54 protein-coding genes, 3 tRNA genes and 2 pseudogenes (2 of these 59 only partly in view) are annotated in these 57331 nt (G+C 51.4%); 26 read left to right on the top strand and 33 right to left on the bottom strand.

Annotation, left to right across the window (positions count from 1 at the left end):
• The 6 genes from IPM50_01610 to bamD form a co-directional block, all read left to right on the top strand.
• Nucleotides 1–787, top strand: the 3' portion of a protein-coding gene (locus IPM50_01610; GenBank protein ID QQS33302.1) for a methionyl-tRNA formyltransferase. The gene continues 146 nt to the left of window position 1, outside the view; only the last 787 of its 933 coding nucleotides appear in the window; its start codon lies beyond the left edge, outside the window; the stop codon is at nucleotides 785–787.
• A gap of 6 nt (nucleotides 788–793) precedes the next feature.
• Complete coding sequence (locus IPM50_01605) at nucleotides 794–1570, top strand: hypothetical protein (GenBank protein QQS33301.1); 777 nt, start codon at nucleotides 794–796, stop codon at nucleotides 1568–1570.
• Nucleotides 1567–2850, top strand: coding sequence for a methyltransferase (locus IPM50_01600; GenBank protein QQS33300.1), 1284 nt, complete (start codon nucleotides 1567–1569; stop codon nucleotides 2848–2850). The genes IPM50_01605 and IPM50_01600 overlap by 4 nt, the downstream gene beginning before the upstream one ends.
• A 76-nt stretch (nucleotides 2851–2926) precedes the next feature.
• Nucleotides 2927–3571 (top strand): PASTA domain-containing protein, encoded by a 645-nt coding sequence (locus tag IPM50_01595; GenBank protein QQS33299.1) that lies wholly within the window; start codon nucleotides 2927–2929, stop codon nucleotides 3569–3571.
• 42 nt (nucleotides 3572–3613) lie between these two features.
• Nucleotides 3614–4276, top strand: coding sequence for a ribulose-phosphate 3-epimerase (rpe, locus tag IPM50_01590; GenBank protein QQS33298.1), 663 nt, complete (start codon nucleotides 3614–3616; stop codon nucleotides 4274–4276).
• Between the two features lie 11 nt (nucleotides 4277–4287).
• Nucleotides 4288–5790, top strand: a complete 1503-nt coding sequence (gene bamD / locus IPM50_01585; GenBank protein ID QQS33297.1) for an outer membrane protein assembly factor BamD — start codon at nucleotides 4288–4290, stop codon at nucleotides 5788–5790.
• 62 nt (nucleotides 5791–5852) lie between these two features.
• Here bamD and IPM50_01580 read toward each other — a convergent pair whose 3' ends face one another.
• Complete coding sequence (locus tag IPM50_01580; GenBank protein QQS33296.1) at nucleotides 5853–7019, bottom strand: M48 family metalloprotease; 1167 nt, start codon at nucleotides 7017–7019, stop codon at nucleotides 5853–5855.
• 294 nt (nucleotides 7020–7313) lie between these two features.
• On the opposite strand from IPM50_01580, the gene IPM50_01575 reads away from it, so the two are divergent.
• Genes IPM50_01575 through IPM50_01560 form a run of 4 tightly spaced genes read left to right on the top strand, consistent with a single transcriptional unit; the run spans nucleotide 7314 to nucleotide 12875 of the window.
• Nucleotides 7314–10580 carry a hypothetical protein gene (locus IPM50_01575; GenBank protein ID QQS33295.1) on the top strand — a complete coding sequence of 1089 codons (3267 nt, stop codon included), beginning with the start codon at nucleotides 7314–7316 and terminating at the stop codon, nucleotides 10578–10580.
• A gap of 46 nt (nucleotides 10581–10626) precedes the next feature.
• A complete protein-coding gene (locus tag IPM50_01570) occupies nucleotides 10627–11511 on the top strand; it encodes a DUF2520 domain-containing protein (protein QQS33294.1) in 885 nt (294 codons plus the stop codon).
• Nucleotides 11512–11534: 23 nt separating this feature from the next.
• Nucleotides 11535–12062, top strand: a complete 528-nt coding sequence (locus IPM50_01565; GenBank protein QQS33293.1) for a transcriptional repressor — start codon at nucleotides 11535–11537, stop codon at nucleotides 12060–12062.
• A gap of 33 nt (nucleotides 12063–12095) precedes the next feature.
• A complete protein-coding gene (locus IPM50_01560) occupies nucleotides 12096–12875 on the top strand; it encodes a hypothetical protein (GenBank protein QQS33292.1) in 780 nt (259 codons plus the stop codon).
• Nucleotides 12876–12890: 15 nt separating this feature from the next.
• Here IPM50_01560 and IPM50_01555 read toward each other — a convergent pair whose 3' ends face one another.
• Together IPM50_01555 and IPM50_01550 are read right to left on the bottom strand one after the other, a co-directional pair.
• Nucleotides 12891–14408 carry a mechanosensitive ion channel family protein gene (locus IPM50_01555; protein QQS33291.1) on the bottom strand — a complete coding sequence of 506 codons (1518 nt, stop codon included), beginning with the start codon at nucleotides 14406–14408 and terminating at the stop codon, nucleotides 12891–12893.
• An 8-nt stretch (nucleotides 14409–14416) separates the two neighbouring features.
• Nucleotides 14417–15718, bottom strand: coding sequence for a divalent metal cation transporter (locus tag IPM50_01550; protein ID QQS33290.1), 1302 nt, complete (start codon nucleotides 15716–15718; stop codon nucleotides 14417–14419).
• A gap of 162 nt (nucleotides 15719–15880) precedes the next feature.
• On the opposite strand from IPM50_01550, the gene ggt reads away from it, so the two are divergent.
• The gene (ggt, locus tag IPM50_01545) at nucleotides 15881–17626 is read left to right on the top strand and encodes a gamma-glutamyltransferase (protein QQS33289.1); all 1746 of its coding nucleotides are present in this window, start codon (nucleotides 15881–15883) and stop codon (nucleotides 17624–17626) included.
• On the opposite strand, the gene IPM50_01540 is transcribed toward ggt, so the two are convergent.
• The 4 genes from IPM50_01540 to IPM50_01525 form a co-directional block, all read right to left on the bottom strand.
• Nucleotides 17620–18177, bottom strand: coding sequence for a hypothetical protein (locus tag IPM50_01540; GenBank protein QQS33288.1), 558 nt, complete (start codon nucleotides 18175–18177; stop codon nucleotides 17620–17622). The genes ggt and IPM50_01540 overlap by 7 nt on opposite strands.
• A gap of 77 nt (nucleotides 18178–18254) precedes the next feature.
• Complete coding sequence (locus tag IPM50_01535; protein ID QQS33287.1) at nucleotides 18255–18659, bottom strand: hypothetical protein; 405 nt, start codon at nucleotides 18657–18659, stop codon at nucleotides 18255–18257.
• Nucleotides 18660–18706: 47 nt separating this feature from the next.
• Nucleotides 18707–19072, bottom strand: a complete 366-nt coding sequence (locus tag IPM50_01530) for a hypothetical protein (GenBank protein QQS33286.1) — start codon at nucleotides 19070–19072, stop codon at nucleotides 18707–18709.
• Nucleotides 19073–19232: 160 nt separating this feature from the next.
• Nucleotides 19233–19307, bottom strand: a tRNA-Glu gene (locus IPM50_01525).
• Between the two features lie 50 nt (nucleotides 19308–19357).
• On the opposite strand from IPM50_01525, the gene acnA reads away from it, so the two are divergent.
• Nucleotides 19358–22087, top strand: a complete 2730-nt coding sequence (gene acnA / locus IPM50_01520; protein QQS33285.1) for an aconitate hydratase AcnA — start codon at nucleotides 19358–19360, stop codon at nucleotides 22085–22087.
• 94 nt (nucleotides 22088–22181) lie between these two features.
• Entirely contained in the window at nucleotides 22182–24746 is a 2565-nt protein-coding gene (locus IPM50_01515) for a hypothetical protein (GenBank protein ID QQS33284.1), read from the top strand.
• Here IPM50_01515 and IPM50_01510 read toward each other — a convergent pair.
• A complete protein-coding gene (locus tag IPM50_01510; GenBank protein ID QQS33283.1) occupies nucleotides 24743–25033 on the bottom strand; it encodes a hypothetical protein in 291 nt (96 codons plus the stop codon). The two genes, IPM50_01515 and IPM50_01510, sit on opposite strands and share 4 nt — an antisense overlap.
• Nucleotides 25034–25495: 462 nt before the next feature.
• On the opposite strand from IPM50_01510, the pseudogene IPM50_01505 reads away from it, so the two are divergent.
• A pseudogene (locus IPM50_01505) lies at nucleotides 25496–26610 on the top strand (IS3 family transposase).
• Between the two features lie 20 nt (nucleotides 26611–26630).
• On the opposite strand, the pseudogene IPM50_01500 reads toward IPM50_01505, so the two are convergent.
• From IPM50_01500 to mltG, 10 genes and pseudogenes are all read right to left on the bottom strand, one after another.
• Nucleotides 26631–26723: pseudogene (locus tag IPM50_01500) on the bottom strand (transposase).
• Nucleotides 26724–26790: 67 nt separating this feature from the next.
• Nucleotides 26791–27210: a hypothetical protein gene (locus IPM50_01495; GenBank protein ID QQS33282.1), complete on the bottom strand. Its 420-nt coding sequence runs from the start codon at nucleotides 27208–27210 to the stop codon at nucleotides 26791–26793.
• Nucleotides 27211–27916: 706 nt separating this feature from the next.
• A complete protein-coding gene (locus IPM50_01490) occupies nucleotides 27917–30784 on the bottom strand; it encodes an RHS repeat protein (protein QQS33281.1) in 2868 nt (955 codons plus the stop codon).
• A 766-nt stretch (nucleotides 30785–31550) separates the two neighbouring features.
• Nucleotides 31551–31623 (bottom strand) — tRNA-Arg (locus tag IPM50_01485).
• Nucleotides 31624–31642: 19 nt separating this feature from the next.
• The gene (locus IPM50_01480; protein QQS33280.1) at nucleotides 31643–32287 is read right to left on the bottom strand and encodes a peptidylprolyl isomerase; all 645 of its coding nucleotides are present in this window, start codon (nucleotides 32285–32287) and stop codon (nucleotides 31643–31645) included.
• A 4-nt stretch (nucleotides 32288–32291) separates the two neighbouring features.
• Nucleotides 32292–32741, bottom strand: coding sequence for a D-tyrosyl-tRNA(Tyr) deacylase (locus tag IPM50_01475; GenBank protein ID QQS33279.1), 450 nt, complete (start codon nucleotides 32739–32741; stop codon nucleotides 32292–32294).
• Nucleotides 32741–33232: a peptidylprolyl isomerase gene (locus tag IPM50_01470; protein QQS33278.1), complete on the bottom strand. Its 492-nt coding sequence runs from the start codon at nucleotides 33230–33232 to the stop codon at nucleotides 32741–32743. Before IPM50_01470 ends, IPM50_01475 begins: the two co-directional genes overlap by 1 nt.
• Entirely contained in the window at nucleotides 33233–34108 is an 876-nt protein-coding gene (locus IPM50_01465) for an HAD family phosphatase (protein ID QQS33277.1), read from the bottom strand.
• Entirely contained in the window at nucleotides 34105–34977 is an 873-nt protein-coding gene (locus IPM50_01460; GenBank protein ID QQS33276.1) for a hypothetical protein, read from the bottom strand. Before IPM50_01460 ends, IPM50_01465 begins: the two co-directional genes overlap by 4 nt.
• Complete coding sequence (gene mltG, locus IPM50_01455; GenBank protein ID QQS33275.1) at nucleotides 34952–36022, bottom strand: endolytic transglycosylase MltG; 1071 nt, start codon at nucleotides 36020–36022, stop codon at nucleotides 34952–34954. The genes IPM50_01460 and mltG overlap by 26 nt, the downstream gene beginning before the upstream one ends.
• An 11-nt stretch (nucleotides 36023–36033) precedes the next feature.
• Here mltG and thpR point away from each other — a divergent pair, with 11 nt between their 5' ends.
• Nucleotides 36034–36624 (top strand): RNA 2',3'-cyclic phosphodiesterase, encoded by a 591-nt coding sequence (thpR, locus tag IPM50_01450; GenBank protein QQS33274.1) that lies wholly within the window; start codon nucleotides 36034–36036, stop codon nucleotides 36622–36624.
• On the opposite strand, the gene IPM50_01445 is transcribed toward thpR, so the two are convergent.
• Nucleotides 36617–37222, bottom strand: a complete 606-nt coding sequence (locus IPM50_01445) for a glutathione peroxidase (protein QQS33273.1) — start codon at nucleotides 37220–37222, stop codon at nucleotides 36617–36619. The genes thpR and IPM50_01445 overlap by 8 nt on opposite strands.
• A gap of 5 nt (nucleotides 37223–37227) precedes the next feature.
• On the bottom strand, nucleotides 37228–38241 hold the full coding sequence (locus IPM50_01440) for an SPFH/Band 7/PHB domain protein (GenBank protein ID QQS33272.1): 1014 nt from the start codon (nucleotides 38239–38241) through the stop codon (nucleotides 37228–37230).
• A 69-nt stretch (nucleotides 38242–38310) separates the two neighbouring features.
• Here IPM50_01440 and IPM50_01435 point away from each other — a divergent pair, with 69 nt between their 5' ends.
• Nucleotides 38311–39543: a threonine ammonia-lyase gene (locus IPM50_01435; protein ID QQS33271.1), complete on the top strand. Its 1233-nt coding sequence runs from the start codon at nucleotides 38311–38313 to the stop codon at nucleotides 39541–39543.
• Here the strand turns inward: IPM50_01435 and IPM50_01430 are convergent.
• Both IPM50_01430 and IPM50_01425 read right to left on the bottom strand, forming a co-directional pair.
• Nucleotides 39530–40900 (bottom strand): transglycosylase SLT domain-containing protein, encoded by a 1371-nt coding sequence (locus IPM50_01430; GenBank protein ID QQS33270.1) that lies wholly within the window; start codon nucleotides 40898–40900, stop codon nucleotides 39530–39532. The two genes, IPM50_01435 and IPM50_01430, sit on opposite strands and share 14 nt — an antisense overlap.
• A gap of 91 nt (nucleotides 40901–40991) precedes the next feature.
• Entirely contained in the window at nucleotides 40992–41936 is a 945-nt protein-coding gene (locus IPM50_01425) for a hypothetical protein (protein QQS33269.1), read from the bottom strand.
• 18 nt (nucleotides 41937–41954) lie between these two features.
• On the opposite strand from IPM50_01425, the gene IPM50_01420 reads away from it, so the two are divergent.
• Both IPM50_01420 and IPM50_01415 read left to right on the top strand, forming a co-directional pair.
• Complete coding sequence (locus IPM50_01420; protein ID QQS33268.1) at nucleotides 41955–42107, top strand: hypothetical protein; 153 nt, start codon at nucleotides 41955–41957, stop codon at nucleotides 42105–42107.
• Nucleotides 42108–42187: 80 nt separating this feature from the next.
• Nucleotides 42188–42841, top strand: a complete 654-nt coding sequence (locus IPM50_01415; protein ID QQS33267.1) for a hypothetical protein — start codon at nucleotides 42188–42190, stop codon at nucleotides 42839–42841.
• 255 nt (nucleotides 42842–43096) lie between these two features.
• On the opposite strand, the gene IPM50_01410 is transcribed toward IPM50_01415, so the two are convergent.
• From IPM50_01410 to pheS, 4 genes are all read right to left on the bottom strand, one after another.
• Entirely contained in the window at nucleotides 43097–43420 is a 324-nt protein-coding gene (locus IPM50_01410) for a cell division protein ZapA (protein ID QQS33266.1), read from the bottom strand.
• Between the two features lie 6 nt (nucleotides 43421–43426).
• Complete coding sequence (gene zapB / locus IPM50_01405; protein QQS33265.1) at nucleotides 43427–43708, bottom strand: cell division protein ZapB; 282 nt, start codon at nucleotides 43706–43708, stop codon at nucleotides 43427–43429.
• Between the two features lie 83 nt (nucleotides 43709–43791).
• Nucleotides 43792–45858, bottom strand: a complete 2067-nt coding sequence (gene pheT / locus IPM50_01400; GenBank protein QQS33264.1) for a phenylalanine--tRNA ligase subunit beta — start codon at nucleotides 45856–45858, stop codon at nucleotides 43792–43794.
• Entirely contained in the window at nucleotides 45855–46952 is a 1098-nt protein-coding gene (gene pheS, locus IPM50_01395) for a phenylalanine--tRNA ligase subunit alpha (protein ID QQS33263.1), read from the bottom strand. The genes pheT and pheS overlap by 4 nt, the downstream gene beginning before the upstream one ends.
• Nucleotides 46953–47067: 115 nt before the next feature.
• On the opposite strand from pheS, the gene tdh reads away from it, so the two are divergent.
• From tdh to IPM50_01355, 8 genes are all read left to right on the top strand, one after another.
• Entirely contained in the window at nucleotides 47068–48102 is a 1035-nt protein-coding gene (tdh, locus tag IPM50_01390) for an L-threonine 3-dehydrogenase (protein ID QQS33262.1), read from the top strand.
• A 59-nt stretch (nucleotides 48103–48161) separates the two neighbouring features.
• A complete protein-coding gene (locus IPM50_01385; GenBank protein ID QQS33261.1) occupies nucleotides 48162–48389 on the top strand; it encodes a hypothetical protein in 228 nt (75 codons plus the stop codon).
• Nucleotides 48386–48679, top strand: a complete 294-nt coding sequence (locus IPM50_01380; protein QQS33260.1) for a type II toxin-antitoxin system RelE/ParE family toxin — start codon at nucleotides 48386–48388, stop codon at nucleotides 48677–48679. The genes IPM50_01385 and IPM50_01380 overlap by 4 nt, the downstream gene beginning before the upstream one ends.
• Nucleotides 48680–48876: 197 nt before the next feature.
• Complete coding sequence (locus IPM50_01375; GenBank protein ID QQS33259.1) at nucleotides 48877–49194, top strand: immunity protein 32; 318 nt, start codon at nucleotides 48877–48879, stop codon at nucleotides 49192–49194.
• 404 nt (nucleotides 49195–49598) lie between these two features.
• Nucleotides 49599–50147, top strand: a complete 549-nt coding sequence (locus IPM50_01370; GenBank protein ID QQS33258.1) for a hypothetical protein — start codon at nucleotides 49599–49601, stop codon at nucleotides 50145–50147.
• 642 nt (nucleotides 50148–50789) lie between these two features.
• Nucleotides 50790–51023, top strand: a complete 234-nt coding sequence (locus IPM50_01365) for a hypothetical protein (protein ID QQS33257.1) — start codon at nucleotides 50790–50792, stop codon at nucleotides 51021–51023.
• Nucleotides 51001–51333: a type II toxin-antitoxin system PemK/MazF family toxin gene (locus IPM50_01360; protein QQS33256.1), complete on the top strand. Its 333-nt coding sequence runs from the start codon at nucleotides 51001–51003 to the stop codon at nucleotides 51331–51333. Before IPM50_01365 ends, IPM50_01360 begins: the two co-directional genes overlap by 23 nt.
• Before the next feature lie 5 nt (nucleotides 51334–51338).
• Nucleotides 51339–52538, top strand: coding sequence for a glycine C-acetyltransferase (locus IPM50_01355; GenBank protein QQS33255.1), 1200 nt, complete (start codon nucleotides 51339–51341; stop codon nucleotides 52536–52538).
• A 32-nt stretch (nucleotides 52539–52570) separates the two neighbouring features.
• Here the strand turns inward: IPM50_01355 and rplT are convergent, their stop codons facing one another.
• The 7 genes from rplT to hutU all read right to left on the bottom strand — a co-directional run.
• Nucleotides 52571–52948: a 50S ribosomal protein L20 gene (gene rplT, locus IPM50_01350; protein QQS33254.1), complete on the bottom strand. Its 378-nt coding sequence runs from the start codon at nucleotides 52946–52948 to the stop codon at nucleotides 52571–52573.
• A gap of 54 nt (nucleotides 52949–53002) precedes the next feature.
• Nucleotides 53003–53206 (bottom strand): 50S ribosomal protein L35, encoded by a 204-nt coding sequence (rpmI, locus tag IPM50_01345; protein ID QQS33253.1) that lies wholly within the window; start codon nucleotides 53204–53206, stop codon nucleotides 53003–53005.
• A gap of 21 nt (nucleotides 53207–53227) precedes the next feature.
• Nucleotides 53228–53905, bottom strand: a complete 678-nt coding sequence (locus IPM50_01340) for a translation initiation factor IF-3 (GenBank protein ID QQS34434.1) — start codon at nucleotides 53903–53905, stop codon at nucleotides 53228–53230.
• Nucleotides 53906–53932: 27 nt separating this feature from the next.
• Nucleotides 53933–55903, bottom strand: coding sequence for a threonine--tRNA ligase (gene thrS, locus IPM50_01335; GenBank protein ID QQS33252.1), 1971 nt, complete (start codon nucleotides 55901–55903; stop codon nucleotides 53933–53935).
• A gap of 224 nt (nucleotides 55904–56127) precedes the next feature.
• Nucleotides 56128–56202 (bottom strand) — tRNA-Val (locus IPM50_01330).
• Between the two features lie 51 nt (nucleotides 56203–56253).
• Entirely contained in the window at nucleotides 56254–57207 is a 954-nt protein-coding gene (locus IPM50_01325; protein QQS33251.1) for a formimidoylglutamase, read from the bottom strand.
• Between the two features lie 85 nt (nucleotides 57208–57292).
• A protein-coding gene (hutU, locus tag IPM50_01320; GenBank protein QQS33250.1) for a urocanate hydratase crosses the window boundary here: on the bottom strand, nucleotides 57293–57331 show its 3' end. 1608 nt of this gene lie beyond the right edge of the window; 39 of the gene's 1647 nt are visible here — the last part of the coding sequence; the start codon falls outside the window, past its right edge; its stop codon occupies nucleotides 57293–57295.

The raw sequence follows: 57331 nt of genomic DNA, 5'->3' as shown, positions 1-57331 counted from the left end.
AGAAGCCGCGATGCGGCATGGGCTTGAAGTTCGGCAGCCGGAACGCATCAAGACTGACGAGGAGATCGAGGCGTTTCGGTCTCTGATGGCCGATTGTGCTGTGGTCGTTGCATATGGCCGTATTTTGCCGCAGGCAATGCTGGAGGCTTTTCCGCGCGGAGCGATAAACCTTCACTTTTCATTACTGCCGAAATATCGCGGTGCCGCACCGGTCAATTGGGCGATCGCAAACGGTGAGACAGTGACCGGTGTGACCACGATGAAGATGGACGCCGGACTCGACACAGGCGATATTTTGCTTCAGGAGCCTTTAGAGATCTCTGACCGCGATACAGCGCCGCAACTACTGGAACGCTCGGCAGTCATAGGTGGAGAATTGCTCTCCAGGACACTGAATGAACTCGATGACATCGTACCGAGAAGGCAGAATGACGATGTTGCTTCGTATGCGCCGATCCTGCGAAAGGCGGACGGTTTGATAAACTGGAGCAGCGACGCATCGGAAATTGAACGCAAGATCCGCGGCTTCAAGCCTTTTCCGGGCAGTTTCACGATGTTTCGAGGGAAAAGGCTTGTAATACATGATGCTGAGGCTGAGCGCGGCGAAGCCGGCATCGATGAGCCGGGGACTATCATAGAAGCCGGCAGAAATGGTATTTCGGTTCGATGCGGCAATGGATCGGTGCTGAAGATCACGGAGCTTCAGGCGGAAGGAAAAAAGCGTCAATCAGCGTCCGAGTTTGCTAACGGTGCCCGTGTGACGGCGGAAGAAGTATTTGGATCGTAGAGTAAAGTGTTCAAGATCGTCTCATTCTATAAGTTCATGCCACTTGGTGATGCGTCGGAAATTGGCGTCCTCAAAGAACGGCTGCTGGCTGCCATGAGTGCTTCCGGAGTTCATGGCACCATCATCATTGCGGAAGAAGGCTACAACGCAATGCTTTCGGGTGTGCCGGAAGCTGTCGATAGCTTTATTGCTTCAGCTGAAGATATTTTGGGTCAGACTGTCGTTCCAAAAGTATCATTTGCCGATGAAGAACCTCTCGGCAAGGTCGAGGTGAAGATCAAACCTGAGATCGTCACTCTAAAGAGATACGTGGATATCCGGCTTGGAGAAGGAACTCACGTTTCTCCTGAAAGGTGGAATGAGATCATTTCCGGTGAAGACGTGTATTTGCTCGACACTCGAAACGACTACGAATTTAAGACGGGCACCTTTGAGGGTGCTGTTAATCCTCAGACCGAGAAGTTCAGCGATCTGCCTGAATTTGTGAAAGAGAACTTGGACCCCGAACAGCACAAGAAGGTCGCGATGTTTTGTACCGGCGGCATAAGGTGCGAGAAGTTTGCGCCGTATCTCATCGCTCAGGGTTTCCACGAGGTGTACCAGCTTGAGGGCGGTATTCTGAAATATTTAGAAGCCGTGCCTGCCGAAGAATCGCTGTGGCATGGCGAATGTTACGTTTTTGATAAGCGAGTTACCGTAACCGCCGATCTTTCGGTAGGCTCGCGGCGGGACCTTTCGGGACGACATCCCGAACCGCAGCACGCAGAGAGTGTTGACGAATGAAGATCTCACCTGCAAGGGTCGCCGCATTTGAAGCTCTGCGCGACTGCGAGTTCAAACAGATGTCGACGTCTGATCTGCTTGCCTCGACAGATGAACGACTAACAGCAAAGGATGCGGGTCTTTGCCGAGAGATCGTTTTAGGCGTGCTCAGGAAACAGATGTTCCTAGACGCGATCATCCGCTCTTTTGCCGGAAACCGCAGTATTGATCCTGAAGTCAATCTGTCCCTCCGCATAGGAGCTTTCCAGCAATTGTCATTGGATAGGGTTCCCGCCTATGCTGCCATCAGCGAGAGCGTTGAGCTTGTTCGACGCTATAAAAAGGGATCGGCTGCGACCTTTGTTAATGCCGTCCTAAGAAAGCTCCAAAGGGGCGTTCCGGAACTCGAATATTCTGACGATATAGAACGCTTAGCGATCGAAACGTCGCACCCTCGCCAACTGATCGAAAAATGGGTCGGAGACCACGGCTTTGAGGCGGCTTCCGCGATCGCGTTGGCAAATAATGAACGCCCAACAGTCGCGTTCAGGACATTGTGTGACATTCCAAATGATGAGTTGTCGGCATATTCCAGGTCGTCTTACGTAGAAAACTGTTATTTATCTGAGGGCTTTAATGAGCAGCTGTTGCAGTGGATGCGTGATGGCAATGTCTATGTTCAAGACGAAGGTTCACAGATCGTTGCATCGTTAGTCGATATACCTGAAAGGTCGACATTTCTTGATCTTTGTGCCGCACCCGGCGGAAAGACCGGTCTTGTCGCAACTCGGCAGAGTCATCCGGACCGCTTGATCGTCGCGGCTGACAGCAGTTGGCGTAGGCTTAATACTCTTCAGAATAACCTTGAGTATCAGAATGTGACGAGCGTGCGAATAGTCCAACTGGACGGCACCTCGTCTATGCCGTTTGACGCCGAGAGTTTTGACCGGATACTCGTGGATGCCCCATGTACGGGCACGGGCACGATAAGGCATAACCCCGAGATCAAGTATCGTGTGACCGGGGAGCGAATAGCAGCAGCAAAAGAGAAACAACTGAAACTGCTCCGGAATTCATCCAAACTGGTAAGAAAAGGCGGCAAGCTGACCTATTCTACGTGTTCGCTTGAACCGGAAGAGAACGAACAGGTTGCGGGTGAGTTTTTGGCGGAGAATAAGGAATTTGTTCAACTTCCTGCATCGGGAAATATGAAGGAACTGTCAGTCGGTTACGCTATGCGGACCTGGCCCCATCGTGACGGCATGGACGGATTTTTCGCCGCTATTTTTGTCCGGCTTTGATGTAGATGCCTCTTATCATTTTGAAACGCAGAATGTTACACTTTCTTTTTTGCGCCGGACTGTTGGAGCCGAAGTTATGAAACGCGGAATTGGTGCGATCGGGCGGCTTGCCGCAACCGTGATATTGCTAACGCTTTTTCTGTTCTCCATGGGAACGGTCGTTTATATGTCTTTGCAGGGCAAGGAGGTAAAAGTTCCTGAAATAACAGGGAAGGATCTTTCAGAAGGTGAAAGGGAGCTTGCATCCCTCGGCCTAAAAATAAAGAAACGTGCGGATCGATTTAGCGAGGAAACTCCTAATACTGTAATTGAGCAGCTGCCGAAGCCCGGCGAGACCGTGAAGACCGGTCAGTTGATCCTCGTAGTGACAAGTAAGGGGCCGGGAGAAGGGAACACGCCAACCACGCTTAAGAAGAATACTGAGGAAGACGATTCGGAAAAGATCGAGGAGATGATCTCGGACAAGCCGAAGAAGACGAAAGCGAATTCCAACACCAACCGCAAGAAGGCTGAGGCGACACGCGATGTGGCGGGCAATACCGCCGGAACATCCGACGGCGATAATAAGAACGACGGCGCAACGCCTGCTAACAAGAAGGAGCCGTCAACAACGACACCGCCAAACGAACGTCCGACGCCGAAGCCTGCCGGAAATACACGGCCTGCCGGACGTCCGTCGTCGGGCGAATCGGGCAATCGGCCTGCTCCGAGGCCTCGGTAATACAACCGGCAGCCCGAGTTTTGCACCAAACATAAAGCTTTGATGATCGAAATAGCCCCGTCAATACTTTCTGCGAATTTCGCAAAGCTCGGCGAACAGATCGACGCCGTCAAAACAGGCGGAGCCAATATTCTGCATTTTGACGTAATGGACGGCCGCTTCGTGCCGAACATCACCATCGGCCTTCCGGTTTTGGCGTCGATCCGAAAGGCAACGGATATGATCATTGACACTCATTTGATGATCGTAGAACCGGGAAAATATGCTGCCGAATTCGCAAAAGCCGGCGCGAACATGGTTTCGATACACGTGGAGGCTGACCCAAATATTCACCGCACGTTGACATCGATCCGGGATAACGGGGCAAAGGCTGGAGTAGTTATCAACCCGGCGACCTCATTGTCGACGCTGGACGAAGTGCTGCAGCATTGTGATTTTGTGCTGTTAATGTCCGTGAATCCCGGCTTTGGCGGACAAGCATTCATTCCTGAGGTACTTGAAAAAGTTCGTCGTCTCAAAGAAATGATCGTCCTAAGCGGACGCGAGGTGAAGATCGAGATCGACGGCGGAGTTGATGAAACGAATATCGGGCGGATAGCTGAGGCAGGCGCGGACATCGCGGTAGCCGGTTCTGCCGTATTCGGCAAGGAAGACCCCGGTGGTGCGGTCAGAACCTTGATCGAAAACGGTACAAAATGGGTTTGAGTTTTTTAGTTATGAAGCAATTAAAAGGTATTGCCTTTATCTCATTTTTACTTTTGTCATTGATGGCCTTGCCGTCCTACGCTCAGGTTTCGGGCGACGGAACGGTGGCACAGCGCCTTGATGTGATGCGGGACAAACTCGAACGCATGCGGCGTTCTCTCAACAGTGCCATATCGGTGATAAAGGAAGAAAATAAAAGCGACAGGTCCAAAAAAGATGACGACAAAAAGCTCAACACGCCGTTGGGCCGCCTCGTCGCATTGGAAAAGGACGTCAGCCGCCTGCAGTCTGACATAAACGGGCTCCGCAGTAAGATCGATCGCGGCGATAAATACGAACGCTCCGATCTCGACGGTTTTGAGCAGAGTGTTGCGGAATTGCAGAACCGCGTCGATACTGCACAGATCGAGACAGCAAGTGCCCGGGCAGGTTCAGATTCACCGGTTGGAAAGCCTCGAGAAAAGAAAAAGAAGAAAAAGTTTCTAGGAATTTTTGGCGGCGGCGGCACAGATGAGTATGAGGAACTGATCGGAAGCGTTTCGCCTGGCCGCGACAGGGAGCTTTTCATCGTTGCAACTCGTGAGATCCGAAAAAAGAATTATGACGTTGGCCGGCTGCTGTTCCAGACCATCATTACCACTTATCCGGATTCGGCATATTTGCCGATGGCGAAGCTTGCTGTCGGTGATTCGTTCTATTTGGAGGGTTCTACCAGCTCTTTGATACAAGCCATTGCTTCGTATCAGGATTGGCTCACATTTTTTCCGACGCATCCTCTGGCAGATCGTGTGGTGCTGAAGATCGCCGAGTCTGAAATGCGACAGATAGGATTACCTGATCGTGACGCAACTCGCGCGCGTCGAGCGGAAACACGCCTGAAAGCTCTGCTTCAAAATTATCCTAACAGCATTTTAAAGAGCGATGCTGAGCTAAGACTGAAAGAGGTCCAGGACAATCTGGGACTGCACAATCTCATTATTGCGAATTACTACTACAATCTTTCGATCGATCAAAAGAAGGGCGGTTTGAAGGGAGCTCAGTCGAGATATCGGGAAATACTCGATAAGTATCCTGATTTCTCCTACATGGAAGAGGTCCTTTATAAATTGGCCGTGACATACCTCGTCGAAGAAGAAACGGATGAGGCTGCCCGCTATTTCCAACGTATCGTGAGCGACTATCCCAACGGCGAGCATGTTCGCAGAGCGAGCGAACAGCTTGAGCTGATAGGTGCGACCGTGCCGGCACCAAATCCGGATCGTATGAAAGTTATGCCGCCGGAGCAGGTGTCGTTCTTTCAGAACTTCAGGAACCAGTTCTTTGGTATTTATCCGATGACCATAGACAAGAGCGGCGTGCTAATGTCGCGGTCATTTGACAGGGAGAAATTCGAACTCATCGATCAGATCATCGAGAACCAGGGCGACATACTTCAGAACCAGATCCCGCAGGCTCTCACGACGGTGATATCACAGAGGCCGCAGTCATCTCAACCCGAACAGCCGCAGCCATGAGAACAGGTTATCGAAGAAAAAAAAGGCCCGCCGAAAAGCGGGCTTTTTTTTAACCTTGGACCTCAGAATTGAGGGGTTGGTGCCGGTTCGGGTTGATCCCGCTTCTTGAGTTTCGGCGGACCATCCGACGAAGAGCTTGAACTGCTCCCGTCGTTATTCGCGTCCGGTGCGTCCGGCTGCCGTTTTTTCAGAGTTGGCCTAGTGTCTTCAGGATCATCAAAATCTATAGATACTCCCGCACGGGCGTTGGTGATCTTCATCAGATGATTTTTCACTCGTTGAAATTCGGATGTGCTTATCAAATATTCTTCCTTTTCAGGGAACCGTGTGACCAACTGATCACTTGCATCGCGGCGTTCAAGCGATTGCGGATGAGTAGTGAAAAGCCTTGCCAGCGTACCGGGCTTTTTCCTGTTCTGTGATGCCAGCTTTTCAAACATTGTCGACATTCCGCGTGGATCGTATCCCGCAGCGTAGAGATACTGGACGCCAAGTTTATCTGCCTCTTCCTCGGCCCCACGGCTGAATTTGAAAAACGCCAGTGCCTGCGTGATGCCTGCGGTGTTCTGCAGAACGGAGCCGGCCACGCCTCCGGTAAAAATAATGCCGGCGAGGAGCCCGTAGTTAATAAGGGCACCCTTGCCCTGATTTTCCATCGCATGGCGGGCGGCGACGTGAGCTATTTCGTGAGCCATCACACCTGCCAGCTCTGACTCGTTGTCAGCGGCAAGGATGAGGCCGCGATTTACGTAGAAAAAGCCACCGGGCAGAGCGAAAGCATTTACCTCGTCACTATCGATGACCTTTATGGTGAATGGTATCTTTGCATCCGAATGAAGCACGAGGTTCTGCCCTACGCGATTGACATATTCAGTAACGATCGGATCATCGACCATCTTCGCCTGCTGTTCAACTTCCATAGCCAGCTGCCTTCCGATCTGCATCTCTTTCTCTTGAGATCCGCCCAGCCAGCCAAAAAACTTGTCTTTGCCCTTATTTATATTACGTTTGCCGATCTGCGAAGGATCTTCTGACGGACTCAGACCGCGCGGAGCGGGCGTCGGCTTTGGAGATTCGCCTTTCTTATTATCTTTCTTAGGCTCCGCTTTTTGAGAAGACGAAGAACTCGTCGTCTGACCGTGAGCTGGCATGGAACCAAATAGTGCTGTGGCGACGATCAAGTTGTAAATGAGTACAAAAGAGATGAAACGTGAAATTCTGTTCACCATAAATAACTCCGTTCAGGCTAAAGACTAATATATCCGAAAAGTCGGTTATAGCAACGACAATTTGATGCCGCCGGATGAAAAATAGTTCGATTGTTTGGACTGACGTAGCGTAAAGTTTGGAATTCTCTCATTTCGTAACAATAAACGTGTTAAAATTCTGTCGTTGCGGTGGTCTGCCGCCGTCGAATTCCTGTCGATCTCAGCTAGATGTCGAAAAGTCGATCCAAAGTCAAAGACCTTATTGAAGCGAGGCCGTTCAGCAGTTCTTCCTCAGCAAACGGAAGTCCCCGAACGGTGGTTGAAAGCTATAAATTCACGTCTTTGACCTCAGATCTGATGTCCACCTGGCTGGGCAGGATCGCGGGCTTTGCGCCGGGCGGAAAGGCGGCGTTCGCGATCGCCGGAAAGCGAGGTGTCGGCAAGAGCCATTTCCTTTCTCTTTTTGCCGTTTTGTGCAGCGACGCATCGTCCAGAGCATTTCTGGATGATGAGCACATCCGTCGGAACTGCGAGGCATTCGGCGGAGCCGAATTCAAGGTAGTTCGTGTGTTTCGCGGATCTGAGAGTGATCTGCTAAAGGAACTGAGAAGCGCGGCGGAAAAGGAATTTAAAACGGATCTCAGTTCTTACACCGAAATTCCTGAGCTGCTTAGTGAATTGGTAAAAGCCGGAGGCGACAGGATCGTAGCTTTGATCATCGACTCGAATCCCGGGCGGGAAAAGAGGATCACGCGGGATGACGGCGGCGATCTTGCTGCAATTGCCGATAATGCAAAAGCACTGGGTATCTTTGTTGGGATCGCTCTTGATGACGACATTTCGGGGGCCGACGGTCCGAATGTCCAGGTTGCCGAGAAATTTGTCATCGACTACCTGGATCCGCAGCACCTTTATCAGATCGTAGATTCCTACGTCTTTCCGAAACTGGAAGGTTCCCGTTCTGAGATTGGCCGGGTTTATGCGGGCTTTAAGGACAGATTTCGTGCATTTCGGTGGAGCGAAGAGAGATTCGCTTCGCTCTATCCACTTCACCCAGAGAGCCTGGACATTGCGCCTTTCGTAAGGTTCTACGTCCCCGATTTTGCTCTTCTGGGCTTTGCCTCAAATGCAGGGGTCAAGATCTTGGGCCGGCCGGCGGAATCGCTGATCGGGCTGGACGAGATGTTTGACGCCGTAGAAGCGCGGCTTCGAGCCCACGAGGACCTTGTGCCTGCATTCGCAATGCTCGACCGGATAGACAAGGAAATTGTGGAGCAATTGCCGCTTGCTCAGCGTTATCCGGCCCGGCTTGCCTTGAAATATCTGATACTGCGTTCCTTGTCAGGTTCCCCTGCTACTTCTGACGAAATTGAAGCAGGAGTATTGATCGATAGTGGCGGAACTACCCTCGATCTTGAAAAGCTTCTCTCCAATATTTCCCGTACAGAGTCTGCACCGATAAAACAATTTTCAGATCCGTCCGGAAAGAGGGCATATTTGTTGGAAGGCCTTGAGGTAGAAAGGGAAGAGTTCGAGTCTCCTGCCCCGATGCCGTCTGCTGCTGTGATCGAGGATCAGCCAAGCGAGCACAGCGACAGTCCCCTTGTTGAACTTCTGCATCTGGCAGGCTGGCATTTTTCGGATCTCGACGGTAAGGATCTGTTTTCGGATGCCGGTGCCTTGTCGGTTCTGGAATGGCAAAACACACTTCGGCGGGGAAGGATAACATGTCACGAAAACAGAATCACCGCCTCCCCCGATGCCGAACGGCTCGACTGGCAGATCATTGTCTTACCGAAAGGTACTAAAGATCCGACAACATCAACGGAAAGTGTTCACGTTACCGGCTTCTGGCGTCTGCCCTCTCTTTCCCGCGAGGAGAGTAGTGACATCGAAGACTATATCAGGATCACTGCCGCCGGAATTTCGCGATCGGACAAGGTCGACGACGTTGAGATCCGAAAACTGAGGCTTTCCATCGAACGAATTCTTACACGCGTGTTGGTTGAGGACGCAGAATTCGAAATTGGCGGCAGGAGAATGTCATTCGCGGAAGAAGACCGCGAAAAGCATACGTTAGCGTATCTATTCTCACCACTTTTCGACGACGATTTCCGTCGACTATTCGTGCAGCATCCGTCCTTTGGCGGGCGGATCGGAACAAAAGAGTTTTCTACGCTTGTTTCAAAGTTCTTTATCGGAGCAGAGGCTGAATCACCTGAAATCCAGAAACTCGCAAAGGCTATTGCATTACCGCTGGGGCTGGCAGAAGAACACGGCGATCTGGTCAAGCCTTCTTCGCTTGAGCTTCTTTCCCGGTCGCCGTTGACGTCTCAGCTGATCAGTACAATTGAAGCATCCGATGACAGAACGTCCATTTCTGCCCTCGAGGACGTATTGTACCGGCAGCCAACGGGTCTGAGCCTTGAGGCAAGGCAGTTGATAATAACGGCCTTGGTCTCGGCGTTGGACCTGGAGTTCGTGACCGTTCGAGGCAGCCGTATCAATAGCCGGTCGCTGGACCTGCAGATCGTTTGGGATGATATTGTTGCAGTTGCCAGGCCGCTCCAGTCCAAACATGAACACGTCGAACTCGAAGAATGGTGCAGGCGCCTGACATCGTTGGACTATTCAGCAGAAGCTGGCACACCTGATATCGAGGACTTTCTGCGATCCTGGTTTGGAGAATGGGAACGGCGCGATCTATTGTCTCGCCTGGAATCTGTTCCTCCGGAAAGCCTCACACTGAACTTGTGGAAAAAGACCGAGCACGTGCGTCGTTCGCTTGGAAGGGCAGGCTCGATAGTTTCTGCGTGGATGCGAAGCGGCACATCGGCTGAAGAGTGTCTATCTCAGTTCATTGATTGTTTCAAAGGGTCTCTAGACGATTATTCCGAGCGGTGGCTTGAGGCTTCAGCGGTGGAAGCAGCTTTGGCGAGTTCGGAAAGCGCTAGATCCGAAAATTCCTATTTCACATTTTCATTTTTGACGGAGAACGGCTCCGTTGAAGATCTGCGGTCATCAGCGATCTGTTCCAAGACCGTCACAATGTTTGAGGAATCCGACCATCTTTCGACTGCCGAACTTTTCTCCGTTTTTAAAAACGCATATGCGGAAAACTATGTTCGTGCACACCAAATTGCAATGAACGGCCGAAAGGAATTGCGGGACGTTGTTTCGGATGCTGTCGGCAGAGATCGTTGGAGCATTTTCTTAGAGGCATCTGATCTGCCATGGTTTTCTGCTTCGGATAGATTGGTCCTGTCCGGCATAGAAAGGGAATTACGTCGGCACTGGTGCGATCTGATAAGTGAAGCAGAGTTGGCGGCAAAGCCTGTCTGCAATTGTGTCTTTAACCCAGATCTTACTCTCCCGATCTCCTCGTCAAATATTGAGACCTTCGTAGCACGAGCATCAGAGCGTTTCGTTTCCAATACGATAGATGAGCTCGGTGCGTTTACCGAGGATGAGCTTGTTGCCGCGGTAAGGGACAGCCTGATCTCCGAACTGTCACGAGGTGAAGCCATTGATATAGACGCACAAAGTATTGAGTTGCTTAAGGATATCGCTTCGGCAGCCTAGCGCTGCTATTTCGATTATCGTCTTTGGAAAAGCTATAATTGGCGATATGCGGTCGGTCTCGATCATAGGTGCCGGACGGGTCGGGTTGGCTCTTGCTCTCAGCCTTCCTCCGGACAATTATTGCGTGACGCATCTTGTTCACCGAGGACGTGAGATGCTGGACGATGTCGCCGGCCAGTTGCCGGGTAACGTCAAGATCGAACTCGCCGAGGAATTTACCGGCGGTGAGGCTGACATCCTTATTGTCGCTGTCCAAGACCCTTATATTGCTGCCGCAGCGGATTGGGCGGCCAACTCATTTGATTCGGTCAGGTACGCCTATCATACGAGCGGAGCATTGCAGAGCGGGCTGTTGTGCGCATTAGAGAATGTTGGGGCATCGCTGGGGTCGGTACACCCTTTGGTCTCGATCAGCGAGCCCGTGTCCGGAAAAGAACGATTTAACGGTGCTTATTTCTGCGTTGAAGGTGAACCGGACGCCGTTGAGATAGGAAGGGAATTGGTGGAGGCATTGGGAGGCCGCCCGTTCGCTATCGACACGAGATTTAAGACCCTTTACCACGCGGCAGCCGTAACCGCGTGCGGGCATTTGGTTGCGTTGCTTGACGCGTCATTTGAAATGCTTGAGACATGCGGTGTTGAGCGTGATGACGCTAAGCGGATACTAATGCCGTTGGTAACAAGCACGATCGCAAATTTATCGCGTCAGGATACCGCGAGTGCCATGACAGGGACCTTCGCCCGGGCCGACGTTGAGACATTTTCAAAACATGTTGCAGCGATCAATGAACTTTGCTCCGAGGAGATCATGGAGATCTATCTTCTTCTTGGCGAAAGAGCACTTGAACTTGCAGCAGAAAAGGGAGCGAATCCCGAAAGGATAGAGACCATGAGGTCGCGTGTCGCATTCGCGAGGGCGAAATTGCGGTAGGCCGATGACGGCTTTGAGCATCAATGGGACGAAAGGCTAAAGATTTCGAAGAAGAACAGATCCTTTTTGAGAACTACTTGCGTTCGGCGGGACTTCGCCGGACCGAGCAACGGGATCTGATACTTCGCACCTTCCTTGACGTGGGAGATCATATAACGAGTGAGGACCTTTACAGATTGGTCAGCGAGATAGATCCGACCGTTGGGTTGACGACCGTTTATAGAACGCTGAAACTTCTTACGGCGGCCGGCCTGGCCCAGGAGGTGCGGTTCGGCGATAACAAAACGTATTACGAGAAACTTCATTCGGACGAACATCACGATCACATGATCTGCACATCATGCGGTTTGGTGATCGAGTTTTTTTCTCCGGATATCGAAGCTCTTCAGGACGAGATGGCAGCAAGTTTTGGTTTTGAGGCAACACACCACAGCCTTCGGCTTTGGGGATACTGTGCCAAATGTAAAGCCTCCGCCGGCAAGCTCACCAATGCACCGCCCGGAGCTGAGCCGCGGGTAAGGGTAAAGAGCGGTAGAACTGTTGTGCGTTGATTCGGTTGATGTTTCTCGTGGAGGATGCCTGCAATGGGTGAGATAGACAAACGGACCGAACAGTTATCGGTAAGATCGGAAAAGTTTACCGCGAAAGAGATCGCCACCTATTCGGTCGCAAGCATAGTTGTAACGGCTTTGCTGCTTTTTTCAGGATTTCCGCTCGCATTCCTGTTCTTCCTCGCGTCAGCATCCTATTTGGTTTGGCGATTGATCGCGCCGGCCAAGACTTCGACGGCACGCAGTATTTTCGAGTTTTACCTTCTCGCTGATGAGATCATTTCAAATCCGAGGCGGCGGTGGTACGGATTCGAGGTGGAGGAAGTGATCGTTCGAGGTGAAGAAATTGTGCGTCGCTGCGACCCGCCGCCGCCCTTGGCTTTATATGCGTTGGGGTGCCTTTATAAGATCAGCGGCGATCATGAAAGGGCAGGTGTTTTTCTGAACATGCTCAGCGATGAGAGTTATGACGAGATCGCGATCAAGGATCCCTCTTCTGAACTGAGAGAATATGTTGCATTGCGCAGGCGTATTGAGCGTGCCCCCGAAGAAAGCCCAAAGGTCTCAAGAGCGATCCGCCGCCTGGAACGATCCCGCATGTTGCGGCTTGAGGGCGTGATGTCGGAACTGACAGCACACAGCAGGCAAGCAGAAGTTGGGAGCGGCCTTCCGCCGGGGGAGAGCCGCGGCCGCGACATTCTCAAAACGGTATTCAATGAACGCTTAGACACTTCTGGTGTGGATCGATTTCGTCCACCTATCTCAGAAGTTCTTCATTCGGTATATGACGTGCCCGGTGAGAAAGATAACTGATTCCGTCTAAAACGATCAGTGTTTTAGCCCAAAGAAATTCTTAATTGATGCCAGCACGCGGCCTCGGGGTTCAGACGCTACTGGTTGTACACTTTTTTCTTTAGATCTCAAGGCTTTCTTACGTTCCTCGATGTGATGGTAAACAGATTCGACCAGTGCCGGGTTTTCAGCCAGTATCGGCCGAAGTGCTTCCTTGCCCACCTTAAGGACCTCCGTTTCCTCGATCGCAAGAACTGTTGCCGTTCGGGGTTCCCCGGTCAATAGGCTCATCTCTCCGAAAAATTCGCCATCGCCGAGTTCATTTACATTTACCGTTTTGCCCCCTACAGGTATTTGCACGGAAACTCGCCCGCGCATAATAACGAACATCGACCCGCCCTCCTGGCCCTTTGCCACTATCGCCTCGCCCGGAGCGTAAACCCGAGACGATGAAAAGTGCGCGAGTCTGTTGATCTCGTCCTCAGATAGCGGCTTTAAAATATCGACGTTTCGGAGTATCTCCTCGTTGTCCAATACTATTTCGTCGCCGGTGGAAACGTGCTGCCGCCTCGCGATGTGAAGGGTTCTGGTCGGGAAAGCAAAATCAATACCTTCGCGCTGAAATACGTACCAAATTCGCTGGCGGATCAGAGCATCAGTATCGTTGTGCGGAATATAGTCATCCAGCCAGTATTTCACTTCCCAATCTATGCCGTTGTCGCCGAGGTTGCGGATGCGGACGTTCGGCACGCGTGCGGCCGAAACGTTTTCGACCTGCTGGACCGCCTCACGCACGGCCCGAATGGTCTTTGCAGGAGAATTAACATATAGCGTGTTAAAAAAAACGCTTCTGGCGTTCAAATTGTTACGAGCAGCAACCTCAATGGTTTCTCGTCCGAGAACGGCGTTGCTTATGACCAGGGTCTTTTCCTGAAACGTGCGTATCTTGACGCCTCGCCAAGAAACTCTCTCAACGATCCCCGGCTTGTTGGTTCCGACAATGATGACGTCGCCTACCTGAAATGGCTGATCTGCCTGCAGAGCCAGTCCTGCGAAGAGATTACCCAAGGTGTCCTGAAGAGCAAGGCCGACAACTATACCAATGATCGTAGAACCTGTGAAAAGGGGGGCGAGCTGGACATTTGGAAACTGAGACTGAAAGATTATGAAAAAAGCGACAATGTAGATAATGATCGATATGACCGATCGCAATATCGATGACAGCTCCCCGGACGTTGCGCCCCGGAAAACGGTTTTGGTCATCAAAAAGCCTGCAAGCCTTACAACACCGACAATTAAGGCCATCCAAGCAATGACCCGAAGTATGTGCAGCACGGCGATCGCGATAGAAAGCGACGTTTCTGCCATTTTGGCATTAACACCGGTGGCTGCGGCACTAATAGAGCCGTCCTCCGCTATCGTCAACTCCAAATACGAACTGAGCGAAGAGACCAACAGATCTTCTACTATCGGAAAAAGAACAAGCAAGAGTGCTGAAACGGCGATAAACCCGAGAAGGCGAAACAGTTTCCGTCGAGTGTCCGTTGAGGCCATAGAACGTCCTAGAACATATCAACAATCGTCTTTCCAATCAACAGCAACGAAAGCGCCGACACCACTACTCCGGTCCCAATTGCAAGAATGTTGTGCAGCGTTCGATTGCGGTGCTCTCCCATGATCTCTTTGTTATTTGCGAGGGTTATCATTGCGATGAGCAGAATCGGCAAAAGAAGGCCGTTAACGCATTGGGTGAAGATAAGAAGCTTGAACTGCGGGATGCCGGGCAATAGTGCGACGATCCCGCCCAACAGCAAGAGCGCGGTAAAGACGCCCAGGAAAATTGGGGCATCTCTAAACGACCGAGAAATACCCTTCTCAAAACCAAGGGCTTCGCTGAGGCTATAGGCAGTTGCTAAGGGAAGAACGCCCATAGCCAGCATCGCGGCTCCCAATATCCCGACCGCAAAAATTATTGTTGCGTAATCACCGAGGACCGGTGCCAAAGCCAACGCCGCCTGAGATGCGTCGTCAGGAATAATGCCGGCCGGGAAAAGTGTGGCCGCCGCCGAGATCATTATGAAGGCAGCGATCGTATTGGCAAAAAATACGCCGAATATCGCATCGATCCTCGCAGTTCTGAGGTCGTCCTTGTCCAGCCCCTTTTCAACTACGGAACTCTGAACATAAACCTGCATAAAAGGCGTGATCGTTGTTCCGATCAAAGCCACCACGGTGAACAAATAGCCCGTTTCCAGGCTGAAGGCGGGACTGACCGCTTGTTTTCCCACGTCGGCCCAATCCGGGCCGGCCATGAAGGCCGAAATGACGTAAAGGAAAAAGACCAAGGACATCAGAAGAAAAACGGTCTCGATCCTTCTTGCTGATCCCTTGACGACAAGCCACCAGACGAATAACGCGACCAGCGGAACTGTATAATATCGCGAAAGGCCAAATATCTCAGAGGCCTGTGCGATGCCAATAAATTGAGCAATGATGATCCCCGAATTTGCGATCAAGAGGGCGATCATAACAACCGTCGTCCAGCGTACCCCGAATTGTTCACGAATAAGGTCGGATAGGCCTTGTCCGGTCACGACTCCCATCCTGACGCACATTTCCTGAGCTACACAGAAAAAGAGCGTCATTGGCAGAAAGGTCCAAAGCAGCGTGTAGCCGTATTCAGCTCCCGCAATGGAATATGTCGCGATACCGCTGACCTCATTACCGGAGCTGGCGGCAACGATGCCCGGCCCGATCAATGCAAAATATGCGTAAAAGCGGTACCCGGCAAGCCTTCGTCCTAACGCCGACGGCGCCCTGCGTATAGCCTTTGCAATTCCCGGTTTTGGCAATATTGAACGCATTTGTCGGCCTGTTGCAAACATTCCCACACGGGAACAACCTAAACTTCGATATTGAACTGTAAGGATACACTTCGCCAGCCCTAAAAAGAAACCAACGGCCCGACGGACTTACTTAGATCGACCTGACTTGAGAAGAGTCGCACTAAATCAGAAAATAGCGGAATGAGAATATCTTCTATTCGTGCATTTTATGCGAGTCTTCTCGTTATTGCGGCACTTGCGGTGCCTAAAAGCGTCGTCCGTGCCCAGATCCCGGCCGGTCCGTTCATTCACGAGGCACCTTCAGCAAAGAATGCGATGGTCGCTTCGCAGCACGAGATCGCATCACAGATCGGCGTTGATGTTCTCAGGCGGGGCGGCAACGCAGTTGATGCTGCTATCGCCGTCGGCATCGCCCTTGCGGTGGTTTATCCTGAGGCAGGAAATATTGGCGGGGGCGGCTTCATGCTTATCCGTTTTCCGGATGGGCGTACGACGGCAATAGATTACCGTGAACGTGCACCAAAGGCCGCTACTGAGCGCATGTTCCTAAATGACAAAGGCGATCCGATCCGCGGCGAGGGCTCTTCAACGGTGGGATACCGTGCGTCGGGCGTTCCCGGTACTCTCGCGGGATTTGATATGGCGTTCAAAAAATATGGTTCAGGAAAGATCAAGTGGCGTGATCTGGTAAAGCCTTCTCGCGAAGTTGCGCAACGGGGTTTCAAGCTGTCAAAACGATTTGCCGACCTTTTTGTCGAATATAAAGAACGAATGAAGCCTTACGCTGACAGCGAGCGAGTCTTTCTTAATGGCGGCAGATATTTGAAAGAAGGCGAATTGCTGAGGCAGCCTGAGTTGGCTGCCACGCTTTCGAGGATCGAAAGGGCGGGCGCTTCAGAGTTTTATAGGGGACGGACCGCAAGAATGATCGCCTCAGATATGAAGGCAAATAACGGCCTGATAACGGAAGCTGATCTGCGGGATTACAGGCCTGTTGAAAGAACTCCGCTCGTCGGCGAATACCGCGGGCACAAGATAATTACGATGCCACCGCCCAGTTCGGGAGGCGTCGTGATGCTGCAGACCTTGAACATGCTGGAAGCCTTCGACATGGCATCGATGGACCCGGCCTCTCCTGAACGCTGGCACCTTGTGATCGAATCTATGAAACGAGCATTTGCCGACAGGGCGGAATACGCAGGTGATCCGGATCACGCGGATATACCGACGTCATGGCTAATTTCGAAGGATTATGCAGCGAAACGTCGGGCAACGATCGACACTGCGAAGGCGACGCCAAGTTCAGCGATCAAATACGGGAATCAAACACCAGACGGATCGATGGATACCACACACTATACGGTTGTCGATAAGGACGGCATCGTTGTCTCCAATACTTACACGATCAATGACCTTTTCGGTTCCGGCGTCACGATCAAGGGCACTGGAATCCTGATGAATGACGAAATGGATGATTTCACCACCGCTCCCGGAAGGCCAAATCTGTTTGAACTGATACAAGGCGAGCGAAATATCATCAAACCCGGCAAACGTCCGCTGTCATCGATGACCCCGACGATCGTCCTTACCAAAGACGGTAAGCCGTGGTTTGCGGTCGGTGCACGCGGAGGCCCGCGCATCATCACCGCTGTGACTCAAACGGTCATCAACATGATCGACCACAAGATGGATCTTCGGGAGGCTATGGATTTCCCGCGCGCTCATCATCAGTGGCTGCCGGATAGTGTCCGTTGGGAGCCCGTCGGGCTGCTGGATCGAACAAGAGCCGAATTGACGGCAAAAGGACACAATCTGATAGCAAATCCCGGTTATGTCGCGTCCGCGATCGGCATCATGATCCGAAATGACGGGCAGCGTGTCGGCGTAATAGACCGGCGTAGCGACGGAAAGGCGATAGGTTATTGACGGGCTTCTTCGTCGTTCAGCAGTTTGGTCTTTCCCTCGGACGTTTCAGAGGGGGAAAGTTCTTTCGTATCCAGCCACATGCCTGCGCGCGGTACAAAAGCGGCGGCCGCCGATACGTCCTTTGGCGGAAGTGCCCCGCGTTCCGGCATCGGAGCAAATTGTGTCTGCGAAGCTGTCGTCTGTTCAAACGCAGCGAGGGTCTGTGCTGTGGACTTCGAACTGGGAAAAAATACCAACGAGATAAGAAGGGACAGGATACTCCCGAAAAAGCCGGTGATCGCTACGATCGCTACAAGTTCATCAGGGGCATTCAAGATACCGAAAAATGCGGTCAGGAACATCGTAAAGATAATGAACCAAGAGATGGAAAAGACCACCCCGTTCCGCTTATTGAAAAACCTCGCGGTCTTCGTTCTTTCTATAATCGGAACGGCTCCGCCATTCTCAAGTACCATCCGAACGCCGGTCAACGGCAGCCCGCACCGAGAACAAAACTTGGTCTCTCGCGAGACCTGCTGCTGACCGCAATTTGGACAATGTAACCCCTGCATAGCGTAGGACACTAGATGAAACGAATTGTTACACGAAAAAGTTCACGCAGCAAAACGTAAATATCAGCCAAATATCGTCATAGGCAATCAAGGATGGCACGCGAACGAGTCAAAGCGTCCAAAAGTACATCGCGGATCGACCGCATCTCTATCGGGGAAGGAATGAGCCGATCGAGGTCGTCATTATGCTTGAATGCGGCGAATGTCGATCTTCGGAGCGATCTGACCTCGGAAAGGTATTCAAACGCTTGCTTATCGGTCGGGAAGGCCTCTGGAAGCGTCCATTCGAAAGGGTCGTCCCATAAACGCCGCGAGATGCCGCCGAGCGCCTGCTCCAGAACCGCGGCTGAACGGATCACCTTTGCCGTCGGTGAAATGGCTATGCCATCCTGCGTCACGCTAACAGGATCATTTCGATGGTTGGTCAATGCGGCCTCGATGCTTTGCTCGAGGCCGGCAAAGGCCTGTTCTAACTGCGACACCGTCAAGATTCGCACCGAAGGAATTTATAAAAACAATTCAGATAACGCTAGTTCTTGGGATATCGCCGGTCCTTTTCGTAGATCGCAAGGCCGTAGTTTCGACCGCGCCAATTCACACCGCTGCTGACACGTCCCTTTACGCCGATCTGGGCACCGCGACCAGGCACATTGCCTTCGGTCGCAATGACCCAAATAGTGCCGGTGCCGTCATCGATCTTGTATGCACCGCCGCCATATCGGGTCCCGGGAACACCGATACCGTAACTGTCAACCACTCGACCCGCTACGACCACATCCTTGTTGGCGTATTTTCCGGGGTTTGCGGATACCTCCGCGATACTTTTTCGGTCGGGGCAAGCGGCCAAGAAGACCACGGAACCGAGCAGCAAAAAGGCGAACAGCCATCTTTTCATAATCAGACACCTCAGATGAGAATATAGAGCCATTCTCAGGCGACTCCGACCGTTAGAAACTGTATCACGGGCAAGCGTTTGCCGCGATGTTGAGCCCGCGTCAAAAAAATGACCCGCAAAAAGCCGGTCAACCTAGAGTCAGGAATTAGATAAAGTGGTCTGGTAGCGCATACGGGAGTCGAACCCGTCTTTCAAGATTGAGAATCTTGCGTCCTAACCGATAGACGAATGCGCCGCAAGATGGTTATTATAGAACTTGCTCAATTACAATACAAGAAAAAGGATATGAATCACGATCTATTTGGTACCCGCAAAGAATTCGAGACGGGTCATGGTGAAAAAGGCATCTACTACTCGCTTCCTGCACTTGAGGAGGCGGGTTTTGAAGGGATTTCCAGACTTCCGGTCTCGATACGAATAGTGCTTGAATCTGTTCTCCGCAATTTTGACGGCGGCCGAAAAATTAGCGAAACAAACGTATCTGACCTGGCACGCTGGGCGCCGGGCGAAGATCGGACAGCGGAGATCCCTTTCGTCGTTGCGCGCGTGATACTCCAGGATTTTACGGGAGTTCCATTGTTGGTGGACCTTGCAGCAATGCGATCTGCTGTAAAGAGAATGGGCAAGGATCCGGGCTTGATCGAGCCTCTGGTGCCGGTAGATCTGGTGATAGATCATTCTGTTCAGGTTGATTATTTCGGTAACGAATTTTCTTACCAAATGAACATCGAAAAGGAATTCGAGCGCAATGAGCAGAGATATCGCTTTCTAAAGTGGGGTACACAGGCGTTCAGCGGATTTCGGGTGATACCGCCGGGCATCGGCATCGTTCATCAGGTAAATCTTGAATATCTTGCAAGAGGCGTTTTCAGCAAGGGTGGTGTCTACTATCCTGATACGCTCGTCGGTACCGATTCGCACACGACAATGATCAACGGTATCGGTATAGTCGGATGGGGCGTAGGCGGCATTGAAGCGGAGGCGGCAATGTTGGGGCAGCCCGTGTATTTCCTCACGCCGGATGTTGTCGGCGTAAACATTTCGGGATCCCTTCCTGAGGGGTCAACGGCGACCGATGTGGTGCTTCGTGTTACCGAATTGCTGCGAAAGCACAATGTCGTCGGGAAATTTGTAGAATTTTTCGGCGAGGGTGCGGCAGCACTCAATGCGACCGACAGGGCAACCATTGCAAACATGGCACCCGAATACGGCGCCACGATGGGATTCTTCGGTGTCGATGAAAAGACGCTGGATTATTATCGGAATACCGGCCGTGATGAACGCGATATCGCGACTGTGAAAAACTATTTTAAAGCACAAGGTCTATTCGGAATACCTGCATCAGGAGACGTAGATTATTCTAGCGTAGTTGAACTCGATCTCGGTTCTATAGTTCCTTCGGTTGCAGGTCCAAAACGTCCTCAAGACCGCATCGAACTGACCGGAGTCAAGGAAAAATTCTTGGATCTGTTGGTTACGCCGATCGCCGAAGGTGGCTTCGGGAAAGAAAGCGGTGAGGCCCCCACGCGTTATTCGATAACCGGGCGCGATTCGGACGAGGCCGGTTTGAATGACCTGTCGGATGTTTCCAGCCTGGGACACGGTGACGTGGTCATAGCCGCCATTACTTCCTGTACGAACACCTCCAATCCTAGTGTAATGATGGCCGCCGGCCTCGTTGCCAAGAAGGCGGTAGAGCGGGGAATGAAGGTTCCCGGCTACGTCAAAACCTCTTTGGCTCCCGGATCACGCGTTGTGACTGAATATCTCGAAAAGGCCGGTCTTCAGCAATATTTGAACGATGTTGGCTTCGACCTTGTGGGCTATGGCTGTACAACATGTATCGGCAACTCGGGCCCTCTCGATCCGCGCATAGAAAAGACGATCACTTCGAACGATATGGTTGTCGCATCGGTTTTGTCGGGTAACCGGAATTTCGAAGCACGCGTTCATCAGAATGTAAGAGCCAATTTTCTAATGTCGCCGCCCCTTGTTGTCGCATTCGCCCTTGCCGGCAGGATCGTTGTGGACCCCGTTGGCGACCCGATCGGTATAGATGGAGACGGTAACGAGGTGTTCCTTGCGGATATTTGGCCAACCATGGACGAGGTTGCGTCGCACCTGTCAAAGGCATACGACGCAGAGACCTACCGAAAGTTGTATTCGGAGTTCGCTGAGCAAAATCCGCTTTGGAACAATATCAGCTCCAGCGTCGGCCAGATCTATGAATGGGACCCTGATTCGACGTACATTCAGGAGCCGCCGTTTTTCTCAAGCAATTTCGGCGAGACCGGCTTTAAGGATATTTCTGGTGCAAGGGCGTTGGCTATCTTTGGTGATTCCGTCACGACCGACCACATTTCTCCTGCCGGTGCGATCAAGCCTGATTCTCCTGCCGGCAGCTATTTGCAGTCACTCGGGGTCGATCCGGCAGATTTTAATTCTTACGGTTCGCGGCGGGGAAATGACCGCGTTATGCTGCGCGGCACCTTTGCGAATGTCCGAATAAAGAACCTCATGGCAGCCCCGACCGAAGGCGGTTTCACACGCCATCAACCCGACGGCACCGAAACAACTATTTACGATGCTGCGATGAAGTACAGGGAAGAGAACATCCCATTGGTCATCTTTGCCGGTAAGGAGTACGGGACCGGCAGTTCGCGTGATTGGGCGGCAAAAGGAACTGCCTTAATGGGCGTAAGAGCTGTTGTAGCTGAGAGTTTTGAACGCATTCATCGCTCTAATCTCGTTGGAATGGGCGTTCTGCCGCTCCAGTTCAAGAATGGTGAGTCTGCTTCCACGCTTGGACTTGACGGAACAGAGTTTTTTGACATCACGGGACTCGAAGAAGATGTTGCACCGCAGCAAGATATTACTCTGCGTGTCAGGCGCCTGGACGGAACGAGCTTTGAATTGCCCGTACAACTGAGAATTGACACTCCGATCGAACTCGAATATTACAACAGCGGCGGTATTTTGCCGTATGTTCTTGGGCAGATCATCGGTGAAAATTAGTTTGTGAAGCCGGGCTATTGATGTTATTTTTAAGTCAGGTCAATCAGTCACATTAGTCGCGCCGCCCCCTTCCGGCCATTCGAGGAGAGTAGTAATGAAAAAGTTGATCGCGTTCACGACATCGGTTTCGATGGTTGTCGTCTTGTATTTGCCGGTATTGGGACAAAGGTCCGCCAGGGAACTTAAAAAAGCGTCCGCGTCCGTTGCAGAATCCGATCAACGCGGCCGAACCATGTTCGGAACAGTAAATGCGTCGTTTGACGGAAGAGGGGTTGCCGTAAAGTGGACGATGACAGAAGAAGCGGCGAATGCCGGTTTCTACGTGTACAAGACCGACGTTAACGGGACCCGTTTGGCTGACGAGTTAATGGTTCCGGGATCGTGGGCGTCTTCGCGTCAAGATACCGTATACGGCAGAAGTTATGAGGTCTATGACCGTTTCGGCAGTATGTCGGCCGCTTATTACATTGAAGCCATAAATATCGATGGGCGATCGACTTTCTCCTCTACGGTGGTGCCGAGCGGCGATGCCAGATCGCTTGTGAAGCGGGCAGAAAGGAACTCGGTGGTTGAATTCAAGTCAGCAGATCTGCCGGACGAACTCAGAAGCACAGTTGCTGAGGCCACGTTGCCGCCGAATATTGCGACTCATCGTGCAGTGGTCGCACAGCCGGGCGTGAAGATCGGCATACGCCGTGAAGGCTTTTTCAGGGTCACACGCACACAGTTGCAGAATGCCGGTTTTAACGTGAACAGCAACTCGGCCAACTGGCGGCTTTTTGTCGAAGGAAATGAACAGGCCATTATCGTCGGCGCTAATGATGACTACATTGAGTTCTTTGGGCGTGGTATCGACAAACCGGAAAGCGACACCCGTGTGTATTATCTGATCGCTGATAATGCGCCGGGCAAACGGATCCAGCAGCGTTTGCTTGCGAACCATGGCGGTAACGTCGTTTCACCGAACTATCCTTTTGAAAACTTCCGTAAAGAACGTACGTCGTACGTTAACACCATATTCAACGGAGACGACGAGAACTATTGGGGACGCATCGTAACGTCGAGTCCAACAACGTACACCTTTCCTGTTTCGGGCATCGACACGAATGTCGCGTCGGCTACCATCAACGTCAAGATGATGGGCTATTCGAACGGAGCCCACTCCGTTCGGTTGGTCTTGAACGGCACTGAGATCGGATTTATCAACGGCAATCTCCAAAACGCTTTTTCGGGCACGTTTACTATCCCGACATCTTTGTTGGTTGAGGGAAATAACAGTCTTCAGATGAATTCGGTCGCGTCGGGCGATTTCAGCATGTTCGATTCGATCAAATTGAACTTCGCTCGAAGATACGCGGCAGATCAGGGACGTATTTCGTTTTTTACCCCAGGTATAAGGCGGGTCGAGGTCGGGAATTTTTCAACGTCGAATATTCGGATATTTGATGTTACATACGACGGTGAGCCAATGCTGCTGCAGGGCCTTACACCTGTACAGAATGGTTCGGTTTGGTCGGTAACCATTCCGTCGGGCCGTTCCATCGTTGCCTACGGCGTCGAGGACACAGGGCTTCTTGCTCCTGCTACGGTCACATTTAATAATCCATCGACACTCTCATCGCCCGCGAATGCGGCAAACCTTGTCATTATTTCGCATTCTTCGGCGGATTTCATGAACGCCGCCGAAACCTGGGCGAATTATCGCCGCAATCAAGGTTTCACGGTAAAGGTGATCGATGTTGCCGACATTCTGGATGAATTCAGTTACGGATCGGTCGCGGCAAAGGGGCTGCAGGATTTCTTCTTATATGCTTCCCAGAACTGGCAAACCGCACCAACATACGCACTGCTGTTGGGCGACGGCTCATATGACTCGAGAAATTATGAAGGTCTCGGGTATTGGAACATGGTCCCGACCAAACTTGTAAGTACGATCTACGAAGAAACCGGCTCCGACGAGGCTCTTGCTGATTTTAACAATGACGGATTGGCAGAACTGGCGATCGGGCGTATAGCTACGCGAAACGTGGCGGGTGTTAACACGATGTACAACAAGACCGTCGCCTTCGAGGTTCCTGCGATGCAGTCGCTTAGCCGAGGCGCCATCTTTGCCTATGATCTGCCTAGCGGATACGACTTTCAGGCTATGAGCATGATACTTCGCAATCAGCTGCCGCCTGAGACGCCGTCCGTGATGGTCGATCGTGCCGCACCGAACGCCCAGCAAACCCTAATAAATGAGATCAATCTTGGACGGTATATCATTAACTATGCCGGACATGGGTCTTCCGGACTATGGGCCGCGACCAGCTTTTTCAGTATAAATAACGTCAGTCAGTTGACCAACGCGAACAGCCAGACGATATTTACGATGCTCACTTGTTTGAACGGCTATTTCATTCAGGTTTCGAACGACTCGTTGGCTGAGAGCCTCACGAAAGCAACCAACGGAGGTTCCGTTGCGGCATGGGCGTCAAGCGGTAAAACAACGCCTGACATACAGCTTGTTATGGGACAGCGGTTCTTTCAGCAAATAGGACTTGGGACGATCCCACGAATGGGCGATCTGATACGAGATGCTAAGCAGGTCGTCCCGGGCGGCAGTGATGTGCGATTCTCCTGGGTGCTTCTTGGCGATCCGATGTTAAAGGTCCGCTAGGGTTTGAATGTTCTGACTGCAATTTGAATGAGGCTGTCCTTCTCGGACAGCCTTCCTTTTGTCATCTGCCAGCCGACGATCTGTGTATCCGTGTCGGTCAGCTCCTGACGTGCCACCACCCCGCCGCCCGCCGCGACGTAGGTGTAACGCTTTTTGCCGGTCTTAGTCGCCTCGCTCACCACACCGCCCGTCACGCTCGAACGCAGGAAATAGACATGGTCCCAATCTTCCCACTCTTCCTGCTCACCGTCCCAGACCCTTTGCGACCGCTTCGCCTCGCCTCTCATCTTTTCGATGAGAGTCGCGAAATGGCGGTTAGAAGTAGAAATGCCATAAGCCCATAGATCGGTATCCCGGAGAGCATTCCACCGAAGATCAAGAACAATGTAAGCACTGTGCCCTCCATGATTGGGGTGCCGTCATAATCGTGCAAAATGATCGGTCCTGACTGAATATATTTTGTAAGAAGGTTTGATTGCCAAAAGCAGATCCGAGCAACTTGCTCAGATTCCGTAAGATAGCCAAATGTCGTTACGCCGACCGTAACTATTATGCCTATGGCCAAAGATAGCAAAATTCGTCCGCTAAGAGATTTATTTAACACAACAACGGCTAATTCCCAGGATCAACGCCCAAAATATATTACTGATCCGATTCTTTGATCATCCTGAGTTCATCGTAAGCTTCCCTTAAAAGTGCACAGTTGAAAAGTAGAGTTTTCTGACATCATAGGAGATGGAGGAGAACAGATGAAGAGGAGCAGATTTAGTGAGACGCAAGTGGTAGCGATCTTGAAGGAAGGAGAAGCTGGTCGAGCGGTGGCGGAGATCTGCCGGGAGCACGGGATCAGTAATGCGACGTACTATCAATGGAAGTCGAAGTACGGCGGGCTGGAGGCGTCTGGATCTGAAGCGGATGAAGGAGCTTGAAGAGGAGAACAGCCGTTTGAAGAAGATGTACGCAAACCTGGCGCTGGAGAACATGGCGATAAAGGATCTGCTGGGAAAGCTCTAACGCCGGATATGCGGCGATGGGCGGTGGAGTTTTTGACAAAGATCTGGCTGCTGTCGGTAGCTCGGGCGTGTCTGGCGGCAGGACTTTCGCGACGGGCGTGGTACCGCGGAGACAGGAAAAAGAAGTGGATAAAAGGGATGCTCCGGTGATCGCGGCCCTTAATGACCTGATCGCGAAGCACAGCCGTTGGGGCTTTTGGATGTGTTTCTACCGGCTGCGGAATCTGGGCCACAAATGGAACCACAAGCGAGTTTGGCGGATATATAAGGCGATGAAGCTCAACCTGAAAAGGCGGACAAAGCGAAGGCTGCCCGAGCGGAACCCGGCATCGCTGGACGTTCCCGCCCAGATCAACAGCAGTTGGTCGTTCGATTTTGTGAGCGATACGCTGTATTCGGGCACACGATTCCGTGTCCTGAATATCATCGACGAGGGCGTTCGCGAGGCCCTAGACATTGTTGTCGATACGTCGATCACTGCAGTCCGGTTGGTGCGGGTACTGGAGCAGCTCAAATCAGATCGAGGGCTGCCATCTGCGATCAGAGTCGATAACGGACCCGAAATGACCGCTCATGTCTTTGCCGACTGGTGCAGTGAAAATGAAGTGAAGATCAATTACATCGAGCCTGGAAAGCCGAACCAGAATGCTTACATCGAGAGGTTCAACCGCAGCTATCGAGAAGAGGTGCTCGATCCGCACATCTTCTCAAATCTCTCGCAGGTGCGAGACCTGAGCTGGGCCTGGATGCTCAGCTATAACGAAGAACGTCCCCACAGATCGTTGGGGAACATCCCGCCGGCCGAATTCAAACGCCGGCTCTTAACTGAAAACTCTATTTTAGACCTGTGACATTGACGGGAAGCTTACGCGTGCTCCCGGCAGATCTCCGCCACCGCTCGACCAGCTTCTCCTTCCTTCAAGATCGCTACCACTTGCGTCTCACTAAATCTGCTCCTCTTCATCTGTTCTCCTCCATCTCCTATGATGTCAGAAAACTCTACTTTTCAACTGTGCACTTTTAAGGGAAGCTTACGGAACCAAGAGAAGGAATGCGAAAATCTCAAGATACAAAATGAAACCAAAATCACTCGGCGAAACTCTTTCGCTTCCGGTTAGTGCGGACGGAATACTGAAAAACAGGGTCCAAGCCGGGAATAATGAAGCAAAGAGCAAGATCGTGGTGACCAGGTTTACGATTCTGATCTTGAAATATTTCGCTAACAATGAGGAGGAAAGCACGCCCGCGATAAGACCAAAATATGAAATTCGCCAACTAAGCGGGTTATTTGCAGGACTCAGATGAATGCCTTTTTCAGCTCCTATGCGAAAGGCCGTTAATTCGTAAAATTCGCTGAAGCCTATGTAAAATCCAGTGATGAAAATGATCAGCATCAATAGAATGACCGTGATAAATAGCTTCGCATTGTTACCTGAACGGATACTTTTCATAGTATTTCTCATAGAGTCAATGTAGCGTTTGGCGCAAATTTTCAATATTTCATCATGTGTTTCGTCGGAAATCTGGAGATCATTTCTTGTGGTAGCGCCTTTGTTAAGGGGCACGCCGTCGTGTTCACAAATACCGACTCTTTCTCAACCCTGCCCAGATTGTCAAAAACCCGCTTCAAGATCTAGGAATCTAGCATTAAATAACTCAAATCATTTCCATATTACGTCACGAATAGTAGGTATGAAGGGTTTTTAAAGATTGAATGGCAATCAAACTACTCAATAATAGAAAGAGAACAAAGTCACCCAAAATCGGCATGTTCAAGAAGGGGGAACTTGAACTCAGAGTCTCACCAAGAAGTTGTGCAGGCCGTAACGACAACGGATATTGAAGAATCAGAATCGAGCCCGCAGCCGCCAGAAAAGAGCTAATTTCAAAAAGAAGCTTTCCACGAAAAATACTAAAAATCAGAAAAAGGACAAGACAAATGAATATACCTGCAAAGCTGATCGCCATGTCAGAATAATCTCTTTCCGCTCCGCTAAAACCAATTCCTGAAACTATTATTCTTCCGGAAAAGTATTTTTCGGTTAGAGAAAGTCCATATGCGAAGCCGCAAAAAAAGACTGTTTAGAAAATGCACAGCAATGCGATGCCTGTAGCTATTCTATCTATCCAAGCAATTGACGCCATAACATCTCCCAACTATTTTCTTGAGGTCCTTTTCTTGACGCGAGCCGTGTTCGATTGGCAGGCTTCATTGATTTTGTCATATTTCTCGCCAAGATAATGCAAGTCCGTTATACCGCCGCCCTTTACCCCTGGGAGGCCTCCGGAGTGAACAAGAGCATGTACTATGACTACAGAAAGATGTTCGATCGTCTCATTGTTTCCCCATTTGGTTAGACCGATATAGCGTTTACCGTTATAAACGCCACAGTTGTTAGAGTATGCAAGGTCGGCAGCCTCAATAATGCCCGTTACGGCCGGACCAATAGGCGTGTATTTCCGAACCCTCGAGTTTGCTTCAGTTCGCATCAATCCTGCAAAGTCTTTATCTGGGGCCCAATCCTTATCATAATAAGAATCCATGAAGACTGACTCTGTCACGAAATTTAAATTTTTCTCAACCAATTGATCTCTAATGGGAGTAGCCCCAACCGCCTTAAATGCTTCAGCACACTCATCGCTCAACGCCTTGGGGTCAAAGACTATTCGTTTAATTCGAGCAGCCAAGTCGGCTGCATTTCGGTCAACATCATCCAAAAACCAAAGTGTAAATTGACCCATTTCTTCAGTAGGGCTAATAGATGAGCTGAAGTTCAAACGAGAATCAGGGTTAAGAAGGTTAATGGGGGAAATGCCCTTTCGGGCAAGCATTGCAGCTTGGTTAAACAAATCAGCTTGCGACTGTGGTGTGCCCAGTCCGAACCATGGAGGGAAAAAATTGCCACTCCAGCCGTTCGCGAATGCCATAAAATGGGAAATTAGAAATCCCATGCTGCTACCGTCCTTCTTGGTAAACCATAATACTCGCGGCCCGCAATTATTATTTGGGCACTGCACCCCGGCTCCGCTATTAAGAGCTCGATAGACCATAGAACATGGCACCCAGATGCCGTCCATTTCGCAGTTTCCTTCATCCGGATTCGTAAATGTCGGGGATTCGCCGGTGGTCATGGCGTTTTCGTATCGGCTGGAGTTGAGGTTTGGGAGGATACCGACGTTGTTGCCGAGGCCGTCGAGTTCTTCGTTGCTGAACCCGCGTGAGCTGAGGCCCGTAGCATCCGTAAACTGCCAGCCGACGATCTGTGTATCCGTTTCGGTCAGTTCCTGCCGTGCCACCACCCCGCCGCCCGCGGCGACGTATGTGTAACGCTTCTTTCCGGTCTTTGTCGCCTCGCTCACAACCTTGCCCGTCACGGTGGAACTGATGAAATAGACGTGGTCCCAATCTTCCCACTCTTCCATCTCACCGTCCCAAACCCTCTGCGACCGTTTAGCCTCGCCGCCGTCACCGCTGCGTGCGATCAGCGTTTCGTATCTCTCAAATCGAGCCGTTTTCCACATCAGCCCCGCCGCATCGAAATAAAATTCAATATTTTCACTTTGCGAAGAATCAACCGTCTGCCGCCCGTCGGCGTCATACCCGGCATTGATGTCGCGGTTGTTCACCATCTCGTACTCAAAATCCCAACTGCCATTTGTATAGTCCCACAACGTCGATTCGCGGCCCGTCAGATTTCCAAAAGCATTGTACGAATAGTCCTGTCGAAAGGGAAGATTTATGAGTTCCGTCTCCGTCTCTCCATGTGCCTCGATGCCGGTTCTGACGCTCTTTGTCCTGCCAGCAAGATCATACGTCATCAACCTGTCAAATCTCTGATGGACTGTAATGCCGTTCTCAGACAGCTTCAAAAGCCCGTCCGCATAGTATGAATATGACTTGTCAAACGATTTGCTATGCGGATCGCTAACCGCATTGACCTCAAAAGCCGACGGCCTGAGCGCGTCATCGAATGACGTTATCGCCTGACTGTCGCTATTGCCGTATTCGATCCGCTTTGCAGCTCCCCACGCTCTGTAAGACATCGCGGAAATATAACTCGTCACGTCGCCAAAGCTGCTGCCCGTTACGGACGAGAGCCTTCCGGTTCGGTCGTTTGCATAGTCTATCTGCTGGCCGTAGTGGTCTTTGAGCGATTTGAGAGAGCCGCCGATGTGGTATGTGTATTCGAGGCGAAAGCTGTTGTTTGCTGCGGGGGCGTTTGCAAGTGTATCGGTAAACGAACGCGTCTCCGCCATCATACGCGAAAGCGGGTCGTATTCGTAAACCTGCGTCCCAAGCCCGTCGGTCATCTCTGTGCGGTTGCCAAGGTTGTCGTATTGCATCTCGACAGCGGCAGTTTCTGTAACACCGGTCGATCCCACATTCCATGTGATGCTCGTCACCAGCCCTCGGTTGTTATACGCGAAATTCGTCACAACCCCGCGAGCATCCGTCCGCGTCAGCACGCTCCCGTCCGGATTGTATGTGAACACGGTCCCGGGACTGTCCTGCTGAGGCAGGTTCTGTCCGACAGTCCGCCCGTGCCCGTCATAACTAGCCGTCGTGTCCTGATACGTCTCTGAGAGGGCCGTCCCCGCATACTGCCGCGACAACGTCACCTGATCGCGGCCATTGTATGTATTGACAACCGTCGAATAAACCGTCGTCCCGTCCCATTCATATGTCTCCGCCTTGAAAGCACGGCCCAATATGTCCTCGTAGCTCTTCTGCTTTCGACGTGCATTCGTCTGCGGATCATCATCTCTCGGCACCAACGGCCCTTGAACAGTCGTCACCAGACCGCCCGCACAGCCGCAGCCTTCGTAGGAGATCAGGCTCTCTTTGCCGTCGGTGCCGTTGGAATCCGTGGGGATGCTCTTTACCACACGCCCCATCCAATCGTATTCCTGCCGGCTCCACAACCATCCGCGTGTAAGGTCGTCTCCCGTCGGCTCAAAACTCCCGTTGACCTCCGTCGGCACGCTCTGACGGCTAACGCGGCCAAGCATGTCATACTCCGTCACCTTCGCCCTGCAACGGGGATTGATGAAGATATCAACAGGTCTATAGGGTCCTAATTTTTTCACGAACAGTCACCTCGGGTCCTTGCCGAATTCGTCCAAAACGAAGCAGCCATGACCGCAGGAAATAGTTTAAGCTCGGAAAAACGACGACCTAGTTTATTTTCGAGATTTTCGGAACCTTACAAAGAAGTGTGTGAAATGTCAAGTGCTTCCAAGGGGCGTTTTGCTAGCGGAACCGTACGATAGCAAAAGGAGGTGTCCCGCGTGATCGCTTGATCAAGACAATAATATGGTGCTTAAGATGAATATCCGAAGAAATGGATAACGTGCGCGCCGGCGGAGCAGTGTTGGGAACCAAAGTGCTTGCAAAGATCTGTTGCAAGCCGGTAAATATTGTAATAGTACAGGTTATCGGCATCGGAGTAGCGCCATTTATTGAGAAACTTCGCCGGTCAACAAGAGAAATTCACAAGAACTGAGACTAATGTCACGAGAAATCAAGCCATTGTCACGAGAAAACAAGCCATTGTCACGAGAAATCAAGCCATTGTCACGAGAAATCAAGCCAATGTCACGAGAAATCAAGCCATTGTCACGTGACTTTGGTAAATATTTGTGGATCTATAGTTTTAAGCAGGCCGTTTATTAGGTGCGAATTCTTTCCGGAGCCTTGAGGATCCGGGGACTTGTAGCGGAAAACTAACCCCTAAAAGCAGCAACGCCGCCATAGCCAATAAAGTCGTTGGCGGCATTGCCAGATATGGAATACTCGCGGCAGGAGTCGAACCTGCGACTTCTTCCTCCGGAGGGAAGCGCTCTATCCACTGAGCTACGCGAGCTTAAACTAACGAAAGTATATCACTTCGCGGCGTCGCGGGGAACGATCTTTACCGACTTGATCCTGATCGGTTCGACCGGTCTTTCACCCTCTTTCGGCTGAACTGCAGAGATCGTTCGGACGTTGTTCATTCCGTCAATTACCTTGCCGAAGATCGTATATTTGTTATCAAATCCGGCCTCTCGCTTTAGCGTGATAAAAAACTGCGAATTTGCCGAGTTAATGTCGTTCCCAAGCCTCGCAGCTCCTACGATGCCGGTGTCGTAAGGAACATCGGAAAATTCTGCCGGCACGTTCGGCTTTCCGGAATCACCCTCCTTGGCCGGATTCGGCGATCTTCCGGGTTTTGTATCTGCATTGCCGGCCTGTATGACGCTCGGGTTAACACGGTGAAACGCGATGCCGTCGTAGTAGCCCTCGGTCGCGAGTTGTTTGAACCGCTCGACCATTTTAGGTGCGATGTTTGAATAGAGCTCCATCGTGATCTTTCCGTAGGCTGCCGAATTTTCCATTTCGATGACGGCAACCTCAGGGTCGGCGACAGGTTGAATGCCTCTTTTTACATCGGCGGAATTGCTGTTACCCGGTTTGGGTACACTGCTGTCTGCGCATGCAATTGCGAAAAGGGAACTGAGGAGTACAAATGTGTAGATCAACGTCTTCATAAGTTTATTTCCAATCGTCAGTATCCAGGATGATAGTTACAGGGCCGCTGTTCACCAGTTCAACATCCATCATAGCACCGAATATGCCGGTTGCTGTCGAGACGCCCTGTTCTCGGGCTGCGGCCACAAAATATTCGTAAAGTTCGTTCGCGTGCTCTGGAGAGCCTGCCGCCAGGAACGATGGCCGTCTGCCGCGACTGGTGTCCGCAAACAGCGTAAACTGCGAAACCACGAGCAGTTCGCCGCCGACGTCGGCTAGGGCAAGGTTCATTTTGCCTTCACCGTCCGGGAATATCCGCAGACCGAGAGTCTTATCCAACAGCAGGTCAGCGTGCGATCGAGTGTCGTCATTAGAGACCCCCAGCAATAGAAGGAGCCCGTTGCCGATCCTGCCGGCGACACTGCCATCGACGGTCACGCGGGCACTTGATACACGCTGCAAACACGCGCGCATCAGGCAGCTTCCTCGATATACACGCGATTCATTACGACAGGCTCTAAAGGCTTATCGTTTTGATTTCTCGCAACGCCTGCTATCGCGTCAACAACGTCGTTGCCCTCGATAACGCGGCCGAATTTTGTATAGCTCGGCGGCAGCGGATAATCCACATGCATTATGAAGAACTGCGAGCCGTTCGTGTTCGGCCCGGCATTCGCCATCGCTACGGTGCCTTTTTCGTACATACCCACATACAGCATCGATGTACGGTCGATCTCGTCGTCAAACTTTCCGCCCCAGGCGGATTCGCCGCCGTAGCCTTCGCCGAGCGGGTCGCCGCCCTGGATCATGAAATTTGGAATTACCCGGTGGAAAATTACGCCGTCGTAATAGTTCTTTTCAGCAAGAAGGCGAAAATTCTCGGTTGTTTTGGGTGAATCTTCTTCCAAAAGCTCAAATCTAATGGTTCCTTTACTTGTTTCAATAACTGCTGTTCTATTAGCCACTTATGTTTTATCTCCGTTTAATATAAATCGTTCTATTGCGTCTGCAACGCCATGTTCGTCGTTACTTAAAGTTGTATAAAATTCGCCCTGTTCGAGCAAACTTGGGTCTGCGTTTCCCATTATGACAGGTGTCCCTGCGTATTCCAGCATTTCGAGGTCGTTGAAATTGTCGCCGATGACCATTACGTTTTCGGCAGTAAACCCATGCAATTCTGCCAAATGCCGGACGCCGTGACCTTTTGATGCATCCGGCGGAAGGATATCCAATAGCGTAAAATCGAGCTCTTCATATATCGTGGCGAGTATGGTCACGGTTCCTTGAAACTCGCTTTCGAGGGTCGCTCGTACCTCTCGCATTCGTGCGCAAGTGCCCGAAAAGGAAATGTGGACGACCTCGTTCTGCTGTACAGCCTCACTCAGCGAGCCGACATGTTCCACGCCCTCTCGCCCCGCCACACCGCCGTGAAGGTTTTCAGCCCAACGGATGTACTTTCTTAGAGGAATGTTATCCTCTGAAACGCGGTCGTAAAGGAGCTTGCCTATACCGTGCGGGTCGACGCTCACCAATGCATCGCCGCCGATCTCGCGGCCAATGGAAACGACCTCAAGAGCAGTTTCCGTATCGAGTAAAGAACAATGAACCGTTGCCAATGTTTCCGAATATTTCAGCAATCCGCCATTATGCGATATTAGGGGTGCATTTAATTCCAATTCCAGCCCGATAGGTCTCGCATCGCGAAAACGCCGTCCCGTCGCGATCGTCACAAGTACACCCGCTTCTTCCGCAGCCCGAATGGCAAGGCGATTCTCGGCTGACACCGTTCCAAAGGAATTCAGCGTCGTTCCATCGAGGTCGAGTGCGAGGAGCTTGATCATCTTGTCGTTAGAACCGACGCTCGGCTTAGTATCTCTTCTGTAAAAAGTGCTTCTATGTGCTCTGTAAATCTTTTATTCAATTCGTTGTAGTCTTCGGCAGTTTCATATGCCCGACATTCAAACTCCGCACTGATTCCTCTAAGTAAAGAAGTACCGTCCTCGTCTTCGATCAGAAACGAGACCAACGTTGATTTAGAATCACATGTTGGCTTTTTAACGACAACGTCAAAGAAGTATGTCTTGCGGTCAATAGTCGCATTTGGGACGTTGGCGAAAACTTCGTCGTCGCGACGCACCTCAACTCGCGAGATCGATCTGGATTGTCTTAGACCCCACTGGAATTCTTCATGCGTTTCCTTAATCACATAAGAGCTTTCAAGGCGAATCGATCGGTCCTTAGTAAGCGTCGTTGCAGTGAATACAAATACCGACAATAACAAAACGGCCATCGTCGCTAGTGGATCTGTTCTGTAGCGCATACGCGGTATTTTCGTCAGAGATCGAAAATAGCAATATGAGACCGGTAGAATTGTGACGGCCATCCAATCGGAATAGTCAATAATACGCCCGATTGCGAGTGGCGAAACGGAATTCAGGACGTCAACAGCAAAGTTCGAAAAAGGCGATTTCCAGAATACAAACGCAAGAGCGGCGGCGAAGCACATCGACGGAGCTCGTCGGGGAACTAAGGCGGCAAGAAACAAGGGAAATACGAACATTCCGGCAAAATCGGAAAGTTTTCCGGTCAGAGAAGTGCCGAATGCTGATTTTAGGAAGAAATCATTCAGAAATAATACGAAGAGCCCGAAAAGGAAGCCCGTGGATGTAAGTACTCGAGATAATTCAGTTTTGTCGAGTGTTTTCTTCATTAGCCTTCATCTCCATACGTTGCCTTTTCAACCAGCGTTGGTACACCGCCTTACCTTTCTCGAATTCTGCGGCGGAGGAATAGAACCAATGCGTGCCGTCGTTGGCATCGACGTTGAGGACGTAAAAAATGTACTCGTGCTTTTCCGGCTGCAATGCGGCGCGGATAGAGCTTTCGGTAACGGACGATATCGGCCCGGGAGGCAAGCCGCGCACCTTTCGGGTGTTGTACGGTGAATCCACTTCGAGATCGCTCTTGTGAATCGTGCCATCCCATCGACCCAGCATTTTTGCTATGTAAACGTTGGTTTGGTCAATGCCGAGGGCCATGCCGCGGGACAAACGATTGTGAATGACCCCCGAAACGATTGGCCTTTCCGCTTCGACCGGCGTCTCAGTTTCAATTAGCGATGCGATGGTGACGACCTCGTGAGGCGTGCGCCCGATCGCCCGGGCGGCATCTGACCATTCCGGTTTCCAAAAGCGGCGGAACTGGCCAACCAGTTGTCTGATCACCTGCTCCGGTTTCGCATTGGCAGGGATATTGTAGGTGCTAGGGTATAGGTAGCCTTCGAGATTATCTGCTTCCGGCGCGATGTCGCGAATAAGCGATGTATCGTCCATCAGAGCAAGTATCGCCTTTTCATCCAGATCGCTTGTTACGCGTTCTGCAACTCGTTTAGCGATATCAAATCGTGTCCAACCTTCCGGGATCGTGAGCCGAATGGTTCGATCGTCACCTTTTTCTAACTGTTTAAATACGTCGATAGTAGAGATCGGAGAAGGGAACTGATATTCGCCGGCCTGCAGTTTCGAAGCGTCCGCGAAAAGCCTGAGATATAATTGAGCAGCAGATTCGTTCTTGATGATCCCTTCGGCAGAAAGTTGAGAAACGATAGAGCGAGGAGCCGTTCCTTTTTCGATCCTTATATATTCAGCTGCTCTTGTGTGGCCATTCGGGGTCGAGACACTGTTTCGCAGCCAGAGATAGAAGCCCCCGACCGAAATAAGGAGCAGAATGCCGCAGATTGCAAAAATGGTGATCAATAAACGCACTAATGCCGAGTTTAGCAATGCAGAAAGATGACTTCAAAGGCAGTTCGCGACGCGTTTTTGCGGCCGTAGTTCCGCCGCCGCCGGTTCTAAGCGAAATATTTTCCTTATCGGGAAGGATCGCAGCGGCCTTGGGGAACACGAAGCTGCGGCGTGTCCCTGAGAAGAACCTGCATATTACATTGCGGTTCATTAGAGAGGCATCCGAACTCGACCTCGAGGATCTGCAGAAGAATGCGAAGATCGTTGCGGATCGGGAGACTCCTTTTATTCTAAATGTTGGCGAATTGGGCGTGTTTCACAACCGCGGCGGATGTGCCGTTTGGGTTGGTGTATCGGAAATTCAACAGAACGAAACTTCTTCAAAACTTGTCGAGATGGCGGGTATATTAAGCGGAGGTGGACTGAAACATTTCGTACCGCATCTTACGATCGGAAGGACACGGTCGAAGATTCGCCGAATTCCTAACGAAATCCGAGTTCCTGCGATGGAGTTCACCGTAAACGAGTTGGTGATAATTAAGAGTATTCTAAAGCCGACGGGTGCCGAGTACAGCGTCATTTCCCGGCACCCATTTAGCAAAAGAGCTACTTAGCGTCACCCAAGGCAGATTCTATAGCCGAGATGACATTTTCGGCGTCAGGCTTGTCTTTGGATGCAAAACGAGCAGTGACCCTGCCGTTCCTGTCGATAATGAACTTGTTGAAGTTCCAGGAAATATCACCCGCAAACTCAGGATTTGTGGCCTTATTGGTCAGATAACCGTAAAGCGGATGCTGATCGGCGCCGGTGACAGAGATCTTGGAGAACATTGGAAACGTCACGCCGTATTTGGTGGAGCAGAATTCTTTAATTTCCGCTTCCGTGCCCGGCTCTTGACCCATGAAGTTATTGGCAGGGAAGCCGAGAATAACGAAGCCTCGATCTTTGAATCGCTTATAAACAGCCTCAAGCTGCTCATACTGGGACGTGTAACCGCATTTGCTTGCAACGTTGACCACCATCAACGCCATTCTTTTGAATGCACTTAGCTTTACTTCTTTTCCGTCGATATCTTTCATTGTGAAATCATATATCGAGGATTCCTTAACTGGCTCCGTAGGCGTGGGATTCATGATGAAACCAAATCTATATGCTGCGCCTGCTGCGGCAACCGCCGCTAAAGCGAGAATCACAATTACCACCTTGAACATAATATTTACCTCTTCAGCTCCCTCGGGTTTCCGGGCGACGGCGGCAATTCACCGCTCTTTTCACCGGATTCAGCAAAGACCTCTTTGAATGCACCGACGCTCGACAATACAGCGCTCGTCTCGGTCGGCATGAAGATGACCTTTGAATTTTGGGTACGAGCCATATCCCGCATTGAATCAACGTATCGGGATGTGATCAAATACTGGGCCGTTTGACCGCGGTCACCGATCGCTCCCGCGATCTGTGCGATTGCCTGAGCTTCCGCATTCGCAGCAACCAAGCGGGCCTGTGCGGCACCCTCAGCGGTCAAGATCGCTGAAGCCTTTTCACCCTCGGATCTCGTAACGGCAGCCTGCTTTTCGCCCTCTGCCCTCGTGATCGCAGCCTGCTTTTCGCCCTCCGCCTGAAGGATCAACGCTCGGCGGTTTCGTTCCGCCGTCATCTGTTTCTCCATCGTGATCCTGACGTCTTCCGGAGGATTGATGTTCTTTACGTCCACGCGTGTGACCTTGACGCCCCATTTGTCAGTAGCCTCGTCAAGGATCAATCGCAGCTTTGAATTGATCTCCTCACGTGATGAGAGCGTGTGGTCAAGGTCCATCTCACCCATGACCGAACGCATGCCGGTTATGGTCAGCTGAACAAGGCCCCCGACGAGGTCAGCTACTTCGTAAACTGCTTTTGCGGGATCGGTGATCTGCCAATAGACAACGGAGTCGACATTGATCGTTACGTTGTCACGCGTGATGACCGGCTGAGGCGGAAGGTCGATGTACTGTTCACGCAGGTCGATCGACGTGATACCTGGGCGTATGTTGGTCCAATACACGGCTCTCGGAGCTTCAAAGAATGGCACGATTATATTGAGGCCGCTTGCAGCAATTCGGTTGAAACGGCCAAGCCTCTCGATCAGCAAGACACTGGATTGCGGGACTATCTTTATTGTTTTCCATGCTATGGTGAGCAGTGCGATAGCAAGAATGAAAAGAAAGATGATGCCGGCTCCAAAGATCTCCATATTTCCTCCAACAGCTTTACTCCTCAAATATATCTCATTTGAAAGAGGTTTGCTATAATTCCCGTCAATATGCCCGTAAGCATAAGCGACATAGAAGAAGCCAGAAAGAGAATCGAAGCTGTTGTTCACAGGACACCCATTGTAAAAGATGAGCGCCTGACGGCGGTCTTGGGAAGCAAGGTATATCTCAAGGCAGAGAATCTTCAGCGCGGCGGCTCCTTTAAGATCCGCGGTGCTTTCAACAAGATCTCCCGGCTTTCGGACGAGGAAAGACATCGGGGTGTGATCACCGCGTCGGCCGGTAATCACGCACAAGGTGTAGCGTTAGCGGCGAAACTGAATGGAATTGCCGCCACGATCGTTCTGCCTCAATTTGCCCCGCTCACTAAGGTCGTTGCAACCAAGGCACTTGGAGCTCGGGTAATTATGCAGGGAAACACCTTCGATGAAGCTGTTGAATTTTCCCGTTCGCTGGAAAGGGAAAAGGGCCTGACATATGTGCACGCCTTCGACGATGACGACATTATCGCGGGGCAGGGATCGATAGGCTTGGAGATCGCGGAGGACCTTCCGAAAGTCGACACTATTGTTGTACCAATTGGCGGCGGCGGCATCATCAGCGGCATCGCGACCGCTGCAAGGGAGAAACTGCAAAATGTAAGGATCATCGGAGTACAAGCAGAGAACGTCGCTCCGGTTCGCCGGTCTCTCGAAGCAGGCAAACCCGTTGACATTGAACACAAACCGACCATCGCCGACGGGATCGCCATCAAGCGCCCTGCTGAACGTACTTTGGCCATTATTCGAGACCTGGTTGACGAGGTGGTCGAGGTGAGTGAGGATGAGATCGCCGAAGCGATATTTCACCTTGCCCAAAATGCACATCTTGTTGTGGAAGGTGCCGGTGCGTCAGGCCTGGCGGCGATAATTGCCAAGAAATTCGATATTTCGGCTGACGAAAGAATGTGCGCGGTCCTGTGCGGCGGAAATATTGACGGGAACGTTCTGGCGCGAGTGATCGAACAGTGTCTCGTGCGAGCCGGTCGGTACGTTATCTTTGACGTTACTGTGCCCGACAGGCCGGGATCACTTGCAGGGATGCTTACAGCGGTAGCAGAGTCGAAAGCCAACGTCATTGAGGTATTTCACCGACGTGCAATGTGGATGACGCCGCTTGGTCAGGTGGGGATCGAATTGCTCTTGGAAGTGCGTGACACACATCACGCGGATGAGACCCGAAATGCACTTGAAAAGGCCGGCTACAGCGTAAATCTATCTGCGGCTTCGCCTATCGCGGCCTAAGATTCTCATCGTACAACTCACGGTAATTTCGGTAATTAGCCATTACCTTTTGAACGTATCCTTTCGTTTCAGCAAAGCCAACCTCGGCGGTAAAAATGCCGGGTTCGCCCCTCATTGACCGTTTGAGCCAGCGGGCGGCATTATCTTCGCCTGCGTTATAACTCGCAGCGATCGCTTCGTAAAGCCCGCTGAATTGATTTTTGAGATCGGCAATGTACTCGACACCGATGGCGATGTTGACCGAGGGTATATACAGATCGTCAGGGGCCAGTTCGGTAATTCCTGTCTTCTTGTTGTATTTGACCGCCGTATCATAAACCAACTGAAGCAGTCCGCGAGCCGCTGCAGGGCTCTTTACGCCGGGCCGGAATCCGCTCTCCTGCTTCATGATCGCAAGTACGAATCGCGGATCAACGTTCCGGCCGCGTGTGGCCCGCATGATCTCTTCCCGGAACATGATCGGAAAATCCTGACGCATTTTCGGGGACACTTGAACGATCCGCCGAGTTCTTGATTCCCCTGAAATCTTATTGGCCGCAAGGCCGGAAAAATACGACGAGACCGATATGGGTATCTGCGAATAAGCCGCTTTGGACCGTTCACGATCACCGCCTTTTTCCGCAGCGAACGCCTTCAGCCAGCGGGCCTCGTCCATGGATGTCATGGATCCTGCAAATTTACCGCTCACTATCAGGCGGTCAGCGGCAGCTTCAGCGTTTGACCAGCGGCCGCGCCACAGCTCCATTCTCACTAGGGCATGGAGAGCATTTGTTTCGGTCGGGGTTGAAGGGAATCTCTCTGACGTGCGCCGGACCCATTCGGCCGCAAGATCAAAATTACCGGCCTCGCGGTGAGCATCGACAATGTTAAGATACGCCGAATCTATGCGCTCGCCCGTAGGATACATTGCCGTATATTGTTCATAAACTGCGGCGGCCTCAGCATTCTTTCCGATACGGACATGGCAGGCACCTTTGAACGCGAGTCCTTCGCGTCCTTCTTTTGTCCCGGGATACTCCTTGGCGACACGGTCCAGCCAAGGTATCGCCTCCTCGCAGCGGCGTTCCCACATGAGCGATCTGCCGGTCATAAAGAGTGCCCCGGACAAAGCTGCATCGTTGGGAAAATTGTCAAAGATACGTTGAAAATGCTCCCGGGCTTCTCTGAAATGCCGGTTGTCGAAGTAAACGCGTCCTCTTTCGAGGTGCTCCTGAGCTGTAAGGCTCGGCATCGACCCGTTCGCACCGGCGGCGGCTCTGTCGGCCTCAATTACCCTTCGCAGTGCGGCATCTGACGACTGTGCGAAAACCAATGATGTAGCTAAGGTGCAAAGCAGTATACCAAATAGGGTTCTCATAATGGAAACAATTGAGGTCAGGAGAGCGCCGATACTCCGTTTAGATTATCCTAAATCAGAAATGGTGGCAATAAATTACAAAAAACCGCCGTTAGCGATATCTATAGCCCTTTGGGTGGCTGATTGAAATGTCGGGATTAGTATTCGTGATCTTTAGCTTGTAGAAGCCCTTTTTCATATTGGTACTTAGATATGTGAGGGCAAATTGACGGTTCAGGCTATTGCTGATGTCTTGAAAAAATGACAAAAAATTCAGCGGGGGAAATGTGCCGCGAAAAAAGGCCTTTCCGCCTGTCTCGTTGCTCAGCTTTTCCAGGGCCCCTTGAGAGGCAAGGACGAATATCGAATCTGCGTTCGCGGTGGAGGTGCTCGGCGAATATATCGAATAGACAGCAATGCTGCGCCTCTGAGCCGCGATCGCTGCCTGATCAAGCTCGATACTCTGCGAGATCGAGGCTAAGTTGAAGCCTTGTGATGCGTCCAAGCCGTCGGAGAAAAACATGATCGCACGACGCCCGGACGGGACGCTGTCGAATCGGCCGGCGATATCTGAGATGCCGTCAAATGGGCTTCTGGGAGCAAGCGAACTGCTTCCTGCAACTATTCTGACCGATGCGGCGGCTCGTTCAAGATCCTCTGTAAAACGCTGGAGAACCTGAGTGTTGCCGGACCGCGCATAGGCAACCATTACCCGTGAGCCTTTGGGAAGCGACCTGATGAATTGTCGGATGTCGTTAAGCTGGAGGTTGAAATCACTCAACAAATTATCTTGGATCACCAACGCGATCGATAATGGAGTATCCGCGACACTGCGAATGGACAAAAACTGCTGCTCTTCATTGTTCTCTTGTATTACGAACCGCTCGATCTGGATCAGTTCCTGTGTTTCTCTGTCCTTGATCTCCTTCTTTGTAAAGATCGTAACCGGCACTGTGACGGTACGGACCTGCCGGTTCCTTACGGTATCAGTTTGCGAAAAAGTGATCGCCGACGTCACGAGCAAGAGGAGAACGAGGATTGAATTGAATCTCCGCATTGATAGCAAATTAGGACGATGATAATACATTCGAAAGGAAATGTAACGAGATTTTTTGCTACGCGGTGTAAAGGTGAGATAGTAGTATTCAAAATGAACGGCATTCCCGGATCGGTGCGAAAGACGGGAGAGTTCGAAGAGGTGATGTGCCTAAACCAGATCTACGCTTAGCCAAACGAAAGAGCTCGCGGATGAAGGCAGCGATGGTAGCTGCGCCGGTAGGCTTGACGCTTATACCGGCTGCAATAACAATGCTTCTCGTGCTCCTTCTGGCAAGCGGGCCGCCGGCCGCCGCCGTTTTCCTTTTTTTCGGAGCAATTGCGACCGGCATCTCTTTGCTAGCGGGTTTGACCACTTCTGCGGTGATCGGCACCCGTCATTCGCGGTGGAAACGTGAGCTTCGCGAACAGATCGCAGCCTATGGCATCAGTGCTAATGAGATCCACTGGTTCCGCGGAGAACTGAAGCCGGCAGAAAAGAGGGCCTTAAAGCAATTGTCATCCGGTGATCCATTGCTCGGTGACGCCTACGCTGAAACGCTTGCCTCCCGACTCACAGCCACTCGGATCTTAAGAAGATCTACCAATGAAATGCGTTCTACTCAACAGCGTATTCGGAAGATATCTACGTTAAAGGCCTCAAATTCTGAGGCTTATGCAAAACAACTTAAGGCAGATAAGGCGAAACTGGCCGATATAAATGCGAAGGCAAAGGAAATGCTCGTAGAAGCGGAATCACGGCTGCAAATGATCGAGGCAGCCGGTTCCCGCGGCGGCACATTTTCGGAATACGAGGTTGCCCTCAAGAAGCTCGAATCACGTGCAGGCGAGGAACCGCTTGCCCTTGAGGCAGCAAAACTGGCTGACGAAATACGAAGGGAATTAGAAGAGGCTGAGGAAGAATAGAGTATCGGCGAATGAGACCGCGAGGCCGTGCGAACGTATGAATTGAACCTGTATGGGACAGGTGGGCGGCTTTTCGCTGTTACGCAAAATTGCCATTGTCTATGGTAAACGCCATTGTAGACGTTCGCACCGACATCGGCGTCGGCCTCCCGTAATTCATATGTTGGCTCAATTGTGTATGCGTCCGTTAACGAGAAACGCAGTACATCATCCGCCAGAACCATAATAGCACGGCCGGCGGAGCCTTCGGCAAATTTATCTGATCAGTGAATTAGATTCTGACGATTCGTCGCGTTGCCGAAACACTTTGTCGAGCATTTCGGAGCATTCCGCACTCCGAGTGGCAAGCTGGGAATCCATTTGTGCATAGGTGTGCCTTAACTGGAAATATTCGTCAGCAATATGCAGGGCCGCTAGTATAGCCACCTTTAGGGAATCCGCGGTCATAGTGCCGGAAGATATTTCCCGCATTTTCGAGTCCACATAGGTCGCAAGATCCTGAATATACTTATTGTCCCCGTCGGATCGGATGCTGTAGATCTGGTCGTGGATCTCCACCTTGATTGATTGTTCAGACATAAGGTCCTAGACAGCCTCCGAGGTTTGCTTAGCGGCATTAACTACTGAAAAAGCGTCAATGACGGAGTTCACGCGTTTACGGACCGCCTCGCGTTCATCGAGGAGCAGCCTCAGCCTTCGTTCAGCTTCCTCTTTGTCCGTGATAGCATCCGCGGCAACCGCACGAAGAGCCAAAACCTCTTGTTCCAACCTGTCTCGTTCCTCTCGAAGCTTCTTGCTGTGTTCTATCGTCAGATAGATCTTGTCCTCGAGATGCGAGAACTTTTCCATTCCGGTCAGGGCATTCATCTGTTTAGTCTCAAAAGCTTTGATAAACCTGTGGAAAAGATTATCCGAATAATTTACCTAAACTTCAAGTAACTCGTGAAGGATTATCCCTGAACATCCACCATAGGTTCAAATTTGGCGGTTATTGCCGAGACCATTGTTCTAAGCTCTTCATCAATTTCGCTATCAGTTAAGGTAGAATGTGAGCTTAGAAATGAGAACCTGAACGTGATCGAACGAGCCGTGCTGACTTCAGGCCTGTACTCATCATAAAATCCAATGTTCACACAGTTTACAGACCTGTTTTCAAGTAAGGCCTTATGTAAAGTGCCAAATTCAACCTTAGGATCAACAACAAATGTGATATCCCTATGGCTTATCGGGAGCGTATTCAACGGCCTGTAGAGCGGTAACTCCCCTGACTGTTGAAAGAACGCATCTAGATCGATCTCGGCCAAATATACCGGCTTTCGGAACTTGTAGGTCTTCGCCGGCCCGTCAGACAATCTTCCCACAATGCCGATCAACTTCTTTTCACTATGCAATGCGGCGCATTGGCCCCGTCGATATTGTCGAGCCTCAGCATGAGAAAATTCAATTTTTGAAACGCCGACCAGATCACTGAGGGACTCGACCATGCCTTTGATGTCGAAAAAGTCGATGTTTCCGATGGGCTTATCTGTCGATTCGAGAAGGTTTCCACCGGTCATCAATAACGTCAGGTATTTTTTCTCTATCGGCAATCCGCTTTCTTCGGCTGCATCAATAAACACTTTGCCGATCTCAAAGAGCTTGATATCACGAATTTGATGGTTAAGATTATGGCGGGCGGAATCGAGCAGCCCTGGAACGCACGAGGGCCTCATCCTGAGCGCTCCGTCGATCACTGAGTCCTTCAGCGTCACAAATCCGGGCGAAGCACCATTCTGAAGGGACCACAAAGGGTCAACGTGTTCATCCCATGAAGTGTCTATGAAGCTATAACTGATCGCTTCAAGGAATCCGTAGCTTTGAAGTAAAGACCGGATCTTCTTTTCCGATTGCTCATTTGGTTGGTATTCTCCTGCCGCAAAAACAGGCGGAAGCTCTAAAGTAATTTTCTCGTAGCCTGCGTGACGAGCGACCTCCTCGACCAGATCCTCCTCGATGGCTATGTCATGCCGCCATGTTGGCGAGGAAAACTCGCCGTTGCCAATTCGGGCAATGCCGAGCGACGAAAGGATCCTCTCGCATTCATCAGTAGCGACGTCGAGGCCCGTCAGCCGTTTAACAGCCGACGAAATGTCGGCGGAAGGAACCGTCCGCTTGGGCTGCCGTTCGGGATAAACGTCAACGATGTCCGCGGCCTCGCCGCCCGCAAGGTCGAGGATCAACTCGGTAGCACGGTCCGAGGCACGAATGAGATTTTCTATATCGACGCCGCGCTCGAAACGGTAACTTGCCTCGGAGGCGAGGCCAAGCTTGCGCGATGTCAGGCGGATGTTTTCGCGTTTGAAATAGGCCACCTCTAAAAGCACGTTCGTCGTATCATCCGTGATGCCGCTTTCTATTCCGCCCATGACGCCGGCTACGGCGACCGGTTTCTCCGCGTCGCAGATGGCAAGCATCGTTTCATCGAGTTTTCGATCAACCTCGTCAAGTGTTTTGATCTTTTCCCCGGGCTTTGCGGTACGAATGACAATTCGATTCTCGGTTAGCTTATTCAGATCGAACGCGTGCATCGGTTGGCCGAGTTCGAGCATAACGTAATTCGTGATGTCCGCGATGTTGTTGATAGAGCGTTCGCCCAGAGCTTCAAGGCGATCGACGAGCCATTGCGGCGATGGGCCGACCTTAACGCCGCGAATCACGCGTGCGGTGAACCTGTGGCAGCGATCCGTGTCTTGGATCGTGACAATATCGTCACCGACAACTGCCTCTGGCACTTTGTTCGACGTCGCCCCCGAAACTTTCAAAGCCGATCTAGTTACGACTGACAGTTCGCGTGCTATCCCGAGATGCGACAAACAATCGGGGCGATTGGACGTCAGGTCGATATCTAACACGAGATCATCCTTGTGTGGGTGTATGCCTTCGACTGCCAAACCAACGCGCGTCAATGCCTTCGCCGTGTCCTCAGGCGAGAGATCAAGATCTATAAGTTCCTTAAGCCAGTTGTAACTGATGTTCATCTGAACTGCTCCAAAAACCGCACGTCATTTTCGAACATATGCCGGATGTCGTCGATATTGAACATCATCGCGGCCATGCGTTCCAAGCCGAAACCAAATGCGAAGCCAGAATAGACGCTCGGATCGACGCCGACCGCTTTCAGCACGTTCGGATGCACCATTCCCGAACCTCCGAGCTCGATCCAGCCCGAGCCTTTACACGGCCGGCAGCGGCCGCCTTCGGTTTTACCGGATCCGTGGCAGACAAAGCACGAAAAATCGAACTCTGCCGACGGTTCAGTGAAAGGGAAGTACGACGGGCGAAAACGCGTTACCGTGTCTTCGCCGAAAAGCCGCTTCAGCCACTCCGTCACTATGCCTTTGAGGTGAGCCATTGTGATGCCCTTATCCACGCAAAGGCCTTCGATCTGGTGGAACATCGGCACGTGGGTCATGTCCGGCGTATCGCGGCGAAATACCTTTCCCGGTGCGATGATGCGGATCGGTACGCCGCGGCGTTCCATTGCACGTATCTGTACGGTCGAGGTTTGCGAACGAAGGGCAAATCCCTCGGTCGTGTAGAACGTATCTTGGGATTCGCGGGCCGGATGGCCTTCCGGGATGTTCAATGCGTCAAAGTTGTAATAGTCCGTCTCGATCTCGCGGTCGTCCTCGATCGCATATCCCATGGAAACGAAGATGTCCTCGATCCGGTGGCGAAGTATGGTGATCGGATGGGCACGTCCAAGACGCGGCGCCCGGCCGGGCAGCGTAACATCCAGACGCTCCTTTTCAATGGCGATCTCTGTTTGCTTTTCCTGGAGCTGCTTTTCGGCTGATAGAAGGATGTCAGCGATCTCACGCTCAAGAGTCTGAACCGACTGAGCGAACGCGGGCCTGTCATCGGGCGGCACCTTACCGATCTCTTTCTTAACGGCCGCAAGCGCGGACTTTTTTCCCGTATGCCGGATCTTCTGTTCCTGCAGGTCATTCGACAAAACAGCCACGTCGTCTGCGGATGCTTTATCGAGCGAAAGAACAGTAAATCGTTCCAGCTCGGCAAGGGTCGAACGTCGCAGATCCTCTACTGTTATTCCTGAAACTTGGTCAGACATAAACTGTAAGGATAACCGAACTTACAGTGAAAAATACAGAGCTCTGACCGTTAATTGCGTGCACTGTCTGGATAAGTGGATTGCGGTCTGAAGCTCTGATATCATCAACGCAGAAATGAAAGCCATCGTAAAAAGCAGAGCAGAACAGGGCTTGTGGATCGAAGATGTACCCGAGCCCGAGATGGGCATTAACGACGTAATGATCCGCGTCAAACGCGGCGGTATTTGCGGCACGGATCTGCACATTTATAACTGGGATGAGTGGGCTCAGAGCACGATCAAGGTTCCGACAACGATCGGCCACGAATTTGTCGGCGAGATCGTCGAAGTCGGCTCGAACGTTGTAGATTTCGCCGTTGGCGATATCGTCAGCGTCGAGGGCCATCTCGTCTGTGGCCGTTGCCGGCATTGCATGGCAGGCCGGCGTGCGCTGTGCGCGAACACGCGTGGTGTCGGAGTGAACACCAATGGCGGATTTGCCGAATTCATCGCGGTCCCGCATACCAACATCTGGAAACACAAACCGGGCATCGATCTTGATGTCGCGGCGATCTTTGATCCTTTCGGTAACGCCGTCCACACCGCTCTTGAGTTTGAGGTTTTCGGCGAGGACGTGCTGATAACCGGTGCCGGCCCGATCGGGATCATTGCCGCCGCCGTCGCGAAACACGCCGGTGCTCGGAATATCGTCATTACGGACGTCAATCCGTTTCGCTTAGAGCTCGCTGAAAGAATGGGCCACGTCACCAAAGCCGTCAATGTCAGCAAGACCTCGATCAAAGACGTTCAAAAAGAGCTCGGAATGAAGGAAGGTTTTGACGTCGGGATGGAAATGTCCGGCGTGCCCGCGGCATTCAAAGACATGCTCGCGAATATGTTCCACGGCGGCAAGATCGCCTTCCTCGGCATCCCCGCCGAGCAGTTCGCCATCGACTGGAAAACCGTCATCTTCAACATGATCACGATCAAAGGCATCTACGGCCGCCAGATGTATGAAACCTGGTACCAAATGTCCAACCTCCTAGACGCCGGCGTCGACATCTCCCCCGTCGTCACCCACCGGTATTCCTACAAAGACTTCGAAAAAGGCTTCGAAGCGATCCTCGAAGGCAACTGCGGCAAGGTCGTTTTAGATTTCGAGGAGATGTGATAATCGTTGGTTTTGGCAGATCGCGATGCTATAATCCGGCTAAAGAAGGGGTAGAGCTTATGTCAGCAATTTTGGAAGTTGAACAACTCGCGTTGGGTCTTTCGACAAGAGACAGAGGTGCTCTAATCTCGAAACTAATTGAGTCGCTGGGTTCTCCGTTTCGCGATGAAGACAAAGATATCGTCGAACTCGCTCGTCAACGCGATGAAGAAGCGAGTAACAACCCTGAATTGATCATTTCCGAAGAAGAATTCTGGGACTCGATCAAACAGCATCGTCGTAAATGAAGATACGATTTCTCTCTGCTGCGAATCAGGATGTTCGTAGCGTCTTGGACTACTATCTTCTAAAGGCAGGTGCGAGTGTCGCGACGGATTTTCACGAAGCCTTGGAGGAAATTATCGAGCGAATACGGCGGTCTCCAAATTCGTTCCCCCTGATCGATGACCTGCGGCGCAGGGCGTTACTCAAGAGATTCCCATACCAAGTGATTTATCGAGTTGAGGCTGAAGATGCCCTCCTGATCATCGGTGTCCGCCACGATAAACAAAATCAGAACTTTGGCCTCGATCGGTAGCCGTGCGTGAATAGTTCAGTTCGACGAATGAACCCTTTTCGCAAACTTGACGCAAAAAATGACCGCTATTCCTACAAAGACTTCGAAAAAGGCTTCGCCGCGATCAAGGAAGGAAACTGCGGCAAGGTCGTGTTGGATTTCGAGGATATCTAAAGTCAGAACCGCGAGCGATAGCGACTGGGTTCTTCAGGAAGCTAATGGAAGATTCAAGAAAAAAGTCACACGCGGATGAAAAGCGACTCCTAGCATTCGTTGTGTCCGAGGAACACAACGTACTGCATGTCCACGTCGATAAAGAAGGAATCGACATACTTATGCGTTCGCTCGAAAGGCTGAAGAAAGACCTTGAAAAAGGGGAATGTGAACACGAACACCTTATGTCCGAAGAATGGGGTGGTTGGGAACTCAGTGTCTCGGATCAGACTAACAAAGAGAAGGGTAAGCCGGTTCACCAGGTGAATATTTACGGCTGGACCGATGAATGGGCAGAAAAGAACGGTTTTGATAGAAATTAGCGACTCCCGGTGCCCGGCGGCGGCGAATCGACAAAATCACGGAAAAATTCGATAATTCACGCGAAAGTTTGTTATTTCAGAGAAAAGTCGGATAATTCACGCGAAAGTTCGATATTTCAGAGAAAAATCGAAAATAACAAATGAAAGTTACAGATAACAAACAAAGGTTTTATATATCATGCTCAGATCGATGATTTCAGCGTCACAATACAACGAATATATCGGATCCGCGAGCGATAGCGACCGAGCTCTTTATTTCACCAACAACCACAAATAAACAAGAAGAGTTCCATATGGACGACAGCTCACGAAGGCGATATGAGTGCTTTTTAAGGATCAAGTAGTTTGGGATAGATAATGAGCCCGATTTTTCTGGGATACCGATCGCGGTGAATAATTTTGATGTGATAAGGAACGAAGTCGAGTTTCTTGAAGAACAGGGGGCCGATCAGCAGGCTGGTTTCGGCGACGCACGCGGGGCGACCGAGGTCAAAGGCACGGCCCGCGAAAACCTCCGCGAAGAGATGTCGGACATCGCCCGCACCGCGCGTTCGATGGAATATCAATATGACGGAATCAGCGACCGTTTCCGAATGCCGCGAAATTCGTCCGATCAAACACTGCTCGCGACCGGTCGCGCGTGGGTCGATGAAGCAACGCCCATCGTCGCGGACTTCGTCGCCTACGGAATGGCCGCGACGTTCGTTACCGACCTGACCGCCGCGTGCGACGCGTTCGAAGCGACCTTCGGCCCGCAGGCCTCAGCCATCGACGACCATGTCGAACCAACCGCCGAAATTGGCGAATCCGTCCAACGCGGAATGGTCGCCCGCCGCATCCTCGACGGCGTCGTCCGCAACGTCTACCGAAACGACGTCGGCAAACTCGCCGCCTGGACAAGCGCGTCACACATCGAAAAACCCCCAAAGAAAACGGAGACGCCAACGCCATGAGGAATATTGGAAATACGTCGTCGTTGATACATTCGAAAGGATTACGTCTAATTTACGGCTGCGTTTCTGTACTCTTCCTGTTCGCCTCGGTCGCTCAAGCCTGTACGTGCCTCGATTCGCCGTCAAAGCAATTTAGAGGAGCGAAGAAAATTGTCGAAGGCCAAGTCCTAACGGTAGGAGCCGAACAACGAAACCAACAAGGATGGCTAAGAATTCCCTTAACTTTAAGACTGTCGAAAACTTGGAAGGGGTCTGCTGAAAAAGAGATGTCTGTTTGGACTAGTAGGACTGGTCCTTGCAGTGCATTTACTTTTGAAAAAGGTGAAGACTATCTCTTCTATGTCGATAAGAACGGCTTCGTTACCTCAGATTGTAATTCGAGTATGCAAGCATCCTCTGAAGTGGCGGTCGAGAATAAAAAGCGATTGCGTAATTGGTGGTTTCGCCTCAAAGCTCGGCTGCACCTCAATTAACTTCGCCTAGGTCGTGAACACCGAGGCAAAGAGAAAACAACATATGTATTCAAATTTCAAGGAATATCTGCAGAGCACGATCAATGGGATCCGTGAGGCGGGGCTTTATAGGAATGAGCGTGTGATCGACGGCCCGCAGACACTGGGTTCGTGATAAAGTAGCTTTGTTATGCAAACTGTTGAGGCAATAATTGATAAGAACGGGGCGGTTCGGCTTTTGGGTGACGTAAAGCTTCCAAAAGATCGTCGTGCTTTGGTCACGATACTTGATGAAGAACCGATAGATTCTATTAGTTCGGGATCGGATGATAACGATCTTTGGTTAACCGGAAGTTCGGAAACTCTAGAAGAAATTTGGGACAACGAAGAGGACGACGTTTATGCCGAACTACTCAAAGTTTGATGTCGTTCTCGTAAAGTTTCCTTTCTCAGATCTTTCAGGTTCCAAAGTAAGACCTGCCGTTGTCGTCAACGCTTCGCATATTTCAACCGACATATTCTTTGTCCCGCTCACAAGCAAAACTAACAGGTTGCTGCCCGGTGAGTTTGTGCTTACCGACTGGAAGGCCGCAGGGCTAAACGTAGAAACGTCAGCGAAGCGTGGCATTTATACCTTAAAAGAATCACTTATCCTGAAGCGAGTTGGGGCACTTTCAATTCAAGACTCGGATCAGATTGAGCTTTCGTTAAGGAGCTGGCTCGGTTTCAACTAATTCTTATGTACGGAAATTTCAAAGAACATCTACAGAGCACGATCGACGGCATCCGCAAGGCGGGGCTTTATAAGAATGAGCGTGTGATCGACGGGCCGCAGGATGCGCATATTGATGTGAATGGGCGTGAGGTCCTGAACATGTGCGCGAATAATTACCTGGGCCTGAGCGATCATCCGGCGATAGTTGATGCGGCAAGAAAGTCGCTCGACGAATGGGGCTACGGCCTGTCGTCGGTGCGATTTATCTGCGGAACGCAGGCGATCCATAAAGAGCTTGAGCGCAAGATCAGCGAATTCCTCGGCACCGAGGACACGATTCTTTACACGAGCTGTTTCGACGCGAACGGCGGCCTGTTCGAGACGCTCTTGACCGATGAGGACGCCATTATCTCCGATGAACTCAACCACGCGAGCATCATCGACGGCATCAGGCTCTGCAAGGCACAGCGGTTTCGTTACAGGAACAGCGACATGGCCGACCTCGAAGCCAAACTCGAAGAAGCAAGCTCCGCACGGTTCAAGATGATCGCGACCGACGGTGTTTTCTCCATGGACGGTTACATCGCGAAGCTCGATGAGATATGCGACCTAGCGGAGAAGCACGACGCGTTGGTGATGGTGGACGATTCGCACGCCGTTGGCTTCATGGGCAAGACCGGCCGCGGCGTTCACGAACATCACAACGTAATGGATCGCGTCGATATCATAACCGGAACGTTGGGCAAGGCTCTGGGCGGGGCTTCGGGCGGTTATACCAGCGGCAAAAAGGAGATCGTTGAATTGCTGCGTCAGCGTTCGCGGCCATATCTGTTCTCAAACTCCGTCGCCCCGCCGATCGTCGCCGCCTCGATCGCCGCGATAGATATGCTATCGGCATCGACGGATCTCCGGGAAAAGCTGATGGACAACACAAGGTATTTTCGTGAAAAGATCCAGGCTGTTGGACTCGACGTTTTGCCGGGCGAACACCCGATCGTACCTGTGATGTTCGGCGAAGCAGAACCCGCAGTAAAGATGGCAGAAAGGCTTCTCGAAAAGGGCGTCTATGTGATCCCGTTCTCATTCCCGGTGGTGCCGAAAGGCAAAGCTCGCATCAGGACGCAGGTATCTGCCGCCCATTCGAAGGAGGACCTCGATTTTGCAGTCGAGAAGTTTGCGGAAGCTAAAAAAGAATTGGGAATAGAAAAAGGCATGTCGGCCTAAAACCGACATGCCAAATTAATGTTGATCTGAGTCTAGGCAGCCGCCTGGGCTTTGTTGTTCACAGCGTCTTTCGCTTGTGTCGCGAGAGCCGCAAATGTTTCCGGCTGTTTGACGGCGATATCTGCGAGGGATTTTCGGTCCAATTCAATTCCCGCAAGGCTGAGGCCGTGCATGAACTGCGAATATTTCATGTCGTTCAAACGGCAGGCCGCATTGATGCGGACGATCCACAATTTGCGGAAATCACGCTTTTTCAGCTTTCGGCCCGTATAGGCGAAATTCAGCGCCCGTTCGACGGATTCCTTGGCCGAACGATAAAGTTTCGATTTGGTCCCGCGATATCCTTTCGCGAGGGACAATATTTTTCTGCGCTTCTCGGTGCGCTTATTACCACGTTTTGCTCTGGGCATAATTCCTCCAATGCATAATGCACAATGCAGAATGCAAGTCTAAAATTCTCTTAGTTAGTCGCGGCCGTACGGCAGCATTTTCTCTACGCGCTTCTGATCGCCTTCTGACACGATCGTATCGATGTCCAAATTGCGTTTGCGCTTGTTCGTTTTCTTGGTCAAAATGTGCCGCGCATGCGAATGACCGCGTTTGAATTTGCCCGTTGCTGTCGAGCGAAAACGCTTTGCGGCGCCTTTGTGTGTCTTTAGTTTTGGCATAACTCTCTCCTAATTAAACTTCTAAAATATCTCGTCATCGTCGGCCGGTGTTGCTTCCTCCGATCCCTTCCTTGGCTTATCGGCCTTTTGCTTAGCAGCCTTCTCCGGTTTGTCAGGTGCTACCGATGAATGTTTTGAAGCGAGCGATTTCGTCTTCTTAGGGGCGAAGATGGTGAACATCTGATAGCCCTCCATTTTGGGTGCTACCTCTACTTCGCCGACCTCGGTCAGCTCTTCCGTGAGCCGTTGAAGGATCTTCGCTCCAAGCTCTCTATGAGACATTTCACGGCCACGGAATGCGATGGCCGCCCTTACTTTGTCACCGCCTTCAAGCCATTTACGCGCATTTTCACGGCGGTATTCGTAATCGTGATCATCGGTGCCCGGCCTGAATTTTATTTCCTTTACCTGAACCGTGACCTGTTTCTTCTTTGCCTCGTGGGCCCGCTTTTTTTGTTCGTAAAGAAACTTGCCGTAGTCGATGATCTTGCACACAGGCGGGCTGGCGTTCGGAGCGATCTCGACCAGGTCGAATCCTCTGTTTCGCGCCTCTGCAATAGCGTCTCGGGTATCCATGACCCCGAGCGTCCCGCCGTCTTCCAAAACCACCCTTACCGAAGGAACGCGGATGCGTTCGTTCGTACGGTGCTGCGGTTCACGAAACCGCGGCTTGAATCTGTTACCAAATCGTCTTGCGATATATGCCTCCTAGCTCATTTCCTTCAATTATAATGAACGGGATTTCCGTTCGTCTTCTACCTTAGCCGCAAATTCTGACAAAGACATCGTGCCGATGTCGCCGTCGCGTCGATGTCTTACAGCGACATTTCCTGCCTCAAGTTCCTGATCGCCCAGGATCAGCATGTAAGGCACCTTCTGCATTTGGGCATCTCGTATTTTAGCACCGATCTTATCTGAGCGAGTGTTGTTGTCAACACGAAAACCGGCCTTTGAAAGCGAATCTGCCACCCTTTCCGCATAGTCGTTTATACGATCGGTTATCGGCAGGACCGCAACCTGAACGGGAGCAAGCCAAAGCGGAAATGCCCCTGCGAAATGTTCGACTAGAACGCCGAAGAACCTCTCGACAGAACCGAAAAGAGCACGGTGAACCATGACCGGCCGGTGCGGCTGATTGTCATCGCCGATGTACTCCAGCTCAAAACGTTCGGGAAGATTGAAATCGAACTGAACAGTGGTCAGCTGCCAAAGGCGCCCTATCGAATCCTCGACCTTTATATCGATCTTCGGCCCGTAAAAGGCAGCCTCGCCTTCGATGCGTTCATATGGAATCTCTCGTTCGTTGAGAGCTTTTACCAACGCCTCTTCGGCATCGATCCAGTCCTGGTCAGAGCCAAGATAGCCTTTATTGTCCGCTCCGCCCCGCACAGAGAGCTCCACCTTGAAATTCTGGAAACCGAATGTTTTAAAAACGTCGTACGCAAAATCGACGCACAGGCCGATCTCGTCCACGATCTGCGACGGCATGCAGAAAATGTGCGCATCGTCCTGCGTAAAGCCGCGTACACGCATGAGCCCGTGCAGCGTTCCCGAAAGCTCTGCCCTGTAAACCGTTCCAAGCTCGGCGTACCGCAGCGGCAGTTCTCGATATGAACGCTTATTAGATTTGTAAATGCCGATGTGAAACGGGCAGTTCATCGGCTTTAGACGAAATTCCGTCTCTTCACCGAACCATTCCGGCAGGCCGATCGGCTCGAAAAGATTGTCGGAGTAGTTTTCCTCGTGACCTGACGTCTGCCAGAGTTGCCGCTTGGCAATGTGCGGCGTAAAGACCATCCCGTAGCCGCGTTTCACAAGTTCATCGCGGAGATAGTCCTCCATCTCTTTGCGTATGATGCCGCCCTTTGGATGGAAAAAGATCAGGCCCTGCCCGTACTCGTCCTGGATCGAAAAAAGATCGAGGTCTTTGCCCAGACGTCGGTGATCCCGCTTTTCGGCCTCTTCACGCTGTTTGACCCAAGCGTCCAATTCTTCCTGCGTAGCGAATGCGGTCCCGTAAATACGCTGCATCTGCTCGCGTTCGGCATCGCCCTTCCAATAAGCACCTGAGATCGCAAGAAGTTTGAAAGCCTTGAGCTTGCCTGTGTGCGGCACGTGCGGGCCCAGGCAAAAATCGATAAAAGGGGAGTTGTCGATGTAGTAGATGCTGGCCGTACTATCTACCTTTTCGTCGATGAGTTCGCATTTGAGAGGCTCTTCACGTTCGCTGAATATGTCGAGTATCTTTGCCTTTCCGACGTCCTCACGGCGATAGGGAAGATTTCGTTTCGCCATTTCCCGCATGCGTTTTTCAATTACCGGAAGATCTTCCTCGGTCAGCGTCCGGGGAGCGATAACATCATAGAAGAAACCATAGCGGGGGTCTTCCATCAACGCCGGACCGACGCCTAGCTTTGTGCCTGGGAAAATGTCGAGAACTGCTGCGGCGAGCAAATGAGCTGTCGAATGACGGATCACCTCAAGGCCGTCACGGGAATCAGCCGTCATCGGCTCTATTGACAATACCTCGTCAGTAGCGGAGAGCTCCCGGTTTAGGTCCATTTCCTCGCCGTTGACCTTCGCGGCAAGAGCGCGTTTCAGCAGGTCGCGGTCGAGTGCCTTTAATGCATCCGCAACGGTCGCAGGCGCAGGTATCGCGGCCTGACGGTCACCAAATTGAATATTTATCTCGCGCATATCATTGCCGGTAGACCAGGTCAGCCGGCAACTTCCTACTACAAAAAAGATCTGATCCGATAAAAGCGACTTTGCATTGTTCGGAGTTGCGTCATCGGACGCGTGGCTCTGAACTGTCCCGCAAACAGCAGCGGGTCGTAGTAGTTTCCAAAGTACAAAGTTCTTCGAAAGCTCTTACCGAAAATTGTAGCCGGCCAACGAGCCGACCCTTGTCAACGAATGAATGGTAGGCACTAGCAGAGTTGAACTGCTGACCCCTACCGTGTCAAGGTAGTGCTCTACCACTGAGCTAAGTGCCTACAGATCGCTTAAAAAGCGAACCTAAAGAATGCCAAACGGGAAAAGTGGTGTCAAGCCCTCGCCGAGCAGATGCGGTGCATCCCTATGGCGACGAGCTTTGTAGTGCAGTCGTCAAAGTCGTATTCGGGCGACACATCAGTAAACTCAACTATCTTCGTGTTAGAAAGCGAGCCCGCAAATTTTACAAGTTGAATGAATTCGCCCGCCCTGAGGCCTAAAGGCGAAGGTGTCGATACTCCCGGAGCGTCGGCAGAACGAACCGCATCCATATCAAAGCTGAAGAAAACATTCAGCGAACTGCTGTGATGGACCAATTTCCGCCGGATCTGCTCTTTTAGTTCCATATCCGCCTCGGCACGCGAACGGAGTTGTTCGAGACTGATGCGGTTAACACCGAGCCCGCGTATGTATTCATAATGGACCGGCGATGTGTGGTGTGTTTGGTATCCGGCCTCGTAAAAATAGTCGGGACGCAGTTTCTTTTCGTCCAACAAGTTTCTGAATTGGGTTTCGGCTGTTCGCTCTTTAGAAGTTCTGACGTCCAAATGGCCGTCAATATTTACCGCGATCCAATTGTCGTTCCCATAGGTTTCGGCCATTGCGGAACCGTCCGCATATGAAATATCACCACCGCCGCCGAGCACGATCAGGCGTTTGCCGTCACGTAAAACGGCTGAGGCTACTTCGCGAAGACGTTCGTGGGTATATTCGAGAGTGGGGCCGATTATCACATCGCCGAGGTCGAAAATATGCCGATCGATGCCAAAAGTCGTCAGCCGGTAAAACTGCCTTCTGATAGCATCCGGGGCCAAGGCAGATCCAGCTCGCCCTCCTTCTCTGACAATTCCTTCATCCTGAGGACAGCCGACGATGACAATTTCGCCGGCATCGTAGCCCTCGGTCCGAAAATTCACTTTTCCGCCGAGCCGCGGATCGTCTTCTAACGGGCTGCGATAAAACACCTCCTCGTTAGGGCGTTTTGTGAGGTCGAATATCTCGTGCATTTTGCGAATAGTATTTTCCGAATCGTCTTTTCTGTCAATGCGGCGTAAGCTCTGTTACGAACATTCAGGTATCTTTCTAAAATAACTATGCCATCGGTATCACAACGCCTGTACGCTTAGCGAA

The organism is Acidobacteriota bacterium (genome assembly GCA_016700075.1).
GTDB lineage: Bacteria > Acidobacteriota > Blastocatellia > Pyrinomonadales > Pyrinomonadaceae > OLB17.
Note: the sequence above shows the minus strand (reverse complement) of the source record. Positions and strands in the feature narration are given on the sequence as shown.

What these genes read in the sequence shown, in the direction of transcription:
- IPM50_01495 (QQS33282.1), bottom strand. Translation starts at nt 27,210, where the DNA reads ATGAAAAGTATCCGTTCAGGTAACAATGCGAAGCTATTTATCACGGTC.
- pheT (QQS33264.1), bottom strand. Translation starts at nt 45,858, where the DNA reads ATGAACATCAGTTACAACTGGCTTAAGGAACTTATAGATCTTGATCTC.
- ggt (QQS33289.1), top strand. Translation starts at nt 15,881, where the DNA reads ATGAGAATATCTTCTATTCGTGCATTTTATGCGAGTCTTCTCGTTATT.
- IPM50_01360 (QQS33256.1), top strand. Translation starts at nt 51,001, where the DNA reads ATGCCGAACTACTCAAAGTTTGATGTCGTTCTCGTAAAGTTTCCTTTC.
- thpR (QQS33274.1), top strand. Translation starts at nt 36,034, where the DNA reads ATGCCGAGTTTAGCAATGCAGAAAGATGACTTCAAAGGCAGTTCGCGA.
- IPM50_01430 (QQS33270.1), bottom strand. Translation starts at nt 40,900, where the DNA reads ATGAGAACCCTATTTGGTATACTGCTTTGCACCTTAGCTACATCATTG.
- IPM50_01365 (QQS33257.1), top strand. Translation starts at nt 50,790, where the DNA reads ATGCAAACTGTTGAGGCAATAATTGATAAGAACGGGGCGGTTCGGCTT.
- IPM50_01530 (QQS33286.1), bottom strand. Translation starts at nt 19,072, where the DNA reads ATGAAAAGATGGCTGTTCGCCTTTTTGCTGCTCGGTTCCGTGGTCTTC.
- acnA (QQS33285.1), top strand. Translation starts at nt 19,358, where the DNA reads ATGAATCACGATCTATTTGGTACCCGCAAAGAATTCGAGACGGGTCAT.
- IPM50_01445 (QQS33273.1), bottom strand. Translation starts at nt 37,222, where the DNA reads ATGTTCAAGGTGGTAATTGTGATTCTCGCTTTAGCGGCGGTTGCCGCA.
- IPM50_01425 (QQS33269.1), bottom strand. Translation starts at nt 41,936, where the DNA reads ATGCGGAGATTCAATTCAATCCTCGTTCTCCTCTTGCTCGTGACGTCG.
- IPM50_01600 (QQS33300.1), top strand. Translation starts at nt 1,567, where the DNA reads ATGAAGATCTCACCTGCAAGGGTCGCCGCATTTGAAGCTCTGCGCGAC.
- rpmI (QQS33253.1), bottom strand. Translation starts at nt 53,206, where the DNA reads ATGCCAAAACTAAAGACACACAAAGGCGCCGCAAAGCGTTTTCGCTCG.
- IPM50_01515 (QQS33284.1), top strand. Translation starts at nt 22,182, where the DNA reads ATGAAAAAGTTGATCGCGTTCACGACATCGGTTTCGATGGTTGTCGTC.
- IPM50_01385 (QQS33261.1), top strand. Translation starts at nt 48,162, where the DNA reads ATGTCAGCAATTTTGGAAGTTGAACAACTCGCGTTGGGTCTTTCGACA.
- IPM50_01420 (QQS33268.1), top strand. Translation starts at nt 41,955, where the DNA reads ATGATAATACATTCGAAAGGAAATGTAACGAGATTTTTTGCTACGCGG.
- IPM50_01380 (QQS33260.1), top strand. Translation starts at nt 48,386, where the DNA reads ATGAAGATACGATTTCTCTCTGCTGCGAATCAGGATGTTCGTAGCGTC.
- zapB (QQS33265.1), bottom strand. Translation starts at nt 43,708, where the DNA reads ATGAATGCCCTGACCGGAATGGAAAAGTTCTCGCATCTCGAGGACAAG.
- IPM50_01550 (QQS33290.1), bottom strand. Translation starts at nt 15,718, where the DNA reads ATGCGTTCAATATTGCCAAAACCGGGAATTGCAAAGGCTATACGCAGG.
- IPM50_01595 (QQS33299.1), top strand. Translation starts at nt 2,927, where the DNA reads ATGAAACGCGGAATTGGTGCGATCGGGCGGCTTGCCGCAACCGTGATA.
- thrS (QQS33252.1), bottom strand. Translation starts at nt 55,903, where the DNA reads ATGCGCGAGATAAATATTCAATTTGGTGACCGTCAGGCCGCGATACCT.
- IPM50_01325 (QQS33251.1), bottom strand. Translation starts at nt 57,207, where the DNA reads ATGCACGAGATATTCGACCTCACAAAACGCCCTAACGAGGAGGTGTTT.
- IPM50_01555 (QQS33291.1), bottom strand. Translation starts at nt 14,408, where the DNA reads ATGGCCTCAACGGACACTCGACGGAAACTGTTTCGCCTTCTCGGGTTT.
- IPM50_01580 (QQS33296.1), bottom strand. Translation starts at nt 7,019, where the DNA reads ATGGTGAACAGAATTTCACGTTTCATCTCTTTTGTACTCATTTACAAC.
- rplT (QQS33254.1), bottom strand. Translation starts at nt 52,948, where the DNA reads ATGCCCAGAGCAAAACGTGGTAATAAGCGCACCGAGAAGCGCAGAAAA.
- tdh (QQS33262.1), top strand. Translation starts at nt 47,068, where the DNA reads ATGAAAGCCATCGTAAAAAGCAGAGCAGAACAGGGCTTGTGGATCGAA.
- IPM50_01480 (QQS33280.1), bottom strand. Translation starts at nt 32,287, where the DNA reads ATGAAGACGTTGATCTACACATTTGTACTCCTCAGTTCCCTTTTCGCA.
- IPM50_01355 (QQS33255.1), top strand. Translation starts at nt 51,339, where the DNA reads ATGTACGGAAATTTCAAAGAACATCTACAGAGCACGATCGACGGCATC.
- IPM50_01410 (QQS33266.1), bottom strand. Translation starts at nt 43,420, where the DNA reads ATGTCTGAACAATCAATCAAGGTGGAGATCCACGACCAGATCTACAGC.
- IPM50_01460 (QQS33276.1), bottom strand. Translation starts at nt 34,977, where the DNA reads ATGAAGAAAACACTCGACAAAACTGAATTATCTCGAGTACTTACATCC.
- IPM50_01560 (QQS33292.1), top strand. Translation starts at nt 12,096, where the DNA reads ATGGGTGAGATAGACAAACGGACCGAACAGTTATCGGTAAGATCGGAA.
- IPM50_01475 (QQS33279.1), bottom strand. Translation starts at nt 32,741, where the DNA reads ATGCGCGCGTGTTTGCAGCGTGTATCAAGTGCCCGCGTGACCGTCGAT.
- IPM50_01540 (QQS33288.1), bottom strand. Translation starts at nt 18,177, where the DNA reads ATGCAGGGGTTACATTGTCCAAATTGCGGTCAGCAGCAGGTCTCGCGA.
- bamD (QQS33297.1), top strand. Translation starts at nt 4,288, where the DNA reads ATGAAGCAATTAAAAGGTATTGCCTTTATCTCATTTTTACTTTTGTCA.
- IPM50_01435 (QQS33271.1), top strand. Translation starts at nt 38,311, where the DNA reads ATGCCCGTAAGCATAAGCGACATAGAAGAAGCCAGAAAGAGAATCGAA.
- IPM50_01440 (QQS33272.1), bottom strand. Translation starts at nt 38,241, where the DNA reads ATGGAGATCTTTGGAGCCGGCATCATCTTTCTTTTCATTCTTGCTATC.
- IPM50_01570 (QQS33294.1), top strand. Translation starts at nt 10,627, where the DNA reads ATGCGGTCGGTCTCGATCATAGGTGCCGGACGGGTCGGGTTGGCTCTT.
- IPM50_01465 (QQS33277.1), bottom strand. Translation starts at nt 34,108, where the DNA reads ATGATCAAGCTCCTCGCACTCGACCTCGATGGAACGACGCTGAATTCC.
- IPM50_01415 (QQS33267.1), top strand. Translation starts at nt 42,188, where the DNA reads ATGCTTCTCGTGCTCCTTCTGGCAAGCGGGCCGCCGGCCGCCGCCGTT.
- pheS (QQS33263.1), bottom strand. Translation starts at nt 46,952, where the DNA reads ATGTCTGACCAAGTTTCAGGAATAACAGTAGAGGATCTGCGACGTTCG.
- IPM50_01375 (QQS33259.1), top strand. Translation starts at nt 48,877, where the DNA reads ATGGAAGATTCAAGAAAAAAGTCACACGCGGATGAAAAGCGACTCCTA.
- IPM50_01565 (QQS33293.1), top strand. Translation starts at nt 11,535, where the DNA reads ATGGGACGAAAGGCTAAAGATTTCGAAGAAGAACAGATCCTTTTTGAG.
- IPM50_01510 (QQS33283.1), bottom strand. Translation starts at nt 25,033, where the DNA reads ATGAGAGGCGAGGCGAAGCGGTCGCAAAGGGTCTGGGACGGTGAGCAG.
- rpe (QQS33298.1), top strand. Translation starts at nt 3,614, where the DNA reads ATGATCGAAATAGCCCCGTCAATACTTTCTGCGAATTTCGCAAAGCTC.